At 59.7% G+C, this 56,226-nt stretch carries 52 protein-coding genes and 1 pseudogene (1 of these 53 only partly in view); 23 read left to right on the forward strand and 30 right to left on the reverse strand.

Going from position 1 to position 56,226, the window contains the following annotated elements:
* On the reverse strand, nucleotides 1-104 hold a 104-nt coding region (locus AC1DHT_RS19910), incomplete at its 3' end, for a CstA-like transporter-associated (seleno)protein (RefSeq protein ID WP_442114540.1).
* A gap of 15 nt (nucleotides 105-119) precedes the next feature.
* A complete protein-coding gene (locus AC1DHT_RS19915; RefSeq protein WP_429538993.1) occupies nucleotides 120-2,186 on the reverse strand; it encodes a carbon starvation CstA family protein in 2,067 nt (688 codons plus the stop codon).
* 148 nt (nucleotides 2,187-2,334) lie between these two features.
* Between AC1DHT_RS19915 and AC1DHT_RS19920 the strand changes: the two genes are divergently transcribed.
* Nucleotides 2,335-2,715, forward strand: coding sequence for a PilZ domain-containing protein (locus AC1DHT_RS19920; protein WP_347928832.1), 381 nt, complete (start codon nucleotides 2,335-2,337; stop codon nucleotides 2,713-2,715).
* A 34-nt stretch (nucleotides 2,716-2,749) separates the two neighbouring features.
* Here the strand turns inward: AC1DHT_RS19920 and radA are convergent, their stop codons facing one another.
* From radA to katB, 3 genes are all read right to left on the reverse strand, one after another.
* Nucleotides 2,750-4,117, reverse strand: coding sequence for a DNA repair protein RadA (radA, locus tag AC1DHT_RS19925; RefSeq protein WP_019691594.1), 1,368 nt, complete (start codon nucleotides 4,115-4,117; stop codon nucleotides 2,750-2,752).
* 45 nt (nucleotides 4,118-4,162) lie between these two features.
* Complete coding sequence (locus AC1DHT_RS19930) at nucleotides 4,163-4,717, reverse strand: ankyrin repeat domain-containing protein (protein WP_347928831.1); 555 nt, start codon at nucleotides 4,715-4,717, stop codon at nucleotides 4,163-4,165.
* Between the two features lie 63 nt (nucleotides 4,718-4,780).
* Nucleotides 4,781-6,322 carry a catalase KatB gene (gene katB / locus AC1DHT_RS19935; RefSeq protein WP_427537979.1) on the reverse strand — a complete coding sequence of 514 codons (1,542 nt, stop codon included), beginning with the start codon at nucleotides 6,320-6,322 and terminating at the stop codon, nucleotides 4,781-4,783.
* 284 nt (nucleotides 6,323-6,606) lie between these two features.
* On the opposite strand from katB, the gene mscL reads away from it, so the two are divergent.
* The gene (gene mscL / locus AC1DHT_RS19940) at nucleotides 6,607-7,020 is read left to right on the forward strand and encodes a large-conductance mechanosensitive channel protein MscL (RefSeq protein ID WP_427537982.1); all 414 of its coding nucleotides are present in this window, start codon (nucleotides 6,607-6,609) and stop codon (nucleotides 7,018-7,020) included.
* Nucleotides 7,021-7,063: 43 nt separating this feature from the next.
* Here mscL and AC1DHT_RS19945 read toward each other — a convergent pair whose 3' ends face one another.
* Entirely contained in the window at nucleotides 7,064-7,840 is a 777-nt protein-coding gene (locus tag AC1DHT_RS19945; RefSeq protein WP_427537985.1) for a ferredoxin--NADP reductase, read from the reverse strand.
* A 343-nt stretch (nucleotides 7,841-8,183) separates the two neighbouring features.
* Here AC1DHT_RS19945 and AC1DHT_RS19950 point away from each other — a divergent pair, with 343 nt between their 5' ends.
* Entirely contained in the window at nucleotides 8,184-8,900 is a 717-nt protein-coding gene (locus tag AC1DHT_RS19950; protein WP_427537988.1) for an autoinducer binding domain-containing protein, read from the forward strand.
* A gap of 203 nt (nucleotides 8,901-9,103) precedes the next feature.
* Nucleotides 9,104-10,228 carry a methyltransferase gene (locus AC1DHT_RS19955; protein ID WP_427537991.1) on the forward strand — a complete coding sequence of 375 codons (1,125 nt, stop codon included), beginning with the start codon at nucleotides 9,104-9,106 and terminating at the stop codon, nucleotides 10,226-10,228.
* Nucleotides 10,229-10,312: 84 nt separating this feature from the next.
* On the opposite strand, the gene AC1DHT_RS19960 is transcribed toward AC1DHT_RS19955, so the two are convergent.
* Genes AC1DHT_RS19960 through AC1DHT_RS19970 form a run of 3 tightly spaced genes read right to left on the reverse strand, consistent with a single transcriptional unit; the run spans nucleotide 10,313 to nucleotide 12,985 of the window.
* The gene (locus AC1DHT_RS19960) at nucleotides 10,313-10,480 is read right to left on the reverse strand and encodes a DUF2474 domain-containing protein (RefSeq protein WP_427534066.1); all 168 of its coding nucleotides are present in this window, start codon (nucleotides 10,478-10,480) and stop codon (nucleotides 10,313-10,315) included.
* 57 nt (nucleotides 10,481-10,537) lie between these two features.
* Complete coding sequence (cydB, locus tag AC1DHT_RS19965) at nucleotides 10,538-11,545, reverse strand: cytochrome d ubiquinol oxidase subunit II (protein ID WP_427537994.1); 1,008 nt, start codon at nucleotides 11,543-11,545, stop codon at nucleotides 10,538-10,540.
* 3 nt (nucleotides 11,546-11,548) lie between these two features.
* Nucleotides 11,549-12,985: a cytochrome ubiquinol oxidase subunit I gene (locus tag AC1DHT_RS19970; RefSeq protein WP_427537997.1), complete on the reverse strand. Its 1,437-nt coding sequence runs from the start codon at nucleotides 12,983-12,985 to the stop codon at nucleotides 11,549-11,551.
* Between the two features lie 397 nt (nucleotides 12,986-13,382).
* Between AC1DHT_RS19970 and AC1DHT_RS19975 the strand changes: the two genes are divergently transcribed.
* Nucleotides 13,383-14,666, forward strand: coding sequence for an MFS transporter (locus AC1DHT_RS19975; protein ID WP_427538000.1), 1,284 nt, complete (start codon nucleotides 13,383-13,385; stop codon nucleotides 14,664-14,666).
* Here the strand turns inward: AC1DHT_RS19975 and AC1DHT_RS19980 are convergent.
* Nucleotides 14,632-15,183: a DJ-1 family glyoxalase III gene (locus tag AC1DHT_RS19980; RefSeq protein ID WP_427538003.1), complete on the reverse strand. Its 552-nt coding sequence runs from the start codon at nucleotides 15,181-15,183 to the stop codon at nucleotides 14,632-14,634. The genes AC1DHT_RS19975 and AC1DHT_RS19980 overlap by 35 nt on opposite strands.
* Nucleotides 15,184-15,263: 80 nt before the next feature.
* Complete coding sequence (locus tag AC1DHT_RS19985; protein ID WP_477761437.1) at nucleotides 15,264-15,722, reverse strand: DUF4879 domain-containing protein; 459 nt, start codon at nucleotides 15,720-15,722, stop codon at nucleotides 15,264-15,266.
* Nucleotides 15,723-15,937: 215 nt separating this feature from the next.
* Between AC1DHT_RS19985 and AC1DHT_RS19990 the strand changes: the two genes are divergently transcribed.
* Both AC1DHT_RS19990 and trmA read left to right on the forward strand, forming a co-directional pair.
* The gene (locus AC1DHT_RS19990) at nucleotides 15,938-17,233 is read left to right on the forward strand and encodes an NCS2 family permease (RefSeq protein WP_427538009.1); all 1,296 of its coding nucleotides are present in this window, start codon (nucleotides 15,938-15,940) and stop codon (nucleotides 17,231-17,233) included.
* Nucleotides 17,230-18,309, forward strand: a complete 1,080-nt coding sequence (gene trmA, locus AC1DHT_RS19995) for a tRNA (uridine(54)-C5)-methyltransferase TrmA (RefSeq protein WP_427538012.1) — start codon at nucleotides 17,230-17,232, stop codon at nucleotides 18,307-18,309. Before AC1DHT_RS19990 ends, trmA begins: the two co-directional genes overlap by 4 nt.
* 54 nt (nucleotides 18,310-18,363) lie before the next feature.
* On the opposite strand, the gene AC1DHT_RS20000 is transcribed toward trmA, so the two are convergent.
* Nucleotides 18,364-19,257: a PA4780 family RIO1-like protein kinase gene (locus AC1DHT_RS20000; protein WP_054595482.1), complete on the reverse strand. Its 894-nt coding sequence runs from the start codon at nucleotides 19,255-19,257 to the stop codon at nucleotides 18,364-18,366.
* A gap of 526 nt (nucleotides 19,258-19,783) precedes the next feature.
* On the opposite strand from AC1DHT_RS20000, the pseudogene AC1DHT_RS20005 reads away from it, so the two are divergent.
* Together AC1DHT_RS20005 and AC1DHT_RS20010 are read left to right on the forward strand one after the other, a co-directional pair.
* A pseudogene (locus tag AC1DHT_RS20005) lies at nucleotides 19,784-20,716 on the forward strand (cache domain-containing protein); the annotation flags it as partial.
* 129 nt (nucleotides 20,717-20,845) lie between these two features.
* A complete protein-coding gene (locus tag AC1DHT_RS20010; RefSeq protein ID WP_371917734.1) occupies nucleotides 20,846-21,574 on the forward strand; it encodes a methyl-accepting chemotaxis protein in 729 nt (242 codons plus the stop codon).
* Nucleotides 21,575-21,677: 103 nt separating this feature from the next.
* On the opposite strand, the gene AC1DHT_RS20015 is transcribed toward AC1DHT_RS20010, so the two are convergent.
* Entirely contained in the window at nucleotides 21,678-22,469 is a 792-nt protein-coding gene (locus tag AC1DHT_RS20015) for an AraC family transcriptional regulator (protein WP_427538015.1), read from the reverse strand.
* A gap of 83 nt (nucleotides 22,470-22,552) precedes the next feature.
* Here AC1DHT_RS20015 and AC1DHT_RS20020 point away from each other — a divergent pair, with 83 nt between their 5' ends.
* The gene (locus AC1DHT_RS20020) at nucleotides 22,553-23,581 is read left to right on the forward strand and encodes a bile acid:sodium symporter family protein (RefSeq protein WP_427538018.1); all 1,029 of its coding nucleotides are present in this window, start codon (nucleotides 22,553-22,555) and stop codon (nucleotides 23,579-23,581) included.
* Here AC1DHT_RS20020 and AC1DHT_RS20025 read toward each other — a convergent pair.
* A complete protein-coding gene (locus AC1DHT_RS20025) occupies nucleotides 23,568-24,845 on the reverse strand; it encodes an acetyl-CoA C-acetyltransferase (protein WP_427538021.1) in 1,278 nt (425 codons plus the stop codon). The genes AC1DHT_RS20020 and AC1DHT_RS20025 overlap by 14 nt on opposite strands.
* 303 nt (nucleotides 24,846-25,148) lie before the next feature.
* Here AC1DHT_RS20025 and AC1DHT_RS20030 point away from each other — a divergent pair, with 303 nt between their 5' ends.
* A complete protein-coding gene (locus tag AC1DHT_RS20030) occupies nucleotides 25,149-26,501 on the forward strand; it encodes a 3-oxoacyl-ACP reductase (protein ID WP_427538024.1) in 1,353 nt (450 codons plus the stop codon).
* A 2-nt stretch (nucleotides 26,502-26,503) separates the two neighbouring features.
* Nucleotides 26,504-27,358, forward strand: coding sequence for a MaoC family dehydratase (locus tag AC1DHT_RS20035; protein ID WP_427538026.1), 855 nt, complete (start codon nucleotides 26,504-26,506; stop codon nucleotides 27,356-27,358).
* A 6-nt stretch (nucleotides 27,359-27,364) separates the two neighbouring features.
* Here the strand turns inward: AC1DHT_RS20035 and AC1DHT_RS20040 are convergent, their stop codons facing one another.
* On the reverse strand, nucleotides 27,365-27,814 hold the full coding sequence (locus AC1DHT_RS20040; RefSeq protein ID WP_427529418.1) for a DMT family transporter: 450 nt from the start codon (nucleotides 27,812-27,814) through the stop codon (nucleotides 27,365-27,367).
* Nucleotides 27,815-28,205: 391 nt separating this feature from the next.
* Here AC1DHT_RS20040 and AC1DHT_RS20045 point away from each other — a divergent pair, with 391 nt between their 5' ends.
* Nucleotides 28,206-29,873 carry a collagen-like triple helix repeat-containing protein gene (locus AC1DHT_RS20045; protein ID WP_427538029.1) on the forward strand — a complete coding sequence of 556 codons (1,668 nt, stop codon included), beginning with the start codon at nucleotides 28,206-28,208 and terminating at the stop codon, nucleotides 29,871-29,873.
* Nucleotides 29,874-30,072: 199 nt separating this feature from the next.
* A complete protein-coding gene (locus AC1DHT_RS20050; RefSeq protein ID WP_442114539.1) occupies nucleotides 30,073-31,743 on the forward strand; it encodes a ShlB/FhaC/HecB family hemolysin secretion/activation protein in 1,671 nt (556 codons plus the stop codon).
* 57 nt (nucleotides 31,744-31,800) lie between these two features.
* Here the strand turns inward: AC1DHT_RS20050 and AC1DHT_RS20055 are convergent, their stop codons facing one another.
* The 4 genes from AC1DHT_RS20055 to AC1DHT_RS20070 form a co-directional block, all read right to left on the reverse strand.
* A complete protein-coding gene (locus tag AC1DHT_RS20055) occupies nucleotides 31,801-33,882 on the reverse strand; it encodes an autotransporter family protein (RefSeq protein WP_427538035.1) in 2,082 nt (693 codons plus the stop codon).
* 179 nt (nucleotides 33,883-34,061) lie between these two features.
* A complete protein-coding gene (locus AC1DHT_RS20060; RefSeq protein ID WP_427538038.1) occupies nucleotides 34,062-34,265 on the reverse strand; it encodes a Flp family type IVb pilin in 204 nt (67 codons plus the stop codon).
* Between the two features lie 38 nt (nucleotides 34,266-34,303).
* Entirely contained in the window at nucleotides 34,304-34,717 is a 414-nt protein-coding gene (locus AC1DHT_RS20065) for a response regulator (RefSeq protein WP_427538041.1), read from the reverse strand.
* Between the two features lie 51 nt (nucleotides 34,718-34,768).
* On the reverse strand, nucleotides 34,769-34,972 hold the full coding sequence (locus AC1DHT_RS20070) for a Flp family type IVb pilin (RefSeq protein WP_427538044.1): 204 nt from the start codon (nucleotides 34,970-34,972) through the stop codon (nucleotides 34,769-34,771).
* Nucleotides 34,973-35,293: 321 nt separating this feature from the next.
* Here AC1DHT_RS20070 and cpaB point away from each other — a divergent pair, with 321 nt between their 5' ends.
* The 5 genes from cpaB to AC1DHT_RS20095 are packed head-to-tail and all read left to right on the forward strand — an operon-like array spanning nucleotide 35,294 to nucleotide 40,546.
* A complete protein-coding gene (gene cpaB, locus AC1DHT_RS20075) occupies nucleotides 35,294-36,235 on the forward strand; it encodes a Flp pilus assembly protein CpaB (protein ID WP_427538047.1) in 942 nt (313 codons plus the stop codon).
* Between the two features lie 60 nt (nucleotides 36,236-36,295).
* Nucleotides 36,296-37,486 carry a CpaE/TadZ family protein gene (locus AC1DHT_RS20080; RefSeq protein WP_427538050.1) on the forward strand — a complete coding sequence of 397 codons (1,191 nt, stop codon included), beginning with the start codon at nucleotides 36,296-36,298 and terminating at the stop codon, nucleotides 37,484-37,486.
* Nucleotides 37,483-38,757: a TadA family conjugal transfer-associated ATPase gene (locus AC1DHT_RS20085; RefSeq protein WP_427538053.1), complete on the forward strand. Its 1,275-nt coding sequence runs from the start codon at nucleotides 37,483-37,485 to the stop codon at nucleotides 38,755-38,757. Before AC1DHT_RS20080 ends, AC1DHT_RS20085 begins: the two co-directional genes overlap by 4 nt.
* An 18-nt stretch (nucleotides 38,758-38,775) precedes the next feature.
* Nucleotides 38,776-39,660, forward strand: a complete 885-nt coding sequence (locus tag AC1DHT_RS20090; protein ID WP_427538056.1) for a type II secretion system F family protein — start codon at nucleotides 38,776-38,778, stop codon at nucleotides 39,658-39,660.
* Between the two features lies 1 nt (nucleotide 39,661).
* Nucleotides 39,662-40,546, forward strand: a complete 885-nt coding sequence (locus tag AC1DHT_RS20095; protein ID WP_427538060.1) for a type II secretion system F family protein — start codon at nucleotides 39,662-39,664, stop codon at nucleotides 40,544-40,546.
* A 249-nt stretch (nucleotides 40,547-40,795) separates the two neighbouring features.
* Here the strand turns inward: AC1DHT_RS20095 and AC1DHT_RS20100 are convergent, their stop codons facing one another.
* The 3 genes from AC1DHT_RS20100 to AC1DHT_RS20110 form a co-directional block, all read right to left on the reverse strand.
* Nucleotides 40,796-41,035 (reverse strand): DUF6124 family protein, encoded by a 240-nt coding sequence (locus AC1DHT_RS20100; RefSeq protein ID WP_427538063.1) that lies wholly within the window; start codon nucleotides 41,033-41,035, stop codon nucleotides 40,796-40,798.
* 603 nt (nucleotides 41,036-41,638) lie between these two features.
* Complete coding sequence (locus AC1DHT_RS20105; protein WP_427538066.1) at nucleotides 41,639-42,406, reverse strand: response regulator transcription factor; 768 nt, start codon at nucleotides 42,404-42,406, stop codon at nucleotides 41,639-41,641.
* A gap of 124 nt (nucleotides 42,407-42,530) precedes the next feature.
* The gene (locus tag AC1DHT_RS20110) at nucleotides 42,531-43,001 is read right to left on the reverse strand and encodes a prepilin peptidase (RefSeq protein WP_427538069.1); all 471 of its coding nucleotides are present in this window, start codon (nucleotides 42,999-43,001) and stop codon (nucleotides 42,531-42,533) included.
* Nucleotides 43,002-43,076: 75 nt separating this feature from the next.
* On the opposite strand from AC1DHT_RS20110, the gene AC1DHT_RS20115 reads away from it, so the two are divergent.
* Both AC1DHT_RS20115 and AC1DHT_RS20120 read left to right on the forward strand, forming a co-directional pair.
* Nucleotides 43,077-43,523 (forward strand): TadE/TadG family type IV pilus assembly protein, encoded by a 447-nt coding sequence (locus tag AC1DHT_RS20115; RefSeq protein WP_427538072.1) that lies wholly within the window; start codon nucleotides 43,077-43,079, stop codon nucleotides 43,521-43,523.
* Nucleotides 43,520-46,288 (forward strand): ATP-binding protein, encoded by a 2,769-nt coding sequence (locus tag AC1DHT_RS20120; protein ID WP_427538075.1) that lies wholly within the window; start codon nucleotides 43,520-43,522, stop codon nucleotides 46,286-46,288. The genes AC1DHT_RS20115 and AC1DHT_RS20120 overlap by 4 nt, the downstream gene beginning before the upstream one ends.
* Here AC1DHT_RS20120 and AC1DHT_RS20125 read toward each other — a convergent pair.
* The 5 genes from AC1DHT_RS20125 to AC1DHT_RS20145 all read right to left on the reverse strand — a co-directional run bounded on the left by AC1DHT_RS20125 (nucleotide 46,273) and on the right by AC1DHT_RS20145 (nucleotide 50,554).
* Entirely contained in the window at nucleotides 46,273-48,201 is a 1,929-nt protein-coding gene (locus AC1DHT_RS20125; protein WP_427538078.1) for a pilus assembly protein TadG-related protein, read from the reverse strand. The genes AC1DHT_RS20120 and AC1DHT_RS20125 overlap by 16 nt on opposite strands.
* A 112-nt stretch (nucleotides 48,202-48,313) precedes the next feature.
* Nucleotides 48,314-48,871: a DUF4136 domain-containing protein gene (locus tag AC1DHT_RS20130; protein ID WP_427538081.1), complete on the reverse strand. Its 558-nt coding sequence runs from the start codon at nucleotides 48,869-48,871 to the stop codon at nucleotides 48,314-48,316.
* Nucleotides 48,872-48,899: 28 nt separating this feature from the next.
* The gene (locus AC1DHT_RS20135; protein ID WP_427538084.1) at nucleotides 48,900-49,478 is read right to left on the reverse strand and encodes a DUF4136 domain-containing protein; all 579 of its coding nucleotides are present in this window, start codon (nucleotides 49,476-49,478) and stop codon (nucleotides 48,900-48,902) included.
* A 24-nt stretch (nucleotides 49,479-49,502) separates the two neighbouring features.
* Nucleotides 49,503-50,252 carry a methyltransferase domain-containing protein gene (locus AC1DHT_RS20140; protein ID WP_427538087.1) on the reverse strand — a complete coding sequence of 250 codons (750 nt, stop codon included), beginning with the start codon at nucleotides 50,250-50,252 and terminating at the stop codon, nucleotides 49,503-49,505.
* A complete protein-coding gene (locus AC1DHT_RS20145) occupies nucleotides 50,252-50,554 on the reverse strand; it encodes a MazG-like family protein (RefSeq protein WP_054595452.1) in 303 nt (100 codons plus the stop codon). Before AC1DHT_RS20145 ends, AC1DHT_RS20140 begins: the two co-directional genes overlap by 1 nt.
* Before the next feature lie 311 nt (nucleotides 50,555-50,865).
* On the opposite strand from AC1DHT_RS20145, the gene AC1DHT_RS20150 reads away from it, so the two are divergent.
* Complete coding sequence (locus AC1DHT_RS20150) at nucleotides 50,866-51,159, forward strand: hypothetical protein (RefSeq protein WP_401120673.1); 294 nt, start codon at nucleotides 50,866-50,868, stop codon at nucleotides 51,157-51,159.
* Between the two features lie 261 nt (nucleotides 51,160-51,420).
* Complete coding sequence (locus AC1DHT_RS20155; RefSeq protein ID WP_427538090.1) at nucleotides 51,421-52,761, forward strand: MATE family efflux transporter; 1,341 nt, start codon at nucleotides 51,421-51,423, stop codon at nucleotides 52,759-52,761.
* Between the two features lie 226 nt (nucleotides 52,762-52,987).
* Here AC1DHT_RS20155 and AC1DHT_RS20160 read toward each other — a convergent pair whose 3' ends face one another.
* The 3 genes from AC1DHT_RS20160 to speA all read right to left on the reverse strand — a co-directional run.
* Nucleotides 52,988-53,773 (reverse strand): DUF4123 domain-containing protein, encoded by a 786-nt coding sequence (locus AC1DHT_RS20160; RefSeq protein ID WP_427538093.1) that lies wholly within the window; start codon nucleotides 53,771-53,773, stop codon nucleotides 52,988-52,990.
* Complete coding sequence (locus tag AC1DHT_RS20165; protein ID WP_427538096.1) at nucleotides 53,770-55,152, reverse strand: type VI secretion system Vgr family protein; 1,383 nt, start codon at nucleotides 55,150-55,152, stop codon at nucleotides 53,770-53,772. The genes AC1DHT_RS20160 and AC1DHT_RS20165 overlap by 4 nt, the downstream gene beginning before the upstream one ends.
* A gap of 233 nt (nucleotides 55,153-55,385) precedes the next feature.
* Nucleotides 55,386-56,226, reverse strand: partial view of an arginine decarboxylase gene (speA, locus tag AC1DHT_RS20170; protein ID WP_427538099.1) — the 3' end only. The gene runs 1,073 nt beyond the window's last position; the window shows 841 of its 1,914 coding nt (coding positions 1,074-1,914); its start codon lies off the right edge, out of view; it ends in the stop codon at nucleotides 55,386-55,388.

Consider the following 56,226-nt stretch of genomic DNA (forward strand, 5'->3'; position numbering starts at 1 on the left):
TTGGTTTGCATATGCTCGACGTAGGTGTCGTAGTCGGGCATGCCGACCATCAGGCGCGCGGCCTGACCGAGGTATTTACCGAGGCGACTCAGGTCATTGAACATGCTTGCAACCCTCGATTACGCTTCTGGAACAGCCTGGAATGGCGATTCTTTATCCGTGCGTTCTTTGCTGCCCCAGGCCGAGATACCGACCTTGATCGCATAGAACAGGATGCTGAAGACCACGAACAGGAACAGCGCCGTCAGCGTTGCGTTGGTGTAGGCGTTGTAGATCACGTGCTGCATCTGCGTGATGTCCTTGGCCGGGGCGAGRATCTGACCRTTGGCCAGGGCRTCGCTGTATTTTTTCGCCAGCGACAGGAAGCCGATCGCCGGGTTGGCGTCGAACAGCTTGATGAAGCCTGCGGTGGTGGTGCAGATCAGCAGCCAGGCGGCTGGCAGCAAGGTCACCCAGATRTAGCGCTGGCGTTTCATTTTGATCAGCACCACCGTGGCGAGCATCAGCGCGATACCGGCCAGCATCTGGTTGGAGATACCGAACAGCGGCCACAAGGTGTTGATGCCACCCAGCGGGTCGATCACGCCTTGGTACAGCAGGTAGCCCCACATTGCCACGCAACCGGCGGTTGCGATCAGGTTGGCGGTCCAGGATTCCGTACGTTTAAGCGCCGGAACGAAGGAGCCGAGCAAATCCTGCAGCATGAAACGCCCGGCACGAGTGCCGGCGTCGACCGCCGTCAGGATGAACAGCGCTTCGAACAGGATCGCGAAGTGGTACCAGAACGCCATGGTGTTTTCACCCGGCAGAACGCTGTGCAGGATCTGCGCGATACCGACCGCCAGGGTTGGCGCGCCGCCGGCACGGGCCAGCACGGTGGTTTCACCGATGTCCTTGGCCACCGCTTGCAGGGCGTCCGGGGTGATCGCAAAGCCCCAACTGCTGACGGTTTGCGCGACTTGCATCACTTCACCGCCGACGATCGCCGCAGGGCTGTTCATCGCGAAATACACGCCCGGTTCGATCACCGACGCCGCCACCATCGCCATGATCGCCACGAAGGACTCCATCAGCATGCCGCCGTAACCGATGTAACGGGCATTGCTTTCGTTATCCAGCAGTTTCGGAGTGGTCCCGGAGGCAATCAGCGCATGGAAACCCGAGACCGCACCACAGGCAATGGTGATGAACAGGAACGGGAACAGCCCGCCTTTCCACACCGGTCCGGTGCCATCGATGAACTGGGTCAATGCCGGCATTTTCAGCACGGGCATGGTGATCAGGATGCCGATCGCCAGGGCGACAATGGTACCGATCTTGAGGAAGGTCGACAGGTAGTCACGTGGCGCCAGGATCAGCCAGACCGGCAATACTGCCGCGACGAAACCGTAGCCGATCAGCATCCAGGTGATCTGGATCCCGGTGAAGGAGAAGGCCTTGGCCCAGACCGGATCAGCGGCAATCTGCCCGCCCAGCCAGATCGAACCGAGCAACAGCAGCACGCCGACAATGGAGATTTCACCGATGCGGCCCGGGCGGATGTAGCGCATGTACACGCCCATGAACATCGCGATCGGGATGGTCGCCATCACCGTGAAAATGCCCCACGGGCTTTCGGCCAGGGCCTTGACCACGATCAGCGCCAGCACCGCGAGGATGATGATCATGATCAGGAAGCAGCCGAACAGCGCGATGGTCCCGGGGATCTGCCCCATTTCTTCACGGACCATGTCGCCCAGGGAGCGACCGTTGCGGCGGGTGGACATGAACAGGACCATGAAGTCCTGAACGGCACCGGCCAGCACCACACCGGCGATCAGCCAGAGCGTGCCGGGCAAATAGCCCATCTGCGCCGCCAACACTGGACCGACTAACGGACCAGCCCCCGCGATGGCCGCGAAGTGGTGACCGAAAAGAATGTGTTTGTTGGTGGGCACATAGTCCAGACCGTCGTTATTGACGACAGCGGGAGTGGCTCGCAGTGGATTGAGCTGCATCACATTATTGGCAATGAACAGACTGTAGTAACGGTAAGCGACCAGGTAGATGGCCACTGCCGCGACCACAATCCACAAGGCATTGATCGCCTCACCGCGGCGCAAGGCCACTACGCCCAGGGCACAGGCGCCTACGATTGCCAGCAACAGCCAGGGTAAGTGGCGCAGCGGGCTATTATTATTTTTCATTTTTTTATTCCAGCCAGAGTGGACAAAAAAGACAGCCACCCCGAGTTTAGCGCTACTGGCGCCAAAGACCATACCCCGACGTAGGTCCTAGAGTGGCAGCCTGCGCGGATGCTGGTCTATAGTCAGCGAACACCCAGAGGATTGCGCCATGAGGGACCACCCCGCCAATCACCGCCGCTTCAAACGCATTGCCTTCGATGCCAAAACCGAACTCAGCCAAGGCGAACATCGGTGGCCGGTGAAGCTGCTCGACCTGTCACTCAAGGGCCTGTTGATCGAACGTCCCGAGCCCTGGCTTGGGGACGAAGAGAAGATGTTTTCGGTCGACATTCACCTGAGCAGTGACACCGAGATCCGCATGGATGTGCAACTGTCCCATGACAATAACCACCAGTTAGGCTTCGTCTGTCGGTACATCGATCTGGAGTCTGTCAGCAAACTGCGGCGGCTGGTCGAGCTCAACACGGGCGATCAGGCCGAACTTGAGCGAGAGCTGGGTGCGCTGATCCACATTAGACCACTCTTGTAGGAGCTGCCGCAGACTGCTCCTACAAGGGCTGGGTTTATTCAAATAACGCGTCCAGGGCCTGTTCCAGTCGCGTCACCGCGATGATCCGCAACCCGGCAGGCGCTTCCTTCGGCGCATTGCCCTTGGGCACGATGGCGCGTTTGAAGCCGTGCTTGGCGGCTTCCTTCAAGCGCTCCTGACCGCTTGGCACCGGCCGCACTTCACCAGACAAGCCAACCTCACCAAACACCAACAGATCATGTGGCAATGGCCGATTGCGCAGGCTGGACATCACGGCTGCCATCAACGCCAGATCGGACGCCGTCTCCAGCACCTTGACCCCGCCGACCACGTTGAGGAACACGTCCTGGTCGTGAGTCGGTATGCCTCCATGACGGTGCAGCACCGCCAACAACATGGCCAGGCGATTCTGATCCAGGCCAAGGGTGACACGGCGTGGGTTGGCCAGGTGGCTGTCGTCCACCAGTGCCTGAACTTCCACCAGCATCGGTCGCGTGCCTTCCCACGTCGCCATCACTACGCTGCCCGGCACTTCTTCCTGCGCGCGGGTGAGGAAAATCGCCGAAGGGTTGGAGACCTCTTTCAAACCCTTGTCGGTCATACCGAACACGCCCAACTCGTTGACCGCACCGAAGCGGTTTTTCACCGCACGCAACAGACGCAGGCGTCCATCCGACTCGCCTTCGAAATACAATACGGTGTCGACCATGTGCTCCAGCACTCGGGGCCCCGCCAAGGCGCCTTCTTTGGTCACGTGGCCGACGAGGAAGATCGCCGTGCCGCTCTGTTTCGCGTAACGCACCAGCAATGCCGCGCTTTCGCGAACCTGAGAGACGCCGCCCGGTGCCGATTGCAGTTGCTCGGTGAAAATCGTCTGGATCGAGTCGATCACCATGACCTTGGGTTTTTCCACCCGAGCCGTGGCGATGATGGTTTCGATGCAGGTTTCGGTCATGACTCGCAGTTGATCCTGCGGCAAGCCCAGGCGTCGAGCGCGCATGGCCACTTGCTGCTGGGATTCTTCGCCCGTGACATACAGCGCCGGCATCCGGGTTGCGAGGTTGCACAGGGTTTGCAGAAGGATGGTCGACTTGCCGATCCCCGGATCACCGCCGATCAGAACCACCGAGCCGTCGACCAGGCCGCCACCGAGCACCCGATCCAGCTCGCCGGACGCGGTGGAGAAACGTGGTATTTCTTCGACACTGACTTCGGCCAGCGTCTTGATCTGCGCCTGCTGCCCGGCCCAGCCGGTACGACCGCTGGGGGCAGCGGCACCGCCACTTTCCACCAGGGTTTCGGTCAGGGTGTTCCAGGCCCCGCATTCGCCGCATTGGCCGGCCCACTTGGGGAAGGTCGAGCCGCACTCGGTGCAGCCGTACATGCGCTTTGCCTTGGCCATCTGAACTCCCGGAAAAAACCGCGATGATAGCTCAGCTGGACACGATCAGCGCGGCGCCGGGGTACGGATTTCGCCCGCGGCCAGACGCGCGGCGCTGTTACCCAGCGGATCCTCGGCATTCAGGTCGGCCCCCTTGGCAGCCAACGCGTCGAGCAACTCGACCCGTTTGAACAGGCCCGCATACATCGCCGCCGTCTGGCCTGCGCCATTACGTTGCTCCGGGCTGCAATCGGTCGCCAACAGTCGCCTGGCTATTTGCACTTCGCCCTTGAAGATCGCCCCCATCAGCGCCGTATTGCCACGCAGGTCCTGGGCACAGGCATTGGCCCCGGCGCCGAGCAAGCGCTCTACCGCCGCAGACTGACCATGGTAAGCCGCCAGGATCAAAGCGGTGTAACCCTTGCTGTCGCGAGTCTCGAGGGAATAGCCCGCCTCGATGAACGTCTCGAGCATCGGCACATCGCCGCGACGAGCGGCGTCAAAGTAGTAATCCTGCAATTGCGCCTTGAGCGCTACCGGGTCCTTGGTCAGGTCGGCACCCGGTTCTGCATAAACGCTGCTCGCCAGGCTGGCCAGAAACAGGCAAAGATATATTCGCATGGCATAGCTCCTGGGCTCTCGCACGGAACTGAGTCGTGCGAGAGCCGGTTGAGGCAATGACGATCAGTCGACCAGTTTGTCCGCGAGCGCCTTGACGCGACTCAGATCCCCCTTGGCGACCTTGGTCACGCCAGTGCCATATTCCGGGTCAGCCTTATAGAGGAAGGACAGGATGATGTGCTTGCTTTCGTCATCCGTGGTGGCCAGCGAGCCACCAAAACTTTCGATCAGGTCGCTGCGCTCCTTCTTGTTGAACGAACGATACAGATCGCCGGCCTGCTTGAAGTTTTGCTCGCGCTGGATCTTCGCCTGCTGGGTCGTACCCGACAGCGCCGACTGGCTGTAGCGTGCCGCTTGAGGTTCCTCACGTGACTCCAGACGACTCGGCTGATAGTTCACACCGCCGTTGCTGCGACCCGTGTTCATCGCTCCGTCCTGGTTGCCGTTGTTCACCGTTACTTTTGGTGCATTGATCGGTAACTGCAACGCATTGGCGCCCAGGCGATACAGTTGCGTATCGGCATAAGAGAACACTCGACCTTGCAACAAACGATCTTCCGAAGGTTCAATTCCCGGCACTAGATTGGCCGGCGCCATGGCAACTTGTTCGGTTTCCTGAAAGACATTCGCAGGATTACGATTGAGCACCATTTGTCCAACTTTTCGCTCAGGGATACCCGGCCAGATCTTGGTAGCGTCCAACGGATCGAAGTCAAACTTGTACAGGTCTTGCGGTTTTAGAACCTGAACATACAAGTCCCACTTTGGAAAGTCGCCTTTATTGATATGAGCCACCAAGTCATTGGTCATATGACTGTAGTCTTGCCCCTGAACCCTGGTAACGGCTTGTGGGTCGAGGTTATTAATCCCCTGCAAACTCTTCCAATGAAACTTAACATAGCTGACTTCGCCTTTGGCATTGACCAATTTATAGGCGTGAACGCCATTACCGTCCATTTCCCGGTAGCTCGCCGGTGTGCCGGAGTTGGAATACAGCTCGGTCAACGTCCGAGTGGCTTCCGGGACATGGGAAAAGAAGTCGAACCGGCGTGAGTCATCATCCAGGTTGGTGCGAGGGTCTGGTTTGAAGGCGTGGACCATGTCCGGGAATTTGATTGCATCGCGGATGAAAAAGGTCGGGAAGTTATTGCCGACCAGGTCCCAGTTACCGTCTGCGGTGTAGAACTTGGTGGCAAAGCCTCGTGGGTCGCGCAGGGTTTCCGGGGAATGGTTGCCGTGCACCACCGCGGAAAAACGCACGAACACCGGCGTTGTCTGGCCTGCGGCAAAGACTTTGGCCTTGGTCAGGTCACTGAGATCATCGGTTACCGTGAAACTGCCATGGGCCCCCGTACCGCGGGCATGTACGACCCGCTCCGGAATGCGTTCGCGGTCAAAGCGCTGGAGTTTCTGGATCAGTTGCACGTCCTGCAACAGCACCGGACCAGTGGCCCCCGCAGTCTGCGAGTTCTGGTTGTCGCCCACAGCGGCGCCGTTATCACGGGTCAGGGTCGCCGCGTGAACGGAGAATGACAGCAGGCTGGCGGTCAAGACGCCGAATACACGGCGATGGGAAAAAGCCCCTTGGCTAATGGCGGTGGTCATGTCGAACTCCTCTGGTTTTGTGTAGCGCATCCAGGTGCGCTGAACAGAGGCTAGTGACCAGGCAGTCAAAACATAAATAGAAAGAACGCAATGCGTCGATTGAGAGTTTTTTCTGGTCTATCAGTAGGTTGGCGCGTATTCGCGCGCGATTGATGGCACTTTGTAAACTATTTGCCAGTAAGCGGGTCGATAGCAGCGAGCACTGTAAGAAGTTGTGTCGAGCAAGACCCGACGTGCTGATTTACACTGCGTTCACCAACCTCATCTGTAACAAGGAATAACCTATGGGCGTGATAAGTGAGTTCAAGGCCTTCGCGGTCAAAGGTAATGTGGTCGACATGGCCGTCGGTATTATCATCGGCGCTGCGTTCGGCAAGATCGTTTCGTCGTTTGTCGGCGATGTTGTCATGCCGCCAATCGGCCTGCTGATCGGTGGGGTGGACTTCGCGGACCTCTCGGTCACGCTGAAAGCGGCGCAGGGCACGGTCCCGGCAGTGGTGCTGGCCTACGGCAAATTCATCCAGAGCATCATCGACTTCCTGATCGTCGCGTTCGCGATCTTCGCGGGCGTGAAAGCCATCAACCGTCTGAAGCGCGAAGAAGCGGTGGCGCCAAGCCTGCCGCCGGTTCCGACCAAGGAAGAAGAACTGTTGAGCGAAATTCGCGACCTGCTTAAAGCGCAGAACAACAAGCCCTGAAGGCTGCGTTGCGAAATAAACGGCGCCTGATGGCGTCGTTTTTTTACCAGTAATTTTCCACAGCCACCTGACCAGGTCGCCGAGTCAGACTCAGTCGCATGTCGCGCGCTTTCAGCAAGTTGCGTGTGTCATCGATCATCTGCGGGTTTCCACAGAGCATCACTCGCGAATGTTCGGCCGTGATGGCGACGCCAGCCACCCGCTCCAGTTCGCCATTTTTGATCAACTGGGTGATACGCCCGCTCAACGCTTGCGGATGCGGCTCACGGGTGACCGTGGTGATAAATTGCAATTTATGGGCGTGCTCCGCCAAATACTCACGCTCTTCCAATTCAGCAATCAGCGCCTGATAAGCCAACTCCCGCGCTTCGCGCACGCTATACACCAGAATGATTCGCTCGAATTTCTCCCAGACCTCGAAGTCCTGCAGGATCGACAGAAACGGCGCAATTCCCGTCCCTGTGGACAATAACCAGAGATCACGCCCATCGACGAAGCGATCAAGGGTCAGGAAACCAAAGGCCTGACGGTCGACCATCAGCGTATCGCCCACCTCCAGACGACTCAGCTCGCTGGTAAATTCGCCACCCGGAACGACGATGGAGAAGAACTCGAGAAACTCGTCGTGGGGTGAAGAGACCATGGAATAGGCGCGCCAAACCGTGCTGCCGTCAGCCTTGGTAACCCCTAAACGGGCGAATTGCCCGGCACGAAAACGAAAGCCCGGATCTCGCGTGGTACGCAGCGTGAACAGACCGGGGGTCAATGGTTGGACATCGAGCAGGGTTTGGCGGGTGAACTTCTCTGCGCTGGCGGTCATGGGGCGCTCCATTGATCTGGTTACCCCAGTGTCCCGCAAAGCCGGATGAAGAAACACCGTCGGTTTGTAGTGGTATTAATGAACAGACGAACTGTTAACTAAAGAGTTAAAGGCAGGGTTCACGGCTAAAAGATGAAGATAGTTTTAATATCTCTACATCTGACGGACGAAGTCTCATGCTCTGTACAGGTTCTGTTCCCCTAAGAACCCGCTGTTCATTTAACGAGCCCATCAAGAGCAAAAAACTCACTTCACACATGTAATATTTATCCTACACTCGTGACGTAAAAATTAGATCCAATTAATGCCTGTGCGGCGAAGTGCAATGCAAGGAAGGTTTTCCATGGATACTTGGAAGGAAACTCAGCTAAAACAGTTGATTGGCGAGTTAGACATTGAAAATGCCTACAAAATAGCACTCGGTTTCTTTAATAATCTTGGCTACGAATTCTGCGCCTTTTCGATGCATTCCCATGCAACAACCCATTGTTTTAACAAGGTAAACCTTAATAATTACTCACAGCGCTGGAACACCCGCTATGAGCAAAACAATTACTGCTCAATAGACCCGACAGTAGCCCATTGCAATCACTCAATGCTGCCCATTCTCTGGGATAGCAAGACGTTCGCCGGCGTCCCCGATATGCAGCGCGCACTCGCGGATCAAGGCATGCAATACGGCTGGTCGCTTCCGGTACATGACCTGCGCAACCACAACAGCGGCATGCTCAGCGTCGCCCGAAGCCATTGTCGTATCACCACGTATGAACTCTATGAAAACCTCGGTTATGCGACGTTCATCAGCCATGCGCTGCATGTTCTCGCGATGCAAACGCTGGCCAGCAAGCAGCCGACTGGCTTGAGCGCGCCTCATTTATCGTCACGAGAAACTGAGGTTTTGAGCTGGACCGCGAAAGGCAAGACCGCGACGGAAATTGGGCTCATCCTCAATCTCAGCTCGCGCACGGTGCATTTCCACTTGAAAAATGCGATCCACAAACTGGGCGTCACCAATAGGATTTCTGCCGTGGTAAAAGCGACGAAGTGCCATTTCATCTGAGCCCAAGCCAGCACCACCGCTTGTCTGCGCTGACCACGACGGAAAACCCGCGAGTAATCCAACGGAAAAAAACGTACCATTTACACCCCTTCTGAGTGATGAAGCGAACGACACCGCGACGCAGTCCACTCAGGCGGTCCCGTCCAGCATCGAATACGTGCAAAACCGCGGGACACCCGTTGATTATCCAGAGTCCCCGCCCCATGCCCCTGCTCGAAACCCCGTTCGCCCAACTTGACCTGATCCGCCAGCCCGAACAGCAGAACGAACCGCTGCAAGCGTTCGATGCGGCCGACGAGTACCTGCTTAATCACCTGGCCGAACAGCAGCCCAACGCCGATACCCGGGTGCTGGTGCTCAATGACAGCTTTGGTGCATTGGCAGCGAGCCTTGTCGGCAAGGTTCAGGTCAGCAGTAGCGGTGATTCGTTTCTCGCCGCCCAGGCATTGGAAAAGAACCTGGTACGCAATGGCCTTCCCTTTGATGTCGTGTCAGTGCTACCGGCTAGCGCGCCACTGGTCGGTCCGTTCGATCGGGTACTGATCCGCGTCCCCAAAACCCTGGCGTTGCTGGAAGAGCAACTGATCCGCCTGCAAACGCAACTGGCACCCGGCGCGCAAGTGGTTGCTGCGGCCATGGTCAAACACCTGCCACGGGCAGCAGGTGATCTGCTGGAGCGCTACATCGGCCCGGTGCAAGCGTCGCTTGCAGTCAAGAAAGCCCGCTTGCTGATTGCCACACCCGACGCCAGACCACCTGCGCAGTCGCCCTACCCGACTCGCTACACACTCGACGAGCCGGCCATCGTGCTGCTCAACCACGCCAATGTGTTCTGTCGCGAAGGCCTGGACATCGGTACCCGGGCATTTCTCCCTCATCTGCCGAAAAACCTGGGCAGCGCGCGAGTCGCCGACCTGGGTTGCGGCAACGGTGTGCTGGCCATCGCCAGTGCCCTACAGAACCCTCAAGCCCACTACACGCTGGTGGACGAATCGTTCATGGCCGTGCAATCCGCTACCGAAAACTGGCAGGCCGCCCTCGGTGAGCGCGAAGTCATCGTGCGGGCGGGCGATGGTCTGGCCGGGCAGGAGCCGCAGTCGCTGGACGTGGTGCTGTGCAATCCGCCTTTCCATCAGCAACAGGTGGTCGGTGACTTCCTCGCCTGGCGGATGTTCCAGCAAGCTCGCGAAGCGCTGGTGGTGGGCGGCGCGCTGTACATCGTCGGCAACCGTCATCTGGGCTATCACAGCAAACTGGCGCGCCTGTTCCGCGGTGTCGAACAGGTCGCGGCAACGCCCAAATTCGTGATCCTCAAGGCCCGTAAATAGGCGCCGGCGCCCAGGTAAAAAAAACCCTCCAGCGGAGGGTTATAAATCCGTGCCGCAAGGCACGGGATGGGATGTTCGGGTCGATCAGTGAGTAGTCAGGCCTGCCGCATTCATGAACATGCGCATCAGGCTGGCCACGACAAACAGCGCCAGTACGCTGCCGGTCCAGATCATTACCAGCCAGCCAAGGCGCTGCCAGAGCGGCTTCTTTTCAGCCTGTTCGATTTCCTGCAAAGAGTGTTTACCAGCCATTGTCGAATGCTCCTGTCAGGCAGCTCGGGCACCTGGCCCGAGCCGCGGTCACGCAGACTAGTGGTAACCGTCGTCATGGGTCACCTTGCCGCGGAACACGTAGTAGCTCCAGAAGGTGTAGCCCAGAATGAACGGGATGATGAACAGGGTGCCGACCAGCATGAAGCCCTGGCTTTGTGGCGGTGCGGCAGCGTCCCAGATCGAGATCGACGGCGGCACGATGTTCGGCCACAGGCTGATTCCCAGACCGCTGTAACCGAGGAAGATCAGCACCAGGGTCAACAGGAACGGCGTGTAGTGAGCGTTACGGGCCACAGCGCGCAATAAACCGTACATCGTCACCAGCACCAGGATTGGCACTGGCAGGAACCAGAACAGGTTCGGCAGGGTGAACCAGCGCGCAGCAATCTCGGCATGGGCCAACGGGGTCCAGATGCTGACGATACCGGTCACCGCCAACACCACGAACGCCAGCGGACGGGCCAGGTCGTGCATTTGCTTTTGCAGCTTGCCTTCGGTCTTCATGATCAGCCAGGTGCAGCCGAGCAGCGCATAAGCAACGATCAGCGCCACGCCACAGAACAGCGAGAACGGTGTCAGCCAGTCCAGCGTGCCGCCGGCAAACTGCCGATTGACCACCGGAATGCCGTCGATAAACGCCCCCAGCGCCACACCCTGGAAGAACGTTGCCGTCAGCGAGCCGCCGATGAAGCACTTGTCCCAGATGTGCCGCTTGCGATCCTTGGCCTTGAAACGGAACTCGAAGGCCACACCGCGGAAGATCAAGCCGATCAGCATCAGGATCAGTGGCATGTACAGCGCCGACAGCACCACCGAATACGCCAGCGGGAAGGCGCCAAATAACGCCGCACCGCCCAATACCAGCCAGGTTTCGTTACCGTCCCAGACTGGTGCGACAGTGTTCATCATCACATCGCGGTCACGGTGGCCCTTGATGAAGGGAAAGAGAATGCCGATTCCCAGGTCAAAACCATCCATGACCACGTACATCATGATCCCGAAGATGATGATCACGGCCCAGATCAGCGGAAGATCAATACCCATGACTCAATTCCCCTTGTTCAGGCTGGCGTCGCCGTTTTCGTTGCCTTCATCGGCAGCAGAAAGCGGACGGGCCGGTGTACGTTGCTGCCCGGGACCACCGTGGCTCGGTTCGGCACCTTCGTTGATCTTCGGCCCTTTGCGCACCAGGCGCATCATGTAGCCAAGACCGACCCCGAACAGCGAGAAATACACCACGACGAACAGCGCCAGGGTAATGCTCATCTGCAGGAAACTGTGCATGGATGAAGCATCGGCAGTGCGCATCAGCCCGTACACCACCCACGGCTGACGACCGATTTCAGTGGTGAACCAACCGGCGAGTATGGCGAGCAGGCCCGATGGCCCCATCCACAGCGCCAGGTAGAGGAACGCACGGTTCGAATACAGCCTGTCACGCTTGCGCAGCCACAGGCTCCACAGACCGGTGAAGATCATCAGGAAACCCAGCCCGACCATGATCCGGAACGACCAGAACACAATGGTCGAATTCGGCCGGTCTTCAGGCGCGAACTCCTTGAGCGCCGGGACCTGTTTGTCCAGCGAGTGAGTCAGGATCAGGCTGCCCAGGTACGGAATTTCTACCGTGAATTTGGTCTTCTCGGCTTTCATGTCCGGCCAGCCGAACAGGATCAGCGGGGTCGGCTTATTGCCGACGTTTTCCCAGTGACCTTCAATCGCGGCGATTTTTGCCGGCTGATGCTTGAGCGTGTTGAGGCCGTGGAAGTCGCCGATCACCGCCTGAATCGGCGCAACGATCAAGGCCATCCACATGGCCATCGACAGCATGGTGCGGATCGCCGGGTTATCACGGCCACGCAACAGGTGCCAGGCGGCCGACGAGCCGACGAAGAATGCAGTGGCAACGAATGCTGCCGTAGCCATGTGCATCAGGCGGTAGGGGAACGACGGGTTGAAGATCACCGCGATCCAATCCACCGGAATCACTTGGCCGTTAACGATTTCGTAGCCCTGCGGGGTTTGCATCCAGCTGTTGGAGGCCAGAATCCAGAACGTCGAGATCAGCGTGCCGATGGCCACCATGACGGTGGCGAAGAAGTGCAGCTTGCGCCCGACCCTGTTCCAGCCGAACAACATGACACCGAGAAAACCGGCTTCGAGGAAGAACGCGGTGAGCACTTCATAGGTCAGCAGCGGCCCGGTGACGGAACCGGCAAAGTCCGAGAAGCGGCTCCAGTTGGTGCCGAACTGATAAGCCATGACCAATCCGGAGACCACCCCCATGCCGAAGTTGACGGCAAAGATCTTCGACCAGAAGTGGTAAAGATCACGGTAGGTATCGTTGTGGGTCTTCAGCCACAAGCCTTCGAGCACCGCCAAGTAACTCGCCAGGCCGATGGTGATCGCCGGGAACAGGATGTGGAACGAGATGGTGAACGCGAACTGAATTCGGGCGAGATCAAGTGCCTCCAAACCGAACATAAGTCTTCCTCTGTCTGGTAATACGGCTGCTGGCTGGAAGCCTGCACCCACCGCCCCCACGGTTATGGAGTATGGCGAATTCAAATTCGTTGTTTTTTTACAACCATCGCAACGCAGGGAGTCTGGCCATCTGGCCGTCAGAGCAAATCCACCAAGGGTTTTGATCTGGATCAAGTAACGATGAAAGAGTAGTCCCATTTTCAGCGCCCGCCTGTGTGGTCTTTTGCCGCGTGACAGGTTGCCTCACCGCTCTGTTCAGGGCTGCGGTATTGGCTGTGGCGAAGACAGGACGCGGGCTTCAGGATAGGTGTCTAGCTAACTAAATTCTCCGCACACGCAACTTCAGGTTACAAGTTGGTGATAATCTCGATTTTTCCTCGCTCAGAACTACCCGCCGATGCCGACCCAAGCCCCGCTGTTGTTGCGCCATCACCGCCCATTCATTGCCTTCTGGCTGGCTCGGGTGTTCACCGCCAGCGGTTTCCAGATGCTTACCGTGGCCATCGGCTGGAATCTCTACCAACTCACTGGCAACGTGCTGGACCTGGGTCTGGTCGGGCTTGTGGAGTTCGCGCCACGGGTGTTGTTCATGCTCCACACCGGGCATGTGGCAGACCGCTATGACCGGCGCAAGGTCGCGGCCATCTGCCAGTCCGTACAGGCGATGATCGCCCTCGCCCTGGCGATTGGCAGCGCCACTGACCACGTCACTCGCGAGATGATCTTCATCCTCGCGTTCCTGCTCGGCGCCGCCCGTTCATTCGAAATGCCGACCACCCAGGCGTTATTACCGACGATTGTCCCCAGTGCGCTGTTTCCGCGCGCGGTGGCCGCGTCCCAGTCGGCTCAACAGTCAGCCACCATCGTCGCGCCAGCGCTGGGCGGATTGTTGTATGCCTTCGGCAGCGTCTGGGTGTATGGCCCGACGGTGATTCTGTACCTCATCGCCTGCAGCCTGATGCTCAACCTTCCCGCACGGCAAACCCCGCTGAACAAGGGCAAGGCGACCCTGGATTCGTTACTCGCGGGGATTCGTTTCATTCGCAGCCGCCCGGACATTCTCGGGGCGATCTCACTGGATTTGTTCGCGGTATTGCTCGGAGGCGCCACGGCGCTGCTGCCGGTGTTTGCCAAGGACATCCTGCTGACCGGTCCCTGGGGATTGGGCCTGCTGCGCTCGGCGCCAGCGGTCGGGGCCTTGCTGATGTCGTTATGGCTGGCGCGGTTTGCCGTGGAACGCAACGTCGGACGGGTCATGTTCACGGCTGTCGGGGTGTTTGGCGTCGCGACCATCGCCTTCGGCCTGTCGACCTCGTTCTGGTTCTCGCTGGCGGTGCTTGTGGTGCTCGGCGCCGCTGACATGATCAGCATGGTGATCCGCGCGTCCTTCGTGCAACTGGAAACCCCGGACGAAATGCGCGGCCGGGTCAGCGCGGTGAACGGTTTGTTCATCGGTGCCTCGAACCAGTTGGGCGAATTCGAATCCGGACTCACCGCTCACTGGTTCGGCACCGTACCGGCGGTGGTGATGGGCGGAATCGGCACGCTGCTGGTCACCGGGACATGGATCAAACTGTTCCCGACCCTGGCCCAACGCGACCGCATGCATGTGCCGGTGGAGGAGGCGAAAGTCTCAGCGGTGTCTGCTACGCCAGCAACTCCCCCGCCACAGCAGCCCTGACGGCTTTGCCACACAGTCGTTCAACCAGCACCAAGGCAAACGCCAGGGCAGCACTCGAACCTTGAGCGGTGATGCAGTTGCCGTCGATGACCACGGGTTGATCGACGAACGTGCAGCCGAGCAGTTGATGACTGGCCGAGGGCAGGCAGGTCATGCGCCGCTGACGCAATACGCCAAAGGCTTGCAGCGCCAGCGCCGGTGACTCGGCGATACCGGCAAACATGCGCCCGGCGGCGGATTGATCCTGGACCAGTTGCAACAAGGGTTGATGAGCGGCCAGGCGCTGAGCGCCGACGGCGCCACCCGGCAAAACGACCAGGTCGAACGGTTGCGCCAACACATCGATCAGCATCGCGTCGGCGGTCAATCGGGTGCCACGGGCGCAGGTGAGCATGCGCCGTGACTCGATGCTCGCCACCACCACTTCGACTTTCGCCCGGCGCAACACATCGATCAGTGTCACGGCTTGCAGGTCGTCGATACCTTCGGCAAGGGTAATCAGGGCTCTAAAGGTCATGGTCTGCGTCCACAGGGTGATCCTTAAAGCGTAGTCAGCTTTGCTGACAGATGTTCGAGCGTGCTGTTACCCAGTGAAAGTTACTTGATGTACAGCTGCGTCGACAGTCTGTTGCCCGGTGCATTGATCGAGGTATTGCTKAACGTGAACGTCCCTTCCTGCTTACCCGCCAGATCAAAGGTGTAGAGGTTGCCGACAACTTTACTGGCCACGCCTGAGCATTCCGTCAGATTGCCGTTGCCATAGGCGCAGACCGGGGCCCGCACGCCATTGACTTCAAAGCCGTCCAGCGTTGCATTCGGCAGGCGGCCGTAGCCGATCTCCAGCACGTAGATCTTGATGTTGGGGCCTGCGTGATCGCACTTCGTCTTGTCCTGCCCTGGCGCAATATCTTCAATGCCGCAGGAGGTCGACTGGACCTTGAGCACCTTGACTTCGCTCAGCGGTGGTGCGGACGCTGCCAGTGCGGTGTGCGCACCGAGCAACATGGCGCCAGACAGGCCAAAAGCCAGAATCATCCTGTTCTTTATAGAAGACATATCCACTCCCAAAACCAGCGCGCAGTATGCCCCACTCCCTCAAACTGCAAAACATCGCCGACGATCAACGCCATTAGGCAGCCATAGCCGCACGCTGCTGGTATGATGCGCGGCTTTTTCCGACCGACAGAAAATACTCAGGCGCCTGGCACGGCCTGTGCCTTGCTGTTGAAGTCGATACATTCACGGCGCCGGGCGCGCCACGGGGAGCAGACATGCTGGAAAGGCTGTTTCAACTCAAGGCACACAACACCAACGTGCGTACCGAGATTCTTGCCGGTATCACGACCTTTTTGGCCATGGCCTACATTCTGTTCGTCAACCCGAGCATCCTCGGCGAGACCGGCATGGACAAGGGCGCGGTGTTTGTCGCGACGTGCCTGGCAGCAGCCATTGGCTCGACGGTGATGGGCCTGATCGCCAACTACCCGATCGCGCTGGCGCCGGGCATGGGCCTGAACGCCTTCTTCACCTACACCGTTGTTCTGCACATGGGCCATACCTGGCAAGTGGCGCTGGGGGCGGTGTTCATCTCGGCGGTCATGTTTTTCCTGCTGTCGATCTTTCGCATCCGCGAGTGGATCATCAACAGTATCCCGCTGGCGTTGCGCTCGGCGATTGCCGCTGGCATCGGTCTGTTCCTGGCGCTGATCGCCCTGCATAACGCGGGCATCGTGGTCAGTAACCCGGCGACCATGGTTGGCCTCGGCGACCTGAAACAACCGGCACCGATCCTCGCGACCCTGGGTTTTGCGTTGATCGTCGCCCTCGAAGCCTTGAAAGTGCGCGGTGCCGTGCTGATCGGCATCCTCGCGGTGACCATCGTTTCCATCGCCCTGGGCTTCACACCGTTCGGCGGCGTGATGGCGATGCCGCCTTCGCTGGCGCCGACCTTCCTGCAACTGGACATCAAGGGCGCGCTGAACATCGGTCTGGTCAGCGTGATTTTTGCTTTTCTGTTCGTCGACCTGTTCGATAACTCCGGCACCCTGATTGGCGTCGCCAAGCGCGCCGGCCTGATGGGCAAGGACGGCCACATGCCGAAAATGGGTCGTGCGCTGATCGCCGACAGCACCGCGGCCATGGCCGGTTCCCTGCTGGGCACCTCGACCACCACCAGTTACATCGAGTCGGCGGCGGGCGTCAGTGCCGGCGGCCGTACTGGCCTGACAGCCGTCGTGGTGGCCGTTCTGTTCCTGCTGGCGTTGTTCTTCGCACCACTGGCCGCCAGCGTACCGGCCTTCGCCACCGCACCAGCCTTGCTGTTCGTCGCCGTACTGATGACCTCGGGCCTGGCGGAAATAGACTGGGACGACATCACCGTTGCCGCGCCCGTGGTCGTTACCGCACTGGCCATGCCATTCACTTACTCCATCGCCAACGGTATCGCGTTCGGGTTCATTTCCTGGACCGCGATCAAGTTGCTGTCCGGTCGTGGCCGTGAACTGAACTCGGCGTTGGTGGTTCTGTCGATTCTGTTCGTGATCAAGTTGGGTTGGTTCAACGCATGACTTTCGATTCCCAGGCTTACACCGCTCAGCTCGAAGAAAAGGCCACGCGCCTGCGTGACCTGCTGGCGCCGTTCGATGCACCCGAACCTGCGGTGTTCGACTCGCCGCTGGCGAACTTTCGCCTGCGCGCCGAATTCCGCCTGTGGCGCGAAGCCGGCGAGCGTCATTACGCGATGTTCTCCCAGGAAGACAAACGCACGCCGATCCTGATCGAAGAGTTCCCGATCGCAAGCCAGCGTATCAACCAGTTGATGCCGCAGCTCAAGGCCGCCTGGCAAGCCAGCGCCGCCCTGAGCCACAAGCTGTTTCAGGTGGAGTTCCTGACCACCCTGGCCGGCGATGCGATGATCACCTTGTGTTATCACCGCCCGCTGGACGAGCACTGGCACGCGGCGGCGTCGAAACTGGCCGCGGACCTCAATGTCAGCGTGATCGGTCGCTCCAAGGGCAAACGCGAAGTGATCGGCCATGATTATGTGGTCGAGAAACTTGAAGTCGGCGGTCGTACCTTCAGCTATCGCCAACCGGAAGGCGCGTTCACCCAGCCGAACGGTACGGTGAACCAGAAGATGCTCAACTGGGCTTACGACGCTCTGGGCGATCGCTCCGACGACTTGCTGGAGTTGTATTGCGGTAACGGCAACTTCACCCTGCCGCTGGCGACCCGCGTGCGCAAAGTGCTGGCCACCGAAATCAGCAAGACCTCGGTGAATGCGGCGCTGAGCAACCTCAGTGAAAACACTGTGGATAACGTCACTTTGGTGCGTCTGTCTGCTGAAGAGCTGACCGAAGCGCTGAATGAAGTTCGCCCGTTCCGCCGTTTGCACGGCATTGATCTGAAGAGCTACGAGTTCGGTAGCGTGTTCGTCGACCCACCGCGCGCCGGCATGGACCCGGACACGTGCGAGCTGACCCGACGCTTCGAGAACATTCTGTACATTTCGTGCAATCCGGAAACACTGGCGGCCAACATCGCCCAATTGCACGACACCCACCGCATCACCCGCTGCGCGATGTTCGATCAGTTCCCGTGGACGCACCACATGGAATCCGGGGTCTTGCTGACCCGACGTTGATTACATTCGCTCAATACAAAAAACCCGGCCGAAGCCGGGTTTTTTGTCAACCGATCACTGCATCCACGGCGGAGGCGGCTCTTCGGTTTTGCCCGGAGGGGCGTCGTCTGCGGCGCGAACCGCTTGCCGACGCTCCTCGTCAAGGCGCGCGGCCTCGATCTCACGCATGATGCCGCCCACGTCCGCCAACTCTTCCGGCTCGTCGAACTCACCGGTCAGCACGCTGGCCGGGTGCAGGGTGCCGGCTTCATACAGGGCCCACATTTCCTTGGCGTACTTGGTCCGCTTCAACTCCGGCGCAAAGCGCCCGAAATACGAGGCCATGTTGCCCACGTCACGCTCCAGCATGCTGAACGCGTGGTTGTTGCCGGCAGCGTCGACTGCCTGGGGCAGGTCGATGATCACCGGGCCGTCCGGGGTCAGCAATACGTTGAACTCGGACAGGTCACCGTGCACCAGACCGGTACACAGCATCAGCACGATCTGCGAAATCAGGAAGGCGTGGTATTCACGCGCCTGATCCGCTTCCAGCACCACGTCGTTGAGACGCGGCGCGGCATCGCCGTACTCGTCCGCCACCAGTTCCATCAGCAGCACGCCTTCCAGGAAGTCGAACGGCTTGGGCACTCGCACCCCGGCACTGGCCAAACGGAACAATGCCGCAACCTCGGCGTTCTGCCAGGCGTCTTCGGTTTCTTTACGACCGAACTTGGAGCCCTTGGCCATGGCGCGAGCCTGACGGCTGTTACGGACCTTGCGACCTTCCTGATACTCGGCCGCCTGACGAAAACTTCGTTTATTCGCCTCCTTGTAAACCTTGGCGCAACGTAACTCGTTGCCGCAGCGCACCACATAAACAGCTGCTTCTTTACCACTCATGAGTGGGCGCAGCACCTCGTCAACCAGACCGTCCTCGATCAGCGGTTCAATGCGTTTTGGAGTCTTCATCAGCTTTTATTGTGGGTCCTTTATTACCAAACACGCGAATGTCATTCGTTATACGGCAATCCTCTCCTGTCGGGGAGGGGTTGCCGACCTATGAACGTTGCAGATGCACCCAATGTGCCAGATTAATCAGGTAAACCCTGTTGAGCGACGAAGATCATAGCCGAGAGTCAGCCGCACGTTGGCGACTGGATCAGCGGGCATTTGCGACAGAGTCTGAGATCAGACAAGTCACTCCTTGTAGGATTTTTACCAATAACCCTCAATTTCCGCCCCTGGCGGCCGAAGTCCTAACAGAGAAAGGAATTTGTCCGACAATCCGCGAGTCATCAGCACTGCGTGGGCTTAATAAGAAAAAAAATCTGGAGCGCGGATGAACATCAAACAAAAACTGACGTGGGCGTTCGCAGTCATCGCCTGCTTGCCGGTTGTGCTGGTCGCCACCCTGGTGGTCATGAACCTGCGCAGCGATGCCAAAGATAACTTTGTCGACGGCAGCGGTCGAGAGATCCGCCAGGTCAGCAATGCCATGCAACTGTTCTTCGACGGCATCAGCCAGAACGTCAACTACCTGGCCTCCCAGCCGTTGATCAAAAACACCGACGCCAGCCTCAAGACCTACATGAGCGCCAATGCGACGGAGATTCCGCAAGGCGAGATGGACAAGCAGGTGTTTGCTTTGCTGCAAGACCTGGGCGCCAGTCATCCGTCATACGCGTACGCCATCATTGGCACCAGTGCCGGGGGTTACGTGTCCTGGCCCGATGACCCGAAACTGGCCAATTACGACCCGCGCCAGCGTCCCTGGTACAAAGCGGCACAAGCCAAACCGGGCAAACCGTTTCGCACCGAGGCTTATTACTGGGCTCAGGATGATGCGACTTACGTCAGTACCGTGCGCACCCTCGACAACAAGCTCGGCACCAATGGTGGCGTGGTCAGCATCGACGTGACGCTCAAGCAGCTCACCGAGATCGTCAAACAGATCAAGCTCGGTGAAACCGGCTACCTGATGCTGATGGAAAACAACGGCACCGTGCTGGTCGACCCGAAACAGCCAGAGCACAACTTCAAAGCGCTGAGCAGCCTGGGCGACGGTTACGCACAACTGGCCAAGGCCGGCAAAGGCCTGGTCGAAGTCGAGTTGAACGGCGAGCGCTACATGGCCAACGTCTGGCCGTCGGAACAACTGGGCTGGACCTTCATCGGCCTGATCAAGCAAACCGACGTCATGAGCTCCGCCACTGCGCTGACCTGGCTGATCGCGATCATCGCCGCCGTTCTCGCCGTGTTCTTCGCCGTGGTCGGCGCCAGTTTCGCCAGCCTCATCGTGCGGCCGATCCGCAGCGTTGCCAGCGGCCTGGAAGGCATTGCCCAAGGTGAAGGTGACCTGACCCAGAACCTGCAGATCCGTGGCAGCGACGAAACCGCGCAACTGGCCAACTGGTTCAACCAGTTCCTCGCCGCGATTCGCAGCCTGATCCAGCACATCGGCGGCGCTGCGACCAAAATTCTTGCCAACTCGCAAAGCGCGACCCGGGTCTCCAGCGACATGGCCGACGCCGCCGGGCGCCAACGTGAAGCGGTGGACATGGTGTCCACGGCCTTCCATGAGATGGTCGCCACCGCCAACGAAGTCGCGCGTTCCTGCAGCCAGGCCGCCGAGTCGGCCGACAGCGGTCAGCGTCAGGCCCGCGAAGGTCAGCAACAGATCGATGCGGCCGTGCACAGCGTCGACAAGTTGAGCCAGGAAATCGAACAGTCGGCGCAGTCAATGCAGCAGCTGGAACGCGACAGCAATGACATTCAGTCGATCCTCGGCACCATTCGCTCCATCGCCGAACAAACCAACCTGCTGGCACTGAACGCCGCGATCGAAGCGGCCCGTGCTGGCGAGCAAGGTCGCGGTTTTGCGGTGGTAGCCGACGAGGTTCGCGCACTGGCCAAGCGCACGGCCGATTCCACCGCGGAAATCGACGGACTGCTCGGCAACCTGGCCAAACGTACCAGTCAAGTCACCCAGCAGATGCACGCCAGCCTCGAGGTGTCGCAACAGTCGGTCAGCCGGATCGGCGAAGCGCGCAACAGTTTTGGGCAGATCCGCGAGTCGGTGGACGTGATCCGCGACATGAACACCCAGATCGCCACGGCCGCGGAAGAACAGCATCAGGTCGCCGAAGACATCAATCGGCACATCAGCCAGATCCATGGCGATGCGCAGTTGGTGGCCGAACTGGCCAACTCGGCACGACTCGACTCCCAGAGTCTGGCGGGGCTGTCGAATGAGCTGGACGGGTTGGTTCGGCGGTTCCGTACCTGATAATAGAATCAGGGTGGCCGCTTCGCGGCCAATCGCGAGCGGGCTCGCTCCCACAAGGACACTGCAAAAACCCGTGGGAGCGAGCCTGCTCGCGATGAGGCCGTCACTGCTTGAACAACTCTCCCGGGGTAAACCCGAACAGGCCTTTGAACGCCGCAATAAACGCCGAAGTCGAGTCATAGCCGCTAGACAGCGCCGCCGTGGTCACGCTGTTGCCGTCTTCCAGCAAACTCAATGACGACAACAGCCGCATGCGCTGGCGCCAGCTGCGGAAACTCAATCCGGTTTCACGCTGGAACAGGCGCATCAGGGTTTTCTCCGACGTCCCCAATCGTTCGGCCCATTCATGCAACGTCACGCTCTGCTCAGGGCTTGCGATCAGTTCGTTGCACAACCCAAGCAAACGCGGGTGACGTGGCAACGGCAGAGAGAAACCGACTTCCGGCAGGCTCGCCAATTGATCCAGCAGCACCTCGACCAGGCGTGCTTCACGGCTGTCACCCTCTGGATAGTCCACCGGCAGTTGGCAGAAGCTCTTGATCAGCTCACGCGCCAGCGGCGTAACTTCCAGCACCCGGCAACGCTCGTCCGCCCAGGCACACGCCTCGCGCCGCACATACAGGCTGCGCATTTCCGCGCGCATCGAGGTCACCACCTGGTGCTCCAGATCAGCCGGAATCCAGATCCCCCACTGCGGCGGCGCAAAGAAACTGCCCTCGGCGGTGTGCACGCCGAGCACGCCACTGATGGCGTAGGAAAATTGCACCCAATCGTGGCGATGAGGTGGCGTCCACGAGCCGGCACTGAGGCTTTCCGCACGGGCAAACAGCGGGCGCGGCAACGCCGTCAGGGTCGGAATAGTCCGTTCGAGGGAAATTTGTCCGTTAGCCGGCATTGGTTGGCCTTATGTCGCAAGACGGGCGGAAGTCTTGACCTTAGGCTAGGTCATCTCTTCTTACAATGCCTTCGGTGCCCGTTATGCATGCCGTCAAACACCTCAAACGCGTGGTCACCGACTGGTTCCTGTGCGGGATGCTGATCGCCACGCTGCTGTCGTACATCTTCCCGCGCTTCGGCGCCACTGGCGGCACGATGCACGCCGAGTGGGTGATCAACATCGGCGTGTTCCTGGTGTTCTTCCTGCACGGGGTCAACCTGTCGAGCGAGCAGATCCGCCACGGCTTGAAAAACTGGCGCCTGCACCTGATGATCCAGGGCTTCACCTTTCTGGTGTTCCCGCTGATCTGGCTGGTCAGCGACAAGCTGCTGGGTTCACACATTCCATCGCTGCTGATGCTCGGGTTCTTCTACCTGTGCGCCCTGCCCTCGACCATTTCCTCTTCCGTGGCCTTGACCGGCAGCGCCGGCGGCAACGTGCCGGCGGCGATTCTCAATGCCAGCCTGTCCAGCGTGCTGGGGATTTTCCTCACGCCGTTGCTGGTGAGCCTGGTGGTGGGCAGCGGTGCTGGCGGTATCGACCTGGGTTCAACCCTGCTCGATCTCTGTGCCATGTTGCTGCTGCCGCTGGTACTGGGTCAGTTGCTGCGGCCGCTGTTCGGCAAGTTTTTCAGTCGCCACAAGCGCTACACCAACATCGTCGACAAACTGGTGATCCTGCTTCTGGTCTACGCGGCGTTCTGCAACTCGATGGTTTCCGGGATGTGGCAGCAACAGGGCAACACGGTGATTCTCAGTGCATTGGTCGGCAGTGCCGTGTTGCTGGCGATCATTCTGTGGATGACCACCCGCACCGCCCGTGCCCTGAAATTCAGCCCCGCCGATGAGATCGCCGCAGTGTTCTGCGCCAGCAAAAAGTCCCTGGCCGCCGGTGCGCCGATGGCCGCGCTGATCTTCGGTGCCAACCCGGGGCTGGGTCTGATCCTGTTGCCGATCATGATCTATCACCCGCTGCAACTGGTCGTCTGCTCAGTGATGGCCGAGAGTTATGCCAATCGCAATCGGGTATTGGCCGAGCAACAAAATACGGCTGCCCTCAGCGCTCAATAATCGCCGTCACACCCTGACCGCCGGCGGCGCAGATCGAGATCAATCCGCGCCCCTTCCCGGCGGCGTCCAGCAGCTTGGCAAGGTTGGCGACGATTCGCCCACCAGTCGCGGCAAACGGATGTCCGGCCGCCAGTGAACTGCCTTTGACGTTGAGTCGGCTGCGGTCGATCGAACCTAGCGGTGCATCGAGGCCAAGCCGGTTTTTGCAGTAATCCGGGTCTTCCCAGGCCTTCAAGGTGCAGAGCACTTGCGCGGCGAAGGCTTCGTGGATTTCGTAATAGTCGAAGTCCTGCAAGGTCAGGCCATTGCGTGCCAGCAAACGCGGTACCGCGTAGACCGGTGCCATCAGTAATCCCTCGGCACCGTTGACGAAATCCACCGCTGCCGCTTCGCCGTCGCGCAGATAGGCGAGGATCGGCAGGCCGCGCTCTTTCGCCCACTCCTCACTACCAAGCAGCACCAGCGACGCGCCATCGGTCAGCGGTGTCGAGTTGCCGGCAGTGAGCGTGCCTTTGTCGCTCTTTTCGAAAGCCGGTTTCAACGAGGCGAGTTTTTCCAGCGTCACGTCCGGGCGCAGGTTGTTGTCGCGGGTCAGGCCGAGGAATGGGGTCATCAGATCGTTCTGCCAGCCCTCGGCGTAGGCCGCGGCCATTTTCTGGTGGCTTTCCAGCGCCAGCTGATCCTGCTCGGCACGAGGAATGTTCCAGGTCTGCGCCATCAGCTCGCAATGCTGCCCCATCGATAGCCCCGTGCGCGGCTCGCCGTTACGCGGAAACTCGGGGATCAAATGCCGGGGACGCAATTGCAGGAAAGCCTTGAGCTTGTCGCCGGTGCTCTTGGCGCGGTTGGCTTGCAGCAGAATCTTGCGCAAGCCGTCGCTGACACTGATCGGTGCATCCGACGTGGTGTCGACACCCCCGGCAATGCCGCAGTCGATCTGCCCCAGGGCAATCTTGTTCGCCACCAGCAACGCCGCTTCCAGGCCGGTGCCGCAGGCTTGTTGAATGTCGTAGGCCGGGGTGGTGGGTGACAACCGCGAGCCGAGCACACATTCGCGGGTCAGGTTGAGGTCCCGGGAAAGCTTGAGTACCGCCCCCGCCACCACTTCGCCCATGCGCAGGCCATGCAGGTTGTAGCGTTCGATCAAGCCTTCGAGCGCCGCCGTCAGCATTGCCTGGTTACTGGCGGTTGCATACGGCCCGTTGGAACGAGCAAAAGGAATGCGATTACCGCCGATGATCGCGACGCGGCGCAGTTGAGTCATGAAAAGCTCCCTATCAATATCTGAATGTAAAAACAGGACCCTGTGGGAGCGAGCCTGCTCGCGATTGCGGTGTATCAGCCGGCAAAAAAATTGGATGTGCCGGCCTCATCGCGAGCAGGCTCGCTCCCACAGGTACTGCATTCCTATGCCAGTTGCGCATTCATCTAAATGCCCTGCCAACCAACAAAAACCCCGGATTCAAACTAATCTGCTGTGATCAAGCGTAGGCCTTATCTCGCGGATCGAACGACTGATCGCGATTCGTGGTCCACACCTTGTACCCTCACTGCCGGAGAGTCTTCCATGTCTGACCGCTATATCGACTTCGCCAATTCGGCCCTCGGCCACCGCCTGGTCGGGGCCCTTGGCCTGCCGTCGCCGGTTCGCCTGGAACGCTGGGAGGCCGGTCGCCTAAGGCCCGTCGATGGCGCGCTGTTGATCGGTGGCGGCCCGCTGTCACAGAACGTCAGCGCGTTCGCCAACAAACTCACCGAGCAGATTTACAGCTACGGCCCTGAACCCTTGCTGGCCCAGGCGTGGATTCCGGGCCACGGTCCCAAGCTCAAGGCCGTGGTGTTCGATGCCAGTGACCTGATGCAGACCGGGCAACTCAAGCAGCTGCGTGAGTTCTTTCAACCGTTGATGAAAAACCTCGAGCACAGCGCCCATCTGGTGATTTTCGGGCGCGCACCGGAAACCTTGAGTGACCCGTTCGCCGCCAGTGCCCAACGTGCACTCGAAGGCTTCAGCCGCTCGCTGGCCAAAGAGTTGCGCAGTGGCGGCACCTTGCAGTTGCTGTATGTCGGCGCCGGGGCTGAAGGCCAACTCGAAGGGGCGCTGCGGTTTTTCCTCTCGCCAAAGAGTGCTTATGTCTCGGGACAGGTGGTGCGGCTGAACGCTTGCGACACTCAGGTCCAGGACTGGACTCGCCCGTTGGCGGGGCGCACGGCGCTGGTGACGGGCGCGGCTCGCGGGATCGGCGCGTCGATCGCCGAAACCCTGGCCCGCGACGGTGCGCAGGTGGTACTGCTCGACGTCCCACCGGCCAAGACCGATCTCGATGCCCTCGCTGCCCGCCTCGGCGGCCATAGCATCACCCTCGACATTTGCGCCGAAGACGCCGCCGCGCAATTGATCGAGCAATTGCCGAACGGCATCGACATTGTGGTTCATAACGCGGGCATCACCCGCGATAAAACCCTGGCCAACATGACACCGGAATTCTGGGATGCGGTGCTTGCAGTGAACCTGAATGCACCGCAAGTATTGACCAAAGCGCTGCTCGACAGCGGCGCCCTGCACGATAACGGTCGGGTGATTCTGCTGGCGTCGATCAGCGGCATCGCCGGCAATCGCGGGCAAACCAATTACGCCGCGAGCAAGGCCGGGCTGATAGGTCTGGCTCAGGCCTGGGCGCCACTGTTGGCAGCGCGTGGAATCAGCATCAACGCTGTCGCCCCGGGCTTTATCGAAACCCGAATGACTGCGCAGGTTCCGTTTACCTTGCGTGAGGCCGGGAGACGCATGAGCTCACTGGGCCAAGGCGGACTGCCGCAAGACGTTGCTGAAGCCGTGGTCTGGCTCGCCCAACCCGGCAGCGGCGCGGTCAGCGGGCAAGCGCTGCGAGTGTGTGGGCAAAGTGTATTGGGGGCCTGAACATGGAAACAGATTGGCATTCACAGAGCACTACACCGTACTTGCCCGAGTTGTATTGGCGAGCGGCGACGCGGCGCAAGATCACCGGCACCACCCTGCCCGAGGATGGCTTTCGTTGCTGGGTCAACGTTGACCTCAAGCGTTTGGCAGCCTATCGCAAGGTGTGCGGGTTTACCGATGACGGCCTGTTGCCGCCGACCTATCCTCATGTGCTGGCGTTCGCCTTGCAGATGCAATTGCTCACTGCCAGGACATTTCCGTTTCCGCTGTTGGGGCTGGTTCACCTGGCCAATCGCATCCGCATTCTGCGTCCCTTGGGCGCAGTCGCTCGAGTGCGGGTGAGTGTGCGGGTGCAGAACCTGCAACCCCACGCCAAGGGTGCGGTGTTTGAGTTGATCACCACGATTGACGACGCGCTCGGGCCGCTCTGGGAAGCCGAAAGCCAGATGCTCTGCAAAGGCGTGAAGCTTCCCGGCGAAGCAATCGAGCCGTCGATGGATTCTGCTCTGACCATGAACGAGGTCACCCGCTGGTGGGCGCCCAGTGAAATTGGCCGGCGCTACGCCAGGGTTTCCGGTGACTACAACCCGATTCACCTGAGTGCTGTCAGCGCGAGACTCTTCGGTTTCCCCCGGGCCATCGCCCACGGTTTGTGGATCAAGGCGCGCACCCTTGCGGCCCTGAGCGGGCATCTGCCGACGTCGAACATCGAGATTGCCGTGCAATTCAAGAAACCGGTGCGCTTACCCAGCGAGGTCTCCTTGCTGTCCAGCGCTGCCGGCTCAAGTGGTGACTTCAAGGTGATCGGCGCCGGGAATCTGGAACACATGCTCGGTACCTGGCAACCGCTTGCCTGAGGCCGCTCAGCCGCGCCGGATAAAAAATACACCCGCCATAATCAACACCAGCCCGGCAATTTTACCGGCGCTGACGGGTGCTTCGCGAAACCCGGCCCAGCCGAAATGATCCAGGGTCATCGCCATCCCCAGTTGCCCCGCCAGCACCAGCGCCATGAACAACATGGCGCCAATGCGCGGCCCGGCGAAAGCGGCCGTGGTAATAAAAAATGCGCCGAGCAGACCACCGCTCCAGTGCCACCAGGTCAGGCTTTTGAGTGTCTCCAATGCCGGGGTTTCGCGCTGGATCACGACCAGCAGCAACAATGCCACGGTGCCGACAAAAAACGAAATCAGCGCAGCGGCCAGTACGCTCGACACTTGTTTGGCCAGTTGGCCATTGATACCGGCCTGCAAGGGCAAAAACGCACCCGCGATAAAAGGCAGGCAAAGCAACCACCAGACGGGGGCCGGCATGCTGTTCTCCATTGAGTGAATGAGGCGCGCAGTATACGCCGCCCTCGGATGAACCGTGGGCGACATTTGCGTGCAGCCACGCCTGATCGCCCCCCCGGTTAATTGTATATATATAACTTAAGTTTTTCGAAGTGCCTCACGGTTTCCAGAAAAACATCATCCATTGATTTATAAGGATTTTATTATAAGAAAACGCACCATTTCATACCTTTGGTATTAGCCCTCAAGTACAACTCGATCCGTGATATACAAGTTGTTAATACCAAGTTGAGTATGGCCTGAAACAGCACCTGCATTAGATAGATAAGCAACGGACGAGGCATTGCCAGCAACAGAACTGGCAGGCAATCGAAAACAGTGATCGTTGTGACAGGTGCAAGGAAACTTACTCATGAGCTCTCACGTTTTGTTGAAAACCAGTACTGCATTGGCGTTGGTCCTGAGTCTCAGCCTGACCGGTTGCAGCAGCGGCGGTGGCGGTCATCACAGCAGTCCCGGCAGCTCATCGCCTGACAGTGCCGCAGGTGCAGGTGGTTCCAGCGGCTCGGGTAGCAGCGGCGGTACGGACGGCAGTGGTGGCGGTACAGCGGGAACAGGCGGAACCGGTGGCACTGGCGGCGGTACGGCGGGGATTGGTGGAACAGACGGCACTGGCGGCGGTACGGCGGGAACAGGCGGAACCGGTGGCACTGGCGGCGGAATAGCAGGAACAGGCGGGACTGGAGGCACTGGCGGCGGTACGGCAGGAACAGGCGGAACCAGTGGCACTGGCGGCGGCACGACGGGAACAGGCGGAACCGGTGGCACTGGCAGCACCACCAGCCCTGCCCTGACAACCAGTACGCTGGTTTCCGATCTGGGCAGCACCGTCAGCGGCGTGGGTGCTGGCGTGAGCGATCTTGGCACCGCCGTCGCGCCCCTTCCGGTAGTCGGCGGCGTCCTTCAAAGTGCCGTCAATACGACGGGCAATGTGGTCGACAGCCTGGGCGGCGGTCTGAACAGCGGCCTCGGTACACTGGGCTCGAATCCACTGGCAGTGAGTAAAACCACAGCGGTGGTCGGTAATGTCGTGACTGACGTCGGCAACGGCGTGACGGATCTGAGCGGCAAATTGTCGACCACCACTCAAAGCATTCCTCTGGTCGGCGGCCTGATCACCCAGGTTGCACCCGTGGTGAGTGGGGCAGGCAGTAGCGTTTCGATGCTCGGCAACACCCTGAGCGCCGTCACCAGCAGTGGTCCGCTGGGTTCGTTGAGCAATGGTGTGGGCACCAACACGCTGGTTCCGGTGGTCACATTGGCTGAAGGCCTGACCGGTAAAGTCGCCAGTGCCACCGGGCTAAGCGCCCCGGTCAACGGTCTGCTCAACAACGTCAGCGGCGCACTTGGTGGCTTGGGCAGCAATGTCACCACCTCGAGCACCAGCAATCCGCTGACCAACATCGTCGGTGGCGCCTTGACTAACACGGCAACCACCACTGGCGCGGCCGGTGGCCTGACGACCACGTCCGGTACAGCGGGTGGAACCGGTGGTCTGACAGGCAGCGGGCTGCTGGAAACCGTCGGCGGTGCGGTCGTGAATGTCGCTGGCGGACTCAACGCCGGTAACACCAACCCAACGATCAGCTCTGCCGCAGTAACGGGCGGCTCGGCGGGTAACCTGGTGGCTGGAACAGGCACGCTCCTGGGCGGTACGGGTGTCGCCAACACAACGACGACCGCTCCCTTGGCCGCCGTCGGCGCAACGGTCGGTGCTGCGTTGAATCCGGTCACCAGCGGTGTCGCCAGCCTGACTCAACAAGTGGCCGGCACCACGGGCCTGACTGCACCGGTCAATGGATTACTCGCTCAAACCGGCGCCGCCATCGGCGGCGCAGGCACCAACATCACCGCTACCGCCCCCAACCCGGTTGTCACTGCGGTCGGTAATACCGTGACCGCCGCAGGGACCACCGTTGGCAGCCTGCTCACCGGCACGACCAGTGGCGGTACCACCAGTGGGCTCGGCGGACTCGGTGCGCTCGGCAGTTTGACCGGCACACTGACAGGTACCAAGTAGTCATTGCACCTGGCCGATTCGACGGCCGTTCCTACAGCGCCTACGTTTGGTTGGAGACGGAAGATTCGAATGGGTTTTCCGTCATTTTCCATGTTGGCGCAAGACATCGGTTGTCCCCGAATCACGTCCTCAGAACCTGACGGGAACAACTGATCGAAGATCCTTTCGCAATGCTGCGGTTTTGATCATGGGGTGTTCTATGCGCGCTTTGGCTTGCTTGTTGCTGCTCATCTGTTGCTCTGGTGTTTATGCCGACTCCCTCCCCGCTTTCCTCAATAGCAACGAAACCACCCGCAACCTGCCTGCCCCCAACCTGCCTGCCGACGCCTACCGTCCAGCCACGCCAAAGCTGCAAGTCCCGGAGCCTGCCGCCACCTCGGCACAACCCTTGACGATGGGCACCAAGGTCACCGTGCGCACCGTGCAAATTGAAGGTGGAACCCTTTACCCGTTGCGCGAACTGGGGGCCGTCTATCAACCGTTGCTTGGCCATGAAACCACCCTCGCGCAACTGATCGAAGCGGCACGCAGCATCACCCGACGCTATCAGGACGATGGTTATTTGCTGTCCTACGCGTTCCTGCCACAGCAAACCTTCGATAAAGGCGTGGTGCGCGTGGTGTTGGTAGAAGGCTATATCAAGGACTATCAATTGCAGGGCGATGTCGGTCGGGTCAAGGGCCTGCTCGATAAACTGGTGGCCAAGCTACAGGCCGAACGCCCGCTGACGCGCAAGACTTTCGAACGCTACACCACCCTGATGAGCCGCATCCCCGGCGTCACCGTACAAGCGCAAGTGCCGCCACCGGGTACTACCGACGGCGCGACCTACCTGATCGCGCAAGCCAGTCGCAAACCGTTCGCCAGTAGCCTGAGCACTACCGAAGACAACCGCAAAGGCACCAAGGCCTTGCTCGGTGTCAGCAGCAACTCGCAAACGTCGATGGGTGAGCAGATCACCCTCAGTGGTCTGTTTCCACCGGGTGATGACCACGAAAAATACTACCGCCTGGACTACAACCAGTTCCTCAATGCCGAAGGCACGCAACTGCTGTTGTCCGGTTCGCGCTACCGCGCCGACCCGGCGACGCTTGTGCAACTGGACAACGGCCTGCAACTCAAATCACACCGCGAAAACGATCGATACTCCATTGGCCTCAGCCATCCGCTGATCGCCTCACCCACCAAACTGCTTACACTCACGACACGCCTGTATGCGGTCGACGACATGACCCGCTACAAAGTGCTTGGCTATCCGATTACGGTCGATGAAAATACCGATGTCCGCGCCCTGGCCTTCGAAGGTGACTGGCGCAAAGCCGATGACCGACAACTGCGCATCATCAGTGGCGGCGTGTACCAGGGCATCAATGGCATGGGTGCCAACACCAACAACCCGACCTACGACCTGGATTTCTTCCGCCTGCGACTCTCGGGTGTGCAAAGCAACAAGTTCTTCGACAACTGGCAAGGTGTGCTGTCAGCCGCGCTGTACTGGACCGACGACACCCTGCCCGACAGTGAGCGTGCGGTATTCGGCGGGCAGAACTTCGGTCGTGGCTACCCCGACGACCAGGCTTCCGGCGACAAGGGCTGGGGCGCCGCTTATGAAGTCAACTACAGCTTCAACCGCGCCGGTAACTGGGTGCGCATCCTGCAACCCTACGTCGTACTGGACCGTGCGAAAACCTGGTTCAACACCCTGCCGATACAAGGCAGCAACCTGTCCTCGGTGGCCGTCGGCCTGCGCTTCGGCGACGCCAGGTACTACAACATCGCCCTTGAAGCAGGCAAGGCCATGTCCGATGAAGCGCTGGATACCTTCAATCGGCGTACGCGTTACAGCATCAGTTTCAGCTACCAATTGTAGAGCCGCAGAAACAAAACGACCCGCTCATGGCGGGTCGTCTTGGTTGCGGCCAATCAATCAGAAATCGTAGCGAACCTTGGCAGTGAAGGTGTCTGCATTGAAGTCTGCTTTGGTCAGGTAATCGTACGAACCGCCCACGCTCCAGGCACCGATGCGGTAGGTGGCGCCCAGACCCAGTTCATAACTGTCGCGTGCAGGTTTCGCACCACTGGTGGTGAACGGCGTACCGCCGAGCACAAAGGTCGAGCTCGCGTTGGCCTGGTCACCGATGAAGTCGTGCCACGCCATGGCCTTCGCTTCGGGCTGGAGGCTGCCGGCGCCGACATCGAAGGCTGCAGCCAGGCGTGCACCGAGGCCCATCTCGCCCACTTCATAACGCTGGCTGCCGACGCTCAACGCGGCCGAACTGCCCTTCTCGCGGTACGCATCGATCGCTACGTTGGCATAGCGCGCACCGATCTGCGGCTCCAGCAACACCTGCTGATTGAAGCGCAAGGTGTAACCGGCCAACGCGTTCACACCGAAGATATCACTGTCGTAATCGCCCTTGGCACGGGTGCCGGCGATGTAGCGTTTGGACTCGTTGGTGTTCCAGCCATAGGTCAGCGAGGTGTCGACAAAGAAATTGTCGTGAGTCCAGTTGCCGTACAGCGTCAACGCGTTACCGATGACGTCAGTCTTGCTTCCGGCGTCGGACTTCACGTTGCTGCTCAGGTAGCTGTAAGCGATACCCAGTGTGGTATCGGCATTCAACTGACCGTCAGCGCCCACCGCAATACCCTGGCTGTTGGCGCTATAACCGGCGACACCGCCGCGCGAACCTTGATCGGCATCGCTGTTCAAGGCTTGCAGCCACACGCCTTTTTCGGCCAACACATCACCCGAGGACAAACCGCTGCGGGCACTGCTGGAGCGCGTGTTGATGGCGTTCGAGATCAGTGTCTGGCCGTTAGTGGACGCCTGGATCGCACCACCGCTCACGTCGGGGCCAAGCTTTTCGGAAAGCTTCGCCAACTGCGCATCGCTGCTGGCGTTGGCGAATGCACTGAACACCGGGTCCTGATCGCTCAGTTGACTCATCACCGCGTTCGACACTTGCCCGACCGCCGCTGCACCGCTGGATGAACCACCGGCGTTCACCACATTCTGTTTGACTACATCCTCGCTCTTGGTGCTGACCAGCGCCTTCACGTCATTGCCTTCAACGCCGTAGCTTTTGACTTCCAGCAACGCCGAGGACGACGACACTTTCAGGTTCTCGCCGCCTTCCAGTTTGCCAGAGCTAATGAGTGTGTAACGGGTACCGCCATTAGCAGTACGGAAGTCTTCGGAGCGCGCCTTCAACTCAAGACGAGCACCTGGGCTGATGTCTGCCAGGCCGGTGACCTTGAGCACCGGAAGATTGGGGTTGGTGTCGTTGCCCAGGAACATATGCAACACCGAACTCGGCTCTTCCATGTCAAATTCGCCGATGATCGTGGTGTGGGCCTGCTGTAGCGTCAGCTCGCCCTTTTCCACCGTGATGTAGCCAGCCTTGATGGTCGAACCGTCGAAGTTCACGTTCGCATCACCATTGATCAACACGCCGGAAAGGCCCATCAAGTTGCCTTTGACGTTACCGCCATTCCAGTAGAAATAAGCTTTTCCGTCATCGACCTGAATGGCTGCGTCACCGCCTTCGATCGAGCCAAGGGATTGAGTGATCGAGAGGAGGCGGTCGGTGACTGGCTGGTTGCTGATATGAATACCGAACCTTTCGCCGGAAATAGCGCCAGTATTGTTAATGCTCGAGGAGACACCGGTGGGCGCAAGCTTGAGTGCAGCACCATCCAGTCGCAACGCATCAGCATTGGCGCCCGTAGCCGTAATCGTGCCTTGGTTGATCACACTGTTACCGACGCGGGTGCCGATCAGTGACACCCCGGTCGCATTCATCCCGTTGACGGTGATATTGCCCGAATTCAGGACATTGTTGGTCACAACACCGCCCTGATCCTTGATGCCAAAAGCCCCGTCACCGTAGGCCGTGATCGAGCCGTCGTTGATCAGGTTCAAAGGTGCGGCAATAACAGGGGTATGAATCGCGGCAGCAGCCACGGAAAGCGCCAACAACGAGCGGCGCAGGCAAGAGGTGTTCAATGCAGGTTCCCTTCAGAAGCCTATGGAAGACGCGTTTTTCAGCAGGCGCGCCCAGCTTCTTTCAGGCATCCATACCGGCCAACCAGCGGGGGCTGGTTCAGGCGCGGGCAATATACAGGTGCCATCATTTAGACACCACCAAAAAATGCCAAATGAATGACGTCAGTTTTTTCAATGGGTCAAGTGACCTGCACGCCGCCCAATGCATCGACGACCTTGTTGAAGGTGGCTTTCACCGAATCCCCTAGCGGCGCGATAAAGGAAACAACTACCAGGGCCACCATCGCAACGATCAGCGCGTACTCAATCGCCGAAGCACCCTCGGTCCGGCTCATGAACAGCTGGAATCGAATGGACAGATACTGCACAAAATGAAGGAACATACGACTTCTCCTGCAAGATGTAGAACACTCTGAAGGTTCTAAGGACTGACACGGTGCATCTTCGATTGCGGGAACAGGTTGTCCAGGGTCTCCAGAAGGCGAACGTGATAGATCGGTTTGCGAAACAGGTCCAGCACCTGCAAGCGCAGCATGTCGCTGACGTCGTCCATGTCGGCATGGCCGGAGGTCACGATCACCGGCAAGTGCTGTCGGGATGTGTGTTCACGCAAACGGCGGATCAATGACATGCCACTCTCTTCGGGCATGCGCAGATCGGTGATAACCAACGCGATATCGGGGTGACGGGTCAGATGCTGCAACGCGAGTTTGACCGAAGTTGCGGTGAAGCAACAAAAGCCCTCGCCCTCCAGCAACTCCGCAAGTTCCAACAGGGCATCTTCTTCGTCGTCCACCAGAAGCAACTGTTGGCGCGGAGCTGAAGAAGCGTTCATGTGCGATTCCTGTCACTGAATAAGTAATCGGATTGAGAGGTGACCAACCGATCAGGGTACAACCGTCCCCCCCAGTGAAGTGATGACTTTATTGAAGGTGCCTTTCACCGAGTTGCCCATCGGTGTAACGAAGGCAACGACGACCAACCCCACCATTGCAATGATCAACGCATATTCAATGGCTGAAGCGCCCTCGGTCCTGGTCATGAACAACTGGAGGCGGATATACAGATACCGCACGAAGTTAAGGAACATACGACTTCTCCTTTGCGCCGAGGGCGCACATGTAGCGGGTGCACAACATGATTGCGCTTTGCCATCGGAGCATTGCCAACAAACCCCGCTCCAGCAACTGTAATAAGCGATTAATCACAAAGTATTAACCGGAATGGTGGCGACTGGGGATTAACCGAAATGCCATACGGTGGTAAGTTATTTTTTTGACCGGTGATGGCGTTTTGATTTAGCTGCGCTACTTTCAAATAGCGAATTAGTTGCATGTTCATAGCTGCCTGATTGCGAATTATCTCGTTGAACGTCACGAGCCGGTGATGCAGCAGGAAAGGGAGAGCCGTCATGAACAGCCGCGTCACCATGGGTCTGGCCGGGCTACTGTTAGTCGCAGCCGTCATTGTCGGGTACTGGGGATTGGTGCTGAGCCGGCAACCGCTAGCAACCGAACCCGTCACCACCCCTGTCACCGTTGCGCTGGAAAAAACCGTTGCTAGCGCCGAAGACCAGACGCGCCAGGCCGTCGTCGTGCTGGTGCATGATGTCCTGCCGTTTACCCCCCTCACCGCCGCCGACCTGACCCTGGAAAAACTGCGCAGCGCGCCCGCCGGCAGCTTGAGCAGCCTGGACCAGGCCGTTGGCCGCACACCCTGGCGGCGCCTGAGCGCGGGCACTTGGCTAAGCAACGAGAGTTTCGAGGCCGGCGGCGCGCTGGCGCGGATGATTCACAGCGATGAGCGCGCGCTGGCGGTGGCGGTGGACGAAGTGATTGGCGCTGCCGGACAACTGATCCCGGGAGATTACGTCGACGTGCTGTTGTTCCTCCGTCAGGACGCCATCAACACGCAGCAGTCGGCGCAAATCGTCATTCCGGCCATGCGTGTACTCGGCGTTGGCGAACAATTTGGCTTGACCAACGAAGGCAAACCCGCCTCCCCTGCCACCAGCGCAGACGAAAAACTCAAACAGGATCAACGCCGCATCGCGGCCCGCAGCGTCGTGCTGGCGGTGCCGGAACAACTGCTGAGCCGAATGATGCTGGCGACTCAGGTCGGTACCTTGCGCCTGGCCGTACGTAGCAGCGAAGAACAACTCCTGGCCAAATACTGGGCCGGTGAAAGCGACTCATCCACCCGACTGAGTAGCGCCAACAGTCAGCTATTCCAGTTCAATCAACTGGCCCAGGGCATTGCCCCGAAAACCATCGTCCACACCCGCACGGTAGAGGTGTCGCGGCGCGGCATCGAGGTCATACGCGGCAATCAGGTCACCCAACAAACCCCTTGATTGCGCAAGGGTGCATGGCCTCAAAAACGGCAACTTCGACACACGCATCGGACTCTCACCATGAGCCAGAACCTGAGCCAGACGTTCCTTGCGATTACTCGCAACAGCACTGACCTTGAATGGTTGCAAGGCGCACTGGCGCCCTTGGGCCAAGTGGTCAGCGCCGGTGGTGGCAGCCTCGATGAATTGCTCGCACTGGTGGACGTGACCTTTGCCAGCCTGGTGTTTATCGGCCTCGACCGCGAGCATGTGGTGGCCCAGAGTGCGTTGATCGAAGGTGCGCTGGAAGCCAAACCGATGCTGGCCATCGTCGCGCTGGGCGACGGCATGGACAATCAATTGGTGCTCAATGCCATGCGCGCCGGGGCCCGGGATTTTGTTGCCTACGGCTCACGCGCCAGCGAAGTTTCGGGCCTGGTACGACGCCTGAGCAAACGTCTGCCGCCTGTCGCAACCACTACCCAAATGGGTGGCCTGACAGTGCTCTTTGGTACTCAAAGCAACGCCGACGGCGCTCTGCTCGCCGGGCACCTGGCCCTGGTGATCCAGAAGAGTGGCCAGCACACCTTGCTGCTCGACCTCGGCCTGCCCCGTGGTGACAGCCTGGCGTTGCTGGGCCTGGAGAGCTCGTTCCATTTTGGTGATGCATTGCGGCATCTGCGGCGCCTTGATGCGACGCTGATCGACAGCGCCTTCACCAGCGCCGAAGCCGGGCTGCGAATCCTCGCCTACGCCAACAATGACGAACCGCTGGAGCGCACCAGCGCCGCCGAGCTGTACATGTTGCTCAGCGCCTTGCGCCAACACTTTCAACACATCGTGGTGAACCTCACCGGCCAACCTGACAGCGAAGCCCTGCGCACCTTCGTCAGCCATTGCGACAAATTACTGTGGTACACCGACCAGAGCGTGCTCGACTGCCGACGCAACCTGACGGTGCTCAATCTGTGGCGCGAAAAAGGCATGAAGCTTGAGCACGCCCAACTGCTGGTCGACCGTTACCTGCGCCACTGCGCCCCGGACGCCGAGACACTGGGCAAAACCTTTGGCCTCGAAGTCATCGCCGTCCTGGCCTACAGCCCAGAGGTTCGGCTCAACGCGAAAAACCAGGGCGTGCCCCTGTTCGATCTGGCTCCCCGCGAGGTCCTGACCCAAAGCTTGCGCACCTTGGGCGAACGTCTGGCCAAGCACTCTGAAACGCTGGCAACCCCCAAAATCAGTTGGCTGAATCGCTTGCGAGGCCACAAATGAGCGGTGAAAAACTCTTCGGTGCACAGACTCAAAGCCCGATCGGCAACACCGACCACGAGGGCCTGAAGCTGGTGCTGCATCGCTATGTCATCGATGCCATCGAAGAGTCGGGGAAAAACCTGCTGGAAGGTTCGCGCCCGCTCCTTGCGCAATTCGTCACCGACAAGGTCGCCGAATACATCGCCCGCTTGCACCTGGCGATTTCGCGCTACGAAATGGAGCGTCTGGCAGAAGAAATCGTCGACGAACTCACCGGTTTCGGTCCACTGGAAGTGCTGCTGCGCGACCCCGCCGTGACCGAAATCCTGGTCAACGGCCCTCACCGGGTGTTCATCGAACGTGACGGCATATTGCACCAAAGCGACCTGCGCTTCATCGACGCGCATCATGTCGAACGGGTCATGCAACGGATCCTCGCGCCACTCGGACGGCGTCTGGACGAGTCATCGCCGATGGTCGATGCGCGCATGCCGGACGGTAGCCGGGTCAATGCGATTATCCCGCCCATCGCGCTGGACGGGCCGTGCCTGTCGATTCGTAAATTTCGCAAGGACATGCTTAAAAGCAGCGACCTGATGGCGATGCAAACCATTGACCAGGCGATTTTCGACTTCATCGAGAAAGCCGTCGGCAAACGCTGCAACATCCTCATCAGCGGCGGGACCGGCACCGGTAAAACCACGCTGCTGAACATCCTCAGTCAACTGATCGATCCTCACGAACGCCTGGTGACCATCGAAGATGTCGCCGAGCTGCAACTGGGCCACCCTCACGTCGTGCGCCTGGAAACCCGCCCGCCGAACGCCGAGGGCCACGGCGAAGTGAAAGCCAGTGACCTGATCCGCAACGCCCTGCGGATGCGCCCGGATCGAATCATCCTTGGCGAAATCCGTGGCGTTGAAGTGCTCGACGTACTGACCGCCATGAACACCGGTCACGACGGCTCGATGAGCACCGTCCACGCCAACAATGCTCAGGACGCGCTGTTGCGCCTGGAGACGTTAGTGGGCCTGACCGGGCGTCAAATCGCCGAGCGCACGCTACGGCAGATGATTTGCGCGGCGCTCGACGTGGTGATTCAACTGACGCGCCTGCCCGATGGCCGACGCTGCGTCAGCGAGGTGGTGGAAGTGGTGGGGATCCGCGAAGACATCTACGTCACCAACACCCTGTTTCGTTTCGATCGAAGGACCGGTTTCGGCTTCCTGCGCGAGGCGGTCAACCCCGCCGGCGACAAGCTGCGCCATGAACTGGCTCTGCCCCTCAACTGACTTGACGAGGCTTGCGCGATGATCGGTCCGATACTGCTCAGCCTGATGTTTCTCGTGTTGCTGGGACTGTCGATCTGGCTGTTCTATCAAGGCCTGCGCAAGACCAGCAACGAACGCGTGCTGAATCGCCTTGCTCAGGGGCAACCGCATCTGATCGTCGAAAACCCGGCGTGGGCCAACCTTGAGCGGACCTTTGTGCGCGCAGGCCTGGGCCGCCCGACGGAGCGTCTGCCGCTATGGCTGGGATTTTGGGTGTTTATCAGTCTGCTTGGTTTTATGCTGGGCGGCTGGCTGGGACTGCTGACACTGTTAGTCCTGCAACCGTTGATTCTGCGGGTGTACATTTCCTGGCGTTATCGACGTCGCCTGAGGCGAATGATCGAGCAGTTGCCGGCGTTGCTCGATCACACCATACGCAGCCTCAAATCCGGTCGCACCTTGGCCGACGCGGTGATGGGCAGTATCGATGCCAGCGCCAACCCGCTTAAAAGAGCGATGGGACGAATTCAGCGCAACGTGCAATTGGGGATCAACCTGCCCGACGCCGTGCACGATTTTGCCGAGTTTTACGACCAGGACGAACTGCGCATGTTTGCCTTGGGATTGAAGGTCAATCACCGTTACGGCGGCAATGCCAGCGAGCTACTGGAGAACCTGATGAAGCTGATTCGCGAACGCGAGCAAGGCGCCCGTCAGCTTCGGGCCATGACCGGCGAAACCCGAATGACCTCCTGGGTTCTGGGGGCCTTGCCCCTCCTCATCGCCAGTTACTTCATGCTGACCAACCCCGGTTACATGCTGAGCATGTGGCACGACCCTGCCGGCCAGCACATGCTGATCGCCGCGGTTGGTTTACAGATCGTCGGGTGCCTGGCGCTATGGCGCATGTTACGGAGTGTCTGAGATGGTCTTACTGGTGAGCGCCTTGCTGTTTCTGGGAGCCATAGCGCTGGTGCTCGGCCATCTGCTGGAGCAGCGACGACGCGCGCGGCATGTCACCCAACGCCTGCAAGGGCATGTGGCGCACGACAACACTTTCGGCAACTGGCTGCGGGCACTCGGCAACAGCCGGTTTGGCCAGCGCTCGCTCAGCATCGACAGTGAAACCCAGACCTTGCTCGCACGCCTGGGTTGGCGTAAATCCAGCGAACGCTCGTTATTCGCCGCATGCCAGGTCGGCACGCCCCTGCTGGTGCTCGGGCTCGCAGTGTTCTTTCAACAGGTGTTCTACCCCGCCGCGCAAAACCACTGGCTTGCGCCGTTACTGGGCGCCGGGCTGGGTTATCTCTTGCCCAAACGACTATTGGCCTATTGCGTAAAACGTCGGCAAAGAAACATCGCCATCGAGATCTCGACGTTCATTCCATTACTGCGAATTCTCTTCGAATCAGGCATGGCCGTAGAACAGTCACTGCGAGTGCTCAGCAGCGAGGCGCATAAACTGCTGCCGGAGCTGACCAGTGAACTACGGCTGATCCTGACTCGGGTCGACTCCGGCCTGGAACTCGGCCAGGAGCTGCACCAGACCGCGACACTGCTGGCGGTGGACGAACTCACCGACACCTGCGTGATCCTCCAGCAACTGATCCATCAAGGCGGCGGCGCCATGAAGTCGCTGCTCACACTCAAGCAATTGCTCGACGACCGGCGCCTGACACACCAGCAGGAATACATCTCGAAAATGTCCGCCAAAATGTCCGTGGTGATGATGCTGTTTCTGTTTCCCGCCTTGCTGATTGTTTTAGCCGGCCCGGGTTTCACCGCTATTGGCCGGGCGTTTGGATCTTAGAGTCGCGTCACAGATTGCTATGCAACGTTGAAATACGGCGGGCGAGTCATCCGTAGCAGCTGCCGAGCCTGCGAGGCTGCGTTCGAGGACGAAGTCCTCGCAAATCCTGCATACGCGGTTTACCTGAAGGAACGCGTTGCCTGATTTTACGACCGCTCCGCGGCCGAACGCAGCCTCGCAGGCTCGGCAGCTGCTACGGAGGGAGTCCTGCACCGTATTTCAACGTTGAAAAATCGCCGTCCCAAGCGACTAAGGTTTGACGACATACTCCGCCGGTTCTTCAGGGTCCATATTGTCCAGCGCTCGATCCACCAGCAGCCGGATCCCGTCGATCATCCTGCAAATACCTAGCGCCACATTGCGTCGAGAACCTTCGATCTCGAACGCCAGGTCAGCGGCCATGGCCTTGACCGAAGCCAGGTCCTCCGAAGCGTTCGCCAGCAGGCTTTCATTGTCGATACTGATCGTCTTGGCCGGCCCGGGGCTCACTGCTATTGACCGGGCGTTTGGGTCTTAGCATCGCGTCATCTGGCGAATGAGTCGCCCGTAGCAGCTGCCGAGCCTGCGAGGCTGCGTTCGGCCGCGGAGCGGTCGTAAAATCAGGCAACGCGTTCTTTCAGGTAACCCCCGTATGCAGGATTTGCGAGGACTTCGTCCTCGAACGCAGCCTCGCAGGCTCGACAGCTGCTACGGAGCTGGTCCTGCACCGTATTTCAACGTTGTGTCGCCCCAAAAAAATCGCCGTCCCAAGCGACTAAGGTTTAACGACATACTCCGCCGGTTCGTCGGGGTCCTGGCGGCATTCCTTTGCTGCGCGTGGGAACGATCAATCTAACGCCGTACGCGCTCTTACCACTCAGGCCGGCTGTCAGGCCGCCGTGCTGTGCTTTTGATCCACCCGCCCCTTCGGGACACCGTAGCGAGGGAACGCCGAGCCTAGGCGAGGTGCCGTACGCTCGGGGCGAGACCTTTTGGTTCCTTTTGGCTGGGCCGGCACTCCGGGCGTTTGCCAAAAGGGACTCGCCGTAAGGGCGAAACCATAAGCAGCCGTTACACCAATAACGGATATACACACAAATACAAACCAAACCCCTAGTGCGCCGTAACCCGCACCCGCCCCCCAAAACTCCCCGGCGACAAAGCCAACGCCAACTGCGTCCGATTATGCATATGCGTCAACCGCAACACCTGCGACACATACAACTTCACCGTGTTCTCGGTAATCCCCAACTCACAAGCAATCTGATAATTGGTCTGCCCCTTGCCCACCAACCGCGCAACATCAAGCTGACGAGGCGACAGCTGATCAAAGATCGCCGGCATCTGCTCCCGATCAACCTCCCCACCCGACGGCAAAAGCGGAGCACGACGAACTTTATCAAGGTCCTGATAAAGGTCATCGATCGATTCGGAAAGGTCTTGCAGCTTCTGATTCAAGTGCCCCAACTGCACACTCTTTTGCCGTTCCTTAAGCGCGACCTCCTGACGCTGCACCCCTTCCAGCAGCTCATCCAGGTCAATCGGCTTCTGGTAGTAGTCGGCGATCCCCGCGCGCAGGGCCTTGATCACATCCTGCTTGTCGGCGCGCCCGGTAAGCATGATGGCTTCGAATGCCCGGTGCTTGCCGGCGATGCGTTGCAGCTCCTGAACCAGTTGAATACCGTCGAGCCCGGGCATGTGCAAATCACAGAGGACCAGGCCGATGTCGACATCTTCACCGAAGCGCGCGATGGCTTGCTGGCTGGACTCACAAGGGACGCAACGGTAACCGCTGCTTTCAAGAAACTCGCAAAGCTCTTCCACGATCAGCGGTTGATCGTCGACCACCAGCACTTTTACCGCAGAGGTAGGTTTGTTCACGTGCGCCTCCATGCCCTGTCCGAAGACTGTCACTTCCTGTACCGACAGCGGCAAGCTGYACAGGTCTGAACTGAAAGTAGACCTACTTTCCTACTATGTACATAGCGATAGTCGTGCCGAACGACTAGCGGATACAGGCCAGTGTCAGCAGCATGCCGATCAGCACAAAGGGCGCAAAGGGTGGTTTTCTTGACAGTTCGGGAGCGAGGTATTGAAGCCGGGTCCTAAGCCCTTGACTCATATGCGGCCAGACCTTTGAAGCAATCAATAGCCACACCAGGCCAGACATTCCAGCGCCGATAAAACTGCCGAGCAAATGCAGGTTGTCGGTCGCCAGTCCGATCGTCGCCATCAGCTTCACATCGCCGGCTCCCAACCGTCCCACCCCATAACCGGGCAAGGTAAACAACAGTGCCAGCAGCAATGCCCACCCGCCCTGAACGTCAGGCGCGCCCAGCCAGGTGGTGCCGGTCCACAACAGATAAATCAATGCCAACAACCCTGCTCCCAAGGTCAGGCTGTTGGCGATATGCCGTTGCTGAACATCCTGTGCCGCGCAAAGCGCCAGCCAGATCAGTAGGACAAAACTCTGCATCCGGTAAAAATCGTCCGCTTTGGCTGAATGATTCTATGCTCATACCACGTAGTCGTTGTCAGGGTAGACGCACTCATGAAATCAGGCCTCCCCAAAAAGCAAAAAGGTGCTGTGGCGATTGAGTTCGCCTTGGTGTTCGTGATCTTTTTTGCGGTGTTCTACGGGATCGTCAGCTACAGCCTGCCGCTGTTGCTGGTGCAATCATTCAACGAGGCCACCGCCGAGGCGGTCCGGCAAAGCGTCGCACTTGATCCGAAAACGCCCAACTACCCGACGGCCATGGAGAACCTGGCAAACAGTGTTTTACAGCAGCAACTGTCCTGGGTGCCAAGCGCCTTCAACCTCACCTTTGGTGTGGACGCCAAGGCTGCCTATAACGCGGGTACCGGTTTGCTGACGGTCAGCGTGACGTACCCCACCAGCAAGCTCAATCAAGTCATCCCGTTCCTCGTCCTGCCTGGTGTCGGTACCGTGCCCAATCTGCCGACAAACCTGACAGCACAATCGAGTCTGCAATTTTGACACCTGGAGAAAAGCTGTTTGGCCGACTGCTCAATCGTCCGCCATTCCAGGAACCCGACACGCCCTCCTACAGCCTGATGAAACAGAATGTCGGATTGCACCTGCTGCTGAACCCTCAGGGCCGGGTACTGCACATGAGTGGCCCCTTGTGTCACGCATTGGCGCTGCGTCCGCCTGCCGACCAATCCCTGCTACTGATCGATTACCTGCTGCCCCACAGTCATTTGGCCGTCGAAGGCACACCCGCTGACTGGCAAGGCCAGAACCTGGACCTGGATTTCACCGGTCTCGGAGGCCAGACCCTGCATCTTCGCGGCTGGGTTCAGCCGACGCCTGACGGCTGGCTGCTGCAGTTGCTCGACATTGCTGATTTGCTGCACGAACGCCAACAGGCCCACAGCCGCGAGGAATGTCAGTCGTTCGCCGGGCACATGAGCGAACAGCTTCGCCTGTGCAGCCTGATGCGCCTGCCCGAGGTGCTGACCGAACAACTTCAAGGCCTGGCCCAGCGCTGGCACATTCCCTGTGTGGCCATCGCGCTGCTCGACGATCAGGAACAAGGCTGGCTGATCCACAGCCAGTACAACGCACACGATGCGCCGCAGTTGTGGCAAACCGGCCAACCGCTGGGCACCAGCCTGGACAGCTTGAGCGGTAATACGCCGTTGCGCTTGAACGTCGCGCATGGCTTCAGCGAGCACCCGCGGTTACAGGGAACCTTCGGTAATACCGACGGATTTCTGGTGCCCTATCGGGACGATCACGGTGTGGCAGCCTGGTTGCTTTGTGGTTTTTACCCGGTACAGCAACGTGCGCCTCAGCTTGGCGAGCGTGACTGGTTGCTGCTGGTCGCAGCGTTGGCCGGGCCACTGCTGGGTCGTTTACGCGAGCAGCATCAACATCAGCAACTGGAACGACTCGAAGCCCTGCAAGGCTTGCTGGGCACCGGTTGGTGGGAGCTGTTCAGCAACACTGACGAGGTTCAACTGGCACCGCAATTGGCGTTCACCCTGCATCTGGAGAGTGCCCGTTTAGCGCTGGCCCAGTGGCTGGGGCTGATCCATCCGGCCGACCGCCAAGAGCTGACCAGCCGCGTGCAGGACCTGCAACAACACGGCAAGACCTTGCTGCTGTGCGTGCGCCTGCACCGCGCTGATGACGCCCAGATGCCGATCTGGTATCGCCTGCAAGGCCAGGCGTTAGGCGTAGGTGAACAGCGTCGGCTGGTGGGGTTCATGCTCGACATCAGCGACATCAAGAATCAACAGCAACAGGCCGCCGCTGCCCATGCCCGCCTGGACAACCTGATTGCCAGTTCGCCGGCGGTGATCTACGTGCAGCGCTATGTCGAAGGCGCGCTGCAACCGAGTTTTTTCAGTGCCAGCCTGCTGCCGTTGCTCGGCTGGAACCTGAATGATTTGACGGGCAACGCGCTGGTGGAGCGGGTTCATCCTGAAGACCGTGACCTGTATTTCGAGCGCACCCGCCAACTGCTGCGCGAGGGATCGGTACGCGCGCGTTACCGTTTGCGCGACCAGCGTGGCAACTACCACTGGCTGCTCGATGAAGCCAGGTTGCTGCGCGACGACCTTGGGCTGCCGGTGGAGGCGGTCGGCTTGTGGCTGGATGTCAGTGAAGCGACCCAGGCCGCCGAACAGGTCAAACAGAGCGAGGAGCGCTACCGGATGCTGGTGGAAGATTCGCCCGCGATGATCTGCCGCTATCGTCCGGACTTGACGCTGACGTTCGGCAATCGTCCCTTGGCGACGTACCTGGAATGCACGCCCGAACAATTGCCGGGGGTCGATCTGGGCAGCTGGCTGTCGGCCGAACAGCGCGAAGCCTTTGTGCTGCGCCTGCGCCAACTGACGCCGGAGTTCCCGGTGAGCACCGCGGAAATCAGCCTGCAACTCCCCGGGCGCGAAAATGCCTGGTGGGTCTGGTCGGATCGCGGGGTGTTCGACGAGCGAGGTCGCCTGATCGAAATTCAGGCCGTGGGCCGCGACAACACCGAGGTCCGCCGCTCGCAACAACAGCTCACGCAAAGCGCAAAAATGGCCACCCTGGGAGAAATGGCCACCGGGCTGGCGCATGAAATCAACCAGCCACTGAACGTGATGCGCATGGCCATCGTCAACGTGCTCAAGCGCTTGAGCAACGGCGATGTGCAGATCGATTACCTGCAAGACAAACTCAAGCGTATCGACGCCCAGGTCCAGCGTGCGGCTCGGGTGGTCGATCACATGCGGGTGTTCGGCCGGCGCTCGGAAATCGAGCAACAATTGTTCAATCCGGCACTCGCGGTGGAAGGCACGCTGTCATTGCTGGCCGAGGGCATGCGCGGCAAAGGTGTCGACTTGCGGATCAGCGAGTTCGGCTTCGAAGCCAATGTACGTGGCCATGTCGATCAGCTGGAACAAGTGTTGATCAACCTGATGGTCAACGCTCGAGACGCACTGCTGGGCAAGCGCGAAAGCGATCCAGCGTTCAAACCATGGATTTCGCTGTATGCCGAACGTGACGAGTATTGGATAAGGCTGTGGGTCGAGGACAACGCTGGCGGTATTGATCCGCGCTTGCTGGAACGGATCTTCGAACCGTTCTTCACCACCAAACCGGTCGGTGTTGGCACCGGTCTGGGGTTGTCGGTGAGCTACGGTATCGTCGAGAACATGGGCGGACGGCTGAGCGTGCGCAATTCGATCGAGGGCGCGCGGTTCTGTATCGAGCTGCCGATTGCGTCGGGTGATCAGATCACCAGGTAGGCTTTGCCTTTTTGCCCGCAGGTGAGGTTGAACCCCACATCGACCTTGTTGACGTCGATCCCCAGATTGAGCAACAGGCTGTTCAACAGCGGATCGACCAAGGGCGCCAGCAGACCATCAATTGCGTTGACCAACAGCGTTGTTACGTCAGCCAGCAGCGATGACAGCGTGCTGAGCAGCAACGCCGTCAGACCGTTAATCGTCGGTGTGTGCTGAATGAGTGTGATGCCACCCAAGGTTGCGCTCAAACTGCCGACGACACCCGATACCGAAACGGTGTGGGTCGGCAATGGCGGGACATTGATTTCCTTGGGGTTGTTGTAGGTGTAGTTCGGGTCACTGGTCCCGGCGATCGGGCTGTCGATCATGATTTCACTGCCACCGCCGGTAAATGGTGTGCGCGGACCACAGGTGAAGGTCAATCCCTGGCAGGTCCTGCTGCCGACATCGACCAGGGTTAACGGTGTAAGCGCTGACAACGGCGAGGAGGAGAACCAGATGGCAGGGTTGATCTGGCCGACTTTGACTTTGAGCGTGGAAATGTCCGTGGTCGCAGTGAGACTTTTGCTGGTCGGACTGACGCATGAGTAATCGGTGACATAACTGCTCCCGACTCCTGCTTCAATCCCTACATCGAGGTTGAGGCCTTCAGGCGCTATTTGCAGGTCTGTTTGTGTGCAGGTTGACAACAGGCACCCGGGGGCCAGCAGCGTGTTGATAGAAACGACAATCGCGCTCAACAGCGTATTCACCACCTGCAACACCGCATTGATAAGAGAAAGGTCGACCGTTGCGAGCACTCGCACCTGCGCGGTCTTCACATAGATCCGGTTCACGCCCAATGGATCGGCCCTGGCCAGTTCCGGATCGCCCACGGCAGAAAACTGCGGCGGCTCGATCACTTTTACACGGGTTGTCACGCCCAGCAGCCCCAGTACGTTCACCGGTAGAACGGCGGTCACTGCACTGTTCTTATTCGCCAACTGCACAAAGCCCTGAACCAGCTGAAACAGCTGCACCGTGGCATCCAGGCCGGCCGTCGAGGTGCCCGTCTGAAGTTGCAGCACATCGCCAAGTTTGATCGGTGGTGCATTGCTGGCCCCCCCCTGCAGACTGGTCAACGCCGTCATTACATCGGCCGTGGCACTGTTCTGACCCGCAACCGTTGCAGCGGCGTGTATGAATTGAGTGACCGTTCCTTGCGTGTTGAGCAATGCCGTGTAGTCACCTGCGCTCACCCCCAGATCGATGGCCAATTGGTCCATGAACTTCAGCAGGTTGATATCGGTGTGGACCAAGCCGTCCCAGCCCACGGCTGTCAGGTTCACGCTGCCGCCCAGAAGGGTTGAGAACAGCGGGTTCAAGAGATTCGACCTCGCGGTGTCGACACTGACGACCGAACTGCGAATGCTTAGCTGCGCCAGCGTCGGTTGCGGCGCCGCTGCCACTGCCGTGGCGGTCAGCGTGGTATTGGCACTGAGCGAAGCCCCACTGAACAATGCCTGAATACCCGCCGCGGCACTGGTCGATACCACGTTGGTGGCAACCACCTGAATGGCCATCGATTGCGCGGCATTGGGGACGAAGGTGCGCAGATTGGTCGGCGCCGTCGCCAGCGAACCGCAGGTGGTGGTCAAGGTACTGGTGGGGCTGATGATGAACGCATTACGCACCGCGCTTTGCCCAGCATAACCAGCGGCCGTCAAGCCCGGCAGGCAGGTGCCGCCACGACTGACCGCTTCCAGCGCGGCGTTGTCCACCACCCGTTGCAACTTGCGCTGCTCCAGATAGAGCCGGCCGCTGTCGACCACCAACAGTGCAAACAACAACGCAAGGCCGAAGGTCATTGCCGCGAGCAATCCGATAGCGCCACGTTGCCCGGCGGGGCCGCGAAACTGCAAACGGCGAGACATCGAGCACTCCTTTGCCGGCGCACTGCCGAGCGCTACCTCCGGTGGTGAAGGCAGTGTAGTCAAGGCTCGAGCACGGCGCTGGCAACTTGCCGGCGCCGATGATTCAAGTGCTTTATTTCGGTGGGTAGTTGCTCAATATCCGCCCTACCGTTGCGCGAATCGCGGCGCTGCGGTCGGCGGGCTGCGGCGATCTGCTGAGCAGTTGCTCATCACTGCCACGCCAGACCAGCTTGCCATCCTTGCCATCAAGCAGGTCGATCTGAAGCGTGGCGACCTTGTAGGAGACGTTGCGGGTTTCGTTGTACATCGGTGCGCCCCAGTAGCCGTTCCAGGGGCCACCCCAAGCACCGCCATAGTTGGTGGTGATTTGCTGCTGGCGATCCTCGACGATCAGGTAGGTCCGCACATTGACGTCAGCCTTGGCACCGGTAGCCGCCGGGCGCAGGCCACGCTGGTCGAGTTGATCGGCAACCGCCTGGCGAATGCGTTGTTCGGTGAGGTCGCTCTTGATCCGCGGATCCTCGGGGCGGTATTGCACCGCTGGCTCTTTCCACGCCCAACTGCGATAGGCGGCGAAGTCGCGGCTGGCATCAAAATCGTAATTGACCTTGGTCGTTTGGCAGGCGCTGAGCAACACAGCGCACGCCAGTAATGAGAGACGAAGGGACATGATTTTTCTCCGGGTCCAGGCAGGGAACCTAACTAGGAGGATACGCCGCTACCGCCTTTTCCACAGCTGTTCGTAACGCATCGCCACGCTCTATTTCGTTGCCTTGGAGGCCCGTTTCAGCGCTGGCACTCCAGACCGGTTGCCCAGTGCTGGCGTCGAACAGATCCACTCGAATCACCAGCACTTGCACCTGATAGGTACGTACGATCGGCGCCGTGTTGTACATCCCGTAGCCGCCATAACCGTAATCGTCCTGAACCTGCATCAGGCGGGTTTCCTGATGCAGGTCGGCGCTGACCCACAGATCGGCCGGACGATTGTCGTGCAGCGGGCGCAAACCCCGTTGATCCAGCGCATTACTGACCGCTTCGGCGATCTGCGCCGAGTCGGCCAAGGCCGAGCCATTGGGCAACCGGCCGTTGAGCCAGGCCCAGCTTTGGTAACGGCTGTAATCACGCGGCGCCGCTGGATAGGCGCTGCGATCAAAGGTGTTGGCGGCGTGTGGTGGGGCCGGTGGTAGCGGGTTGGAGCTGGCGATATACGGATTGCTGCCCTGGCAGGCACCGAGTCCCAGACACAACATGATCAATCCCAAACGGCGTTTCATGATGCTCTCCACAGAAGCCACGGTTCAGACCGGGCGACAGATCCAGTGCAGGTAACGCCCCAGCCCCGCAAAACTCGGGTGACGACGGTGGGCCAGTTCCATTTCCAGCAAGTCGATCAGTTCGGCTCGGGCCTGGAACTCCAGCGGCATGTAGTCATGAAAAACCCGCACTCCGCTTTGGGTTTCAACCTGCCACAAACCTTCCAGTTGCGTCGCCAGTTCGCGCGGATCCAGAGGCATCTGCGGGGTCAGGCTCTGCTTCTCGCCGGCCATGTCGTTCTTGCGCATCTTGCGGAAATGCCCCTTGAGCAAGTTGCGGTAAATCAGCGCATCGCGGTTATAGAACGCCAGCGACAACCAGCCGTCTTTAGTCGTCAGCTGATGCAGCACCGGCAGAATCGCGTGAGGCTCGGCCAACCACTCCAGCACCGCGTGGCACAGCACCAGGTCGTAAGGCTCGGTGAGTTGACCGAGCAGCTCTTGCCACGGCGCCTGGATAAACGTCGCTGTTTGCCCTGCGTCGGCGAAGCGCTGGCGGGCGCCTTCGAGCATCGGTTCGGCAGGCTCGGCCAGGGTCACCTGGTGGCCGCGCTGGGCCAGCCACAACGACATGTGCCCAAGGCCTGCGCCGATATCCAGCACCCGCAATGGGCGATCAGGCAGGGTTTCGGCCAGGTCGGCCTGAAGCACCGCCAGACGGATTGCGCCTTTGGCACCACCGTAGATTTTTTCGGCGAAACGGGTCGCCAGCTGATCGAAATGACGGTCGCTCATCAGCTGAACCGCCGTTCGCTGTCGGCCAGCTTGCTGCGTACTACCTGTTCCATGTCCAACCCCAGCTCGCTGCACAGCAGCAGTAGATAAAGCACGATATCGCCGACTTCCTGACCGGCATGGGCGAGTTTGTCCGCCGGCAACTGGCGCGACTGGTCTTCGCTCAACCATTGGAAAATTTCCACCAGCTCGGCCATTTCGACACTGGCGGCCATGGCCAGGTTCTTCGGGCTGTGAAATTGCCGCCAGTCGTTGCGATCACGGATACAGTGCAGGCGTTCGGTCAGTTCAACAAGGTTCATCGGGCTCTCCTGAAGGCGTATAGCTTCATGCCGATGGCGGATGAAGGCAAGCGCCGGACACTGCTGTCGCTTCGTGACAGTTCGCGAGCAAGCCCGCTTGTATGTTGAGACTTGAAGGGATGGTTGGGACTAAAAGCCCGATTCTGACTCCAACCGCTACAGAACGCAGAAGCTTGCCCAGTAGGCGCAGGCGTTCAGTTACTATTCGCGAATTCAAACCACCAAACCTCTAAGCTTCAAGGGTGCTCGCCAGCCCTGACAATGGCCAAAGCGCTCAGCTCCGGCACCCACTCTTTCATCAGGACGTATACATGCAGGTAGATAGCTTTTTCGAATGGCTCGGTCAGGCGCTGGGTTCGGTCATCCGGTTCATCGTCGATACGCTCAGTGGGCTGTTCAATGCCTTGACTCACGCCAGCGGCAATTTCGTCGACGGGCTGTCACGAGCACTGGGCATGGAGCCCTCGATCATCAGCATTCTCGTGCTGATCATCGGCTTGATGCTGCTGTACTCGGCGATCCGCGCCTTCATGCGTGCATCGATCATCGCCGGGATTATCTGGCTGGTGCTGGGGTTGTGGGTGTTGAGCTGGGTGGTTCACTAACACCCAAACCCCATGTGGGAGCGAGCCAGCTCGCGATGACGGTTTCAGACTCGACAAACAGGCTGCCTGCAAGACTGCTATCGCGAGCAGGCTCGCCCCCACCATTCAGCGTGCGCGGCAACTAGTGACCTGAATTACCATCTTCGGCACGGTTAAACGCGGGGCGCTCGTCGTGCGTGGCAGATTGACTGATGCCCCACAACAAGCGCCCAACGACGCTTGGATCTGCCGCTACAATGCCCGCTCTCGAAAGGAGCCTGAATGTCTACGTTGATCACCGACTGGCGCGATCGTGCGACCCATCGCCGCGTCTGGGCGCTTGCCGCGCCGATGATTCTTTCGAACATTTCCGTGCCGCTGGTGGCGCTGGTCGACAGCACGGTGGTCGGCCACCTGCCCCACGCGCATCAGCTCGGCGCGGTTGCGGTGGGCGCCAGCCTGTACACCTTTCTGGCCTGGGCCATGGGTTTTCTGCGTATGGGCTCCACCGGGTTTGCAGCGCAGGCGGCCGGGCGCGGTGATGGCGCTGCGCTGCGGCAGATCCTGCTGCAAGGCTTGCTATTGGCGATGGGGCTGGCGCTGCTGCTCGGGATGCTGGGCGTACCGCTCAGTGGCGTGGCGTTGCACTTCATGCAGCCATCGGCCGAACTTGATCAACTGACCCGCGAGTTTTTCCATACCCGGTTGTTTGGCTTACCCGCGGCGCTGGCCAGTTATGCGCTGGTCGGCTGGTTCCTCGGCACCCAGAACGCCCGCGCACCGCTGGCGATTCTGCTGACCACCAACCTGGTGAATATCGCTCTGAACCTGTGGTTCGTCCTGGGTCTGCAATGGGGCGTTGTCGGAGCGGCCCGTGCTTCAGTGATCGCCGAATGGACCGGCGCCCTGCTCGGCCTGGCCATGACCCGTAACGCCCTGCGCGCCTACCCCGGGCATATCGCCTGGGCGGCACTGGCGCTGTGGCAGAGCTGGCGGCCGCTGCTGGCGGTCAACCGGGACATTTTCATTCGCAGTCTGGCGCTGCAATCGGTGTTCTTCATGGTGACCGTGCAAGGCGCACGGCTCGGCGATGCGACGGTGGCGGCCAATGCATTATTGCTGAATGGTTTGCTGTTGACCGCCCATGCCCTGGATGGCCTGGCCCACGCAGTGGAGGCTCTGTGCGGCCACGCCATCGGTGCCCATGACCGCCAGGCCTTGCGTCGGTCCCTGGTGGTCGCCTGCGGCTGGTCATTGATTGCCAGCCTGGGTTTTGCGCTGCTGTTTGTCTGCGCCGGACATCTGTTCATCGAGATGCAGACCAACATCCAGAGCGTGCGCGACACTGCGTTCGTCTACTTGCCGTACCTCGCCGCACTGCCGCTGATCGCCGTCTGGAGCTACTTGCTCGACGGCCTGTTCATCGGCGCCACCCGGGCCCGGGAAATGCGCAACGGCATGCTGCTGACGCTGCTGCTATTGCTGCCATTTGCCTGGGCACTGCAAGGGTTCGGCAACCATGGACTGTGGCTGACCTTTCTACTGTTCATGGTGCTGCGCAGCCTGACGCTTGGGGCATTCGCCTGGAACCTGCGCAAGAACGATGGCTGGTTCACCGTCTGAACATCGTGCTGCTCCAGCTCGTGTAGCAGCTGCCGAGCCCGCGAGGCTGCGTTCGGCTGCGAAGCAGTCGTTGAATCAGGCAGCGTGTTCTTTCAGGCAAACCGCGTACTCAGGATTTACGAGGACTTCGTCCGAACGCGGCCCGCCTCTAACGCAGCCTCGCGGGCTCGGCAGCTGCTACGAGTGCAGTTCTTCATCGCGATTTGGCCTGCAGAGTGCGGTGAATTCAGGAACGATAGCTTTGCCAGCGGTTGCGCAGGCTGTCGAGCCGCTCTTGCTGAGTGCGCCCCGGCAGGTGTGCTTCGGGTGTGGCTGACGGGTATTGCAAACGTAATCGCAACCAGCCATCGAGCACCGTCTGCTCGCTGAAGCCCTGTTCGAGTCCTTCCTGCACAAAAGACCAGATCGTGCCAAAGTCGTGGCCCGTCGAGCGACTCCAGTGCCATGCATGACGCTCCAGCAGGCAGGCTTGCAACTTGTTCTGCTGGCGAAGGCTGAGGCTGTCTTCAATGGCCAGTTCGCTGACGGCCAATCGCGGATTGACCATATGCAACCACCCCAGACTGCCGATCGCCCGGTCCTCCCAGGTTCCACCGTACCAGTACAGCTTATCGATCGGCCCCAGCCAGCGGCTCAACTCGTGGGCATCACTGGCATCAAAAAAGTAACTGGCGATAAATGGATTGTAGTAGCTGAGCAAGCCTTTGTAATGAAGCCCGAACGTGACCGTGAGCATACGTCGAAGGTGCCCGAGCAATTGCTCCGGGGATGCTGAGCTGACCAGCAGCAACCCCGGCCAGTCCGCAGGCTCGTCGTGGCAACATTGCATCAGCGGCGATTGCGCCGACAGTTCGATCAACTGCGGCCCCTGGTCGCGCAACGCATGCAAGTCGGTGCTCTCGAACAACGCGTAACACGGTAAGTCGGCAAACCGCTGCTGCAGGCTCCACCCTGCCTGCGGCGAGCCCGGTACATCCAGCAAAAGCCATTGAGCCGACTGGGCAGCGATCATGCCGCACCACTTTGGCCAAGCCCTGCCACTGTGCGGCAGGCGCAGATCACTTGCCGGCAATGCATGAAACTTCCCCCGCCGGGTATCAAACACAGCAACACCAAGGGCTGACTGCTCTGAACCAACGCCAATAAGTCTTGGCGATCCTCGGGCGATAAAACTTCCAGTGCCGGGAGCGCCTCCCCGACCACTGAGAGCGGGGAGGTTTCGGCAGGCAACACGCTGTCGACATTCAACGGCGGCCCCCGAAATATGCCGGTGATCAATGGCTGGTCCGGGTCGCCCTCGATAAAGCTCACACAGACATCGACCCCCGCCGTTAAACCGGCAACCGACTCTGCAGACAGTTGGGGCGAGACCGGCAGCCAGCAATGGCTGGGCCGTGCGCCCTCGCCCTGATAAAGCCAATCGAACTGCACGGCGATGCGTCGGGCCGCGTCGCTGCGAGGTTCGGCGACATTGACCACCCAGCCACGTTGCACGCTGTTCATCCGAGGTTTCTCGCTTGGAGGAAACGGTACGAACGGCGCCTCCCAGGGAATCGCATCAATGCGGTTGCGGTAGTACGGCAACTGCGCCTGACTGCCCGAATGCTCGACCCGGGTCAGCAACCAAAGGTGATTCCAGTCGGCAAACGGATGGCCCGACAACGGCATCAGCATGCCGCTACGCAGGTTCGGCAGGTCCGTTTCGCCTGCTGCAACAGGTTTCGGCAATCCATCGTGACGTGCCACATCGGCATGAGCATGAACCTTGAAACGCCTGACGGCGGGTGCAGTGCCTTGGGTATCAAAGGTTGTGCCGGCACCTGGAGACAAACTGCGCCAAGTGTCGGCAAAGATCAGGCAATGACCGTGCTTGCGGTGCTGAAAGTGGTAGTGAATTCGCTCTTGCTCACACAGACGCTGAAGAAACGCCAAATCCGACTCACGGTACTGAGTGCAAAACTCCCGCACGGGGTAATCGTTCCTGAGTTCGAATCGACAGTTTCTTTCGTCTATGCCGTGCTCCTTCAGTACCCGAAGCAGAATCTGCGGGACTGACAGACCGGTGAAAATTCGCTGATTGCAGCGTTGCGCCAGGCAGGCCAGCTTCGGCCCAAGGCACAGACGCCAGAGCGCCGGCACCGCGTCGTCATGAAGCGGGGCAAGGTCATGAATCTGTCCGTGGATACCGGTGCCCGCGCCCCCAAACCCCAGGTACGCCGAGCGAAACATCAGGCTCGCGATATCCAGTCTCAGCTCATCGAACTGCAGATCCAGCTGAAAGACAAAGGGCTGGCTGATGGACTCGCAGCCGCTAAAGGCGACAACGACAAAGGGTTGGGGCTGACCCGCTATCTCCAGACGAAATGACGGCTCGTTGACGGGATCGAACATCGGCGTTTCTCTACAGGAGGGACGGCCGGGGATTCTCGCTGAGAGACATGGCCGAGTAGAGTGCCGAAGTACAACTTAGGAAATGGCCTACGCGAAATGAAGACCACACAGCGTTGAAAGTGCGTGGGCACGGCAAATCGCTACAAAAATAAAGAAATGCCGTACCAGGTCCTCCGAAAACTCCGCACTACGCGGAGTATTTTCCGACAACCTGGTCACAGCGGTTCCCTACCTCAAGAAGACAGGTAAGACGAACGAGTCAGACCCAGGCGCAAGGCATCGAGGTACTGGGTACGCTCGGTAGCACTGATTCGAGCGCTGGCCACTTTGTCGCGGTAGTGCGTCATCAGCTCTTCCGGTGACAAGTGCACGTAACGCAGCATGTCCTCGATGGTGTCGTGGGTTTCGATACCGGCGTGGTAAACGCTGCCGTCGGCATTCTGGTAGATGTTTACCGAGTCGGTGTCACCGAACAGGTTGTGCATGTCACCGAGAATTTCCTGGTAAGCACCCACCAGGAAAATCCCCAGCAAGTAGTCTTCGCCATCATTGAGCCCGTGCACCGGCAGGCTGGTTTCGATGCTCTGCTCGTCGACGTACTGCTTGATCTTGCCATCAGAGTCACAGGTCAGGTCTTGCAGCACGGCGCGGCGCATCGGCTCTTCATCAAGACGGTGCAGCGGCAGGATCGGCAGGACCTGGCCGATGGCCCAGGTGTCCGGCAGGCTTTGGAATACCGAGAAGTTGCAGATGTACTTGTCGGCCAGCTTGTCGTTGAGTTCGTCGAGCACCTGACGGTGCGAGCGCTGACGGGCTTTCAACGAGTTATGCAGGCGACGGCAGACGGCGAAGTAGCATTGCTCGGCCAGGGCTTTCTCGGCCAGGGTCAGCTTGCCATCGGCGTACTGGCTGGCCACGTCGCTCATGTAGTGCGTCGCGCGCCAGTAGGTTTCGGTGACCATCTCGATATCGGTCGGACCGAGCAGGTCGACCAGCCATTGCACGGTTTCCGGCAGCTCTTCCTTGTTCTCGATCATCGGCACGTCGTCGTTGTGTTTCTCGACGTCGGTGACC

The organism is Pseudomonas sp. 05N432 (assembly GCF_056396945.1).

What these genes read in the sequence shown, in the direction of transcription:
- AC1DHT_RS20085 (WP_427538053.1), top strand. Translation starts at nt 37,483, where the DNA reads ATGAGCGGTGAAAAACTCTTCGGTGCACAGACTCAAAGCCCGATCGGC.
- AC1DHT_RS20095 (WP_427538060.1), top strand. Translation starts at nt 39,662, where the DNA reads ATGGTCTTACTGGTGAGCGCCTTGCTGTTTCTGGGAGCCATAGCGCTG.
- AC1DHT_RS20135 (WP_427538084.1), bottom strand. Translation starts at nt 49,478, where the DNA reads ATGAAACGCCGTTTGGGATTGATCATGTTGTGTCTGGGACTCGGTGCC.
- AC1DHT_RS20045 (WP_427538029.1), top strand. Translation starts at nt 28,206, where the DNA reads ATGAGCTCTCACGTTTTGTTGAAAACCAGTACTGCATTGGCGTTGGTC.
- AC1DHT_RS19945 (WP_427537985.1), bottom strand. Translation starts at nt 7,840, where the DNA reads ATGACCGCCAGCGCAGAGAAGTTCACCCGCCAAACCCTGCTCGATGTC.
- AC1DHT_RS19960 (WP_427534066.1), bottom strand. Translation starts at nt 10,480, where the DNA reads ATGGCTGGTAAACACTCTTTGCAGGAAATCGAACAGGCTGAAAAGAAG.
- AC1DHT_RS19955 (WP_427537991.1), top strand. Translation starts at nt 9,104, where the DNA reads ATGCCCCTGCTCGAAACCCCGTTCGCCCAACTTGACCTGATCCGCCAG.
- AC1DHT_RS20065 (WP_427538041.1), bottom strand. Translation starts at nt 34,717, where the DNA reads ATGAACGCTTCTTCAGCTCCGCGCCAACAGTTGCTTCTGGTGGACGAC.
- AC1DHT_RS19990 (WP_427538009.1), top strand. Translation starts at nt 15,938, where the DNA reads ATGCTGGAAAGGCTGTTTCAACTCAAGGCACACAACACCAACGTGCGT.
- AC1DHT_RS20010 (WP_371917734.1), top strand. Translation starts at nt 20,846, where the DNA reads ATGGTGTCCACGGCCTTCCATGAGATGGTCGCCACCGCCAACGAAGTC.
- AC1DHT_RS19975 (WP_427538000.1), top strand. Translation starts at nt 13,383, where the DNA reads ATGCCGACCCAAGCCCCGCTGTTGTTGCGCCATCACCGCCCATTCATT.
- AC1DHT_RS20115 (WP_427538072.1), top strand. Translation starts at nt 43,077, where the DNA reads ATGAAATCAGGCCTCCCCAAAAAGCAAAAAGGTGCTGTGGCGATTGAG.
- AC1DHT_RS20070 (WP_427538044.1), bottom strand. Translation starts at nt 34,972, where the DNA reads ATGTTCCTTAACTTCGTGCGGTATCTGTATATCCGCCTCCAGTTGTTC.
- AC1DHT_RS20060 (WP_427538038.1), bottom strand. Translation starts at nt 34,265, where the DNA reads ATGTTCCTTCATTTTGTGCAGTATCTGTCCATTCGATTCCAGCTGTTC.
- AC1DHT_RS20110 (WP_427538069.1), bottom strand. Translation starts at nt 43,001, where the DNA reads ATGCAGAGTTTTGTCCTACTGATCTGGCTGGCGCTTTGCGCGGCACAG.
- cpaB (WP_427538047.1), top strand. Translation starts at nt 35,294, where the DNA reads ATGAACAGCCGCGTCACCATGGGTCTGGCCGGGCTACTGTTAGTCGCA.
- AC1DHT_RS20050 (WP_442114539.1), top strand. Translation starts at nt 30,073, where the DNA reads ATGCGCGCTTTGGCTTGCTTGTTGCTGCTCATCTGTTGCTCTGGTGTT.
- AC1DHT_RS20035 (WP_427538026.1), top strand. Translation starts at nt 26,504, where the DNA reads ATGGAAACAGATTGGCATTCACAGAGCACTACACCGTACTTGCCCGAG.
- AC1DHT_RS20025 (WP_427538021.1), bottom strand. Translation starts at nt 24,845, where the DNA reads ATGACTCAACTGCGCCGCGTCGCGATCATCGGCGGTAATCGCATTCCT.
- trmA (WP_427538012.1), top strand. Translation starts at nt 17,230, where the DNA reads ATGACTTTCGATTCCCAGGCTTACACCGCTCAGCTCGAAGAAAAGGCC.
- AC1DHT_RS20140 (WP_427538087.1), bottom strand. Translation starts at nt 50,252, where the DNA reads ATGAGCGACCGTCATTTCGATCAGCTGGCGACCCGTTTCGCCGAAAAA.
- radA (WP_019691594.1), bottom strand. Translation starts at nt 4,117, where the DNA reads ATGGCCAAGGCAAAGCGCATGTACGGCTGCACCGAGTGCGGCTCGACC.
- AC1DHT_RS20030 (WP_427538024.1), top strand. Translation starts at nt 25,149, where the DNA reads ATGTCTGACCGCTATATCGACTTCGCCAATTCGGCCCTCGGCCACCGC.
- mscL (WP_427537982.1), top strand. Translation starts at nt 6,607, where the DNA reads ATGGGCGTGATAAGTGAGTTCAAGGCCTTCGCGGTCAAAGGTAATGTG.
- AC1DHT_RS20000 (WP_054595482.1), bottom strand. Translation starts at nt 19,257, where the DNA reads ATGAAGACTCCAAAACGCATTGAACCGCTGATCGAGGACGGTCTGGTT.
- AC1DHT_RS20160 (WP_427538093.1), bottom strand. Translation starts at nt 53,773, where the DNA reads ATGATCGCTGCCCAGTCGGCTCAATGGCTTTTGCTGGATGTACCGGGC.
- AC1DHT_RS20130 (WP_427538081.1), bottom strand. Translation starts at nt 48,871, where the DNA reads ATGTCCCTTCGTCTCTCATTACTGGCGTGCGCTGTGTTGCTCAGCGCC.
- AC1DHT_RS19920 (WP_347928832.1), top strand. Translation starts at nt 2,335, where the DNA reads ATGAGGGACCACCCCGCCAATCACCGCCGCTTCAAACGCATTGCCTTC.
- AC1DHT_RS20150 (WP_401120673.1), top strand. Translation starts at nt 50,866, where the DNA reads ATGCAGGTAGATAGCTTTTTCGAATGGCTCGGTCAGGCGCTGGGTTCG.
- katB (WP_427537979.1), bottom strand. Translation starts at nt 6,322, where the DNA reads ATGACCACCGCCATTAGCCAAGGGGCTTTTTCCCATCGCCGTGTATTC.
- AC1DHT_RS19980 (WP_427538003.1), bottom strand. Translation starts at nt 15,183, where the DNA reads ATGACCTTTAGAGCCCTGATTACCCTTGCCGAAGGTATCGACGACCTG.
- AC1DHT_RS19930 (WP_347928831.1), bottom strand. Translation starts at nt 4,717, where the DNA reads ATGCGAATATATCTTTGCCTGTTTCTGGCCAGCCTGGCGAGCAGCGTT.
- AC1DHT_RS20125 (WP_427538078.1), bottom strand. Translation starts at nt 48,201, where the DNA reads ATGTCTCGCCGTTTGCAGTTTCGCGGCCCCGCCGGGCAACGTGGCGCT.
- AC1DHT_RS20015 (WP_427538015.1), bottom strand. Translation starts at nt 22,469, where the DNA reads ATGCCGGCTAACGGACAAATTTCCCTCGAACGGACTATTCCGACCCTG.
- AC1DHT_RS20040 (WP_427529418.1), bottom strand. Translation starts at nt 27,814, where the DNA reads ATGCCGGCCCCCGTCTGGTGGTTGCTTTGCCTGCCTTTTATCGCGGGT.
- AC1DHT_RS20155 (WP_427538090.1), top strand. Translation starts at nt 51,421, where the DNA reads ATGTCTACGTTGATCACCGACTGGCGCGATCGTGCGACCCATCGCCGC.
- AC1DHT_RS19950 (WP_427537988.1), top strand. Translation starts at nt 8,184, where the DNA reads ATGGATACTTGGAAGGAAACTCAGCTAAAACAGTTGATTGGCGAGTTA.
- AC1DHT_RS20090 (WP_427538056.1), top strand. Translation starts at nt 38,776, where the DNA reads ATGATCGGTCCGATACTGCTCAGCCTGATGTTTCTCGTGTTGCTGGGA.
- AC1DHT_RS19970 (WP_427537997.1), bottom strand. Translation starts at nt 12,985, where the DNA reads ATGTTCGGTTTGGAGGCACTTGATCTCGCCCGAATTCAGTTCGCGTTC.
- AC1DHT_RS20080 (WP_427538050.1), top strand. Translation starts at nt 36,296, where the DNA reads ATGAGCCAGAACCTGAGCCAGACGTTCCTTGCGATTACTCGCAACAGC.
- cydB (WP_427537994.1), bottom strand. Translation starts at nt 11,545, where the DNA reads ATGGGTATTGATCTTCCGCTGATCTGGGCCGTGATCATCATCTTCGGG.
- AC1DHT_RS20020 (WP_427538018.1), top strand. Translation starts at nt 22,553, where the DNA reads ATGCATGCCGTCAAACACCTCAAACGCGTGGTCACCGACTGGTTCCTG.
- AC1DHT_RS20145 (WP_054595452.1), bottom strand. Translation starts at nt 50,554, where the DNA reads ATGAACCTTGTTGAACTGACCGAACGCCTGCACTGTATCCGTGATCGC.
- AC1DHT_RS20165 (WP_427538096.1), bottom strand. Translation starts at nt 55,152, where the DNA reads ATGTTCGATCCCGTCAACGAGCCGTCATTTCGTCTGGAGATAGCGGGT.